Source organism: Rathayibacter sp. PhB179, assembly GCF_004345345.1.
Classification (GTDB): domain Bacteria; phylum Actinomycetota; class Actinomycetes; order Actinomycetales; family Microbacteriaceae; genus Rathayibacter; species Rathayibacter festucae.
On the sequence record NZ_SLVD01000004.1, the window covers coordinates 114,198 to 171,868 of the forward strand.

Here is a 57,671-nt window from a genome sequence, read left to right on the forward strand (position 1 = left end):
TAGTGGCGCAGCGTGATGTTGCAGTAGGGGCACCAGGCGCCGCGGTAGAAGACGAGCACGGCCGGGCCGTCGCCGAGGAGGGAGGAGAGCGCGACGCTCTCGCCGCCCTCGGTGACCACGGTCGCGCTCGGCAGCCGCTCCCCGGCCGCGACGGCTCCGGCGGGGACGCCGTTCTCGACGAGGTCGGCCTGCTCGCTCGCGAAGACCGTTGCGAGCTCGTCGCCGATCGTCTCGTTGAAGCCGGTGGTGAAGTCGGCGGTCTGCGCGCCGATCGTCGCGGTGGTCTGCTCGGTGGGCATCGTCGTCTCCGTCCGGGCGGCCGTGGATCGGACGCTCCGGCGCGATCGTAGGGACGTGGACTCGGAGCGGACCTGGGCGACGTCACGGTTCGTCATGAAGAGCCTCCGGACGCAGACGAAGACGCCGCCCCGGATCGCGAGATCGCGACCGGGACGGCGTCCGTGCTCCCGCTGGAAGACGGGGAGGCGCTGCTGCGGACTACTGGAATCCGCCGCCGCGGTCCTCCGGGTCCTCGACGGGGTCGGAGTCGGGGGCGTCGAGCGCGTAGGTCACGTGGACCGACTCGCCGACCTCCTTGGCCGAGACGGACGTGTAGACGAGGTGCGTCTCCTGGCCGTCGACGGCGGCGTAGACGTCGACCGACTTCTCGTAGCCGCCCTCGGTGCTGACACGGGTCTCGGTCTGGCCGTCGAACGGCCCGCCCTGGAAGAAGGCGAGGTAGCTCTCGCCCTCGGAGAGTTCGCGGATGTCGTTGCTCATGGGACAGGTCTACCACTCGGGATCGAGCGTCCGCCGGGCGGCCCGTGTCCGCGGCTCCCGCCGGGCGGCGAGAACGTAGGATGACGGGGATGACGATCGGACGCCGCCTCTTCCTGTCGGGAGCCGCCTCGGGCGCCGGTCTCCTGGTCCTCGCGGGCTGCACTCCGCCGCGGCCGACCCCCACGCGCTCCGTCACCGAGGCCCCGGTGCCCACGCCCAGCACCACCGCCGTGCCGACGCCGGCCGCGTTCGTCCGCTCCGGCTGGGCCGAGGACCCGTACGCACTCGGCGCCGTCTCCTACCTCGCGGTCGGAGCCACCCCCGAGCACCGCGACGACCTGGCCGGGAACGTGCTCGACCGCCTGTTCTTCGCCGGCGAGGCCACCGACTCCCAGGAGCCGGGCACCCTGCAGGGCGCCTGGAACTCCGGGGTCCGCGCGGCCGGCGAGATCGCCGCGATCGCCGAGGAGGGCGAGCGGATCGCGATCATCGGCGCCGGTCTCGCGGGCGCCGTCGCCGCCCGCCGCCTGCTCGACGCCGGCTACGACGTCGCGCTGGTCGAGGCGCGCGACCGCGTCGGCGGCCGCATCGCCACCAGCACCCCCGACGGCTGGCCGATCGCCGTCGACAGCGGCGCCTGGGCGCTCGTCGGCGCCGGCCCCGCGCTGCGCGAGAGCGTCCTCGACGCCGGGATCACCACCTCCGCCGTCGACCTCGCGACCGTCCTCTCGAGCACCGACGACGGCGACCGGCCCGACGTCGGCGACACCGCCGCGAAGGCGCTCACCCGTGCGCTCGAGTGGGCGGCGGAGCAGCCCACCGTGCTGCCGCTCGCCGATGCCTTCGCCGGCTCCGGCGCTCCCGACCCGGCGGCCGTCGAGCCCGGCAGCGGGGACGGCGACGCCGCCCGCCTCGCCGCGTTCCTCGCGGGCGGCCCGGTGCTGCGCACGGGCGCCGCACCCGCCGAGCTCTCCGCCTGGTACGGGCTGGGCGACGCCTCGGCCGCCAGCACCGCGGAGGACGTCGCCGACTCCTCCGACGAGGCCTCCGCGGTCCTCACCGACGGCCTGGCGCCCCTCGTCGAGACGCTGCTGACCGACGTCGAGATCTCGCTGCGCGCGGCCGTCAGTGGCATCGGCTACAGCGACACCGGCGCGAGCATCCGGCTCGCGACGGGGGAGTCGTTCACCGCCGACCGCGTCCTCGTCACGGTGCCGATCGGGGTGCTGCAGAGCGACGCGATCGCGTTCGATCCGCCGCTGCCGTTCGCGCACCGCACCGCGATCGCGGCGATCGGCTCCGGGGTCGTCGAGACGCTCTGGCTCCGCTTCGACGAGCCGTTCTGGGACACCGATCCGGCCCTGCCCGCGCGCTGGTCGCTGGTGGGCTCCGCGGCGGGGATCACGGAGTGGCTGAACCTCGAGCCGTCCACCGGCGAGGCGGTGCTCGTCGGGCTGGTCGGCGCCGATCAGGCCCTGTCGCTGCAGTCGCTCAGCGACGACGAGCTGCTCGTGGTCGCGCAGTCGGCGCTCACGCCGTTCGCCGTCGCTGCCGGCTGAGCCGCTCCCGCAGCCGGGCGAGCGGGCCGCGCCACTCCGTCGCGCGCGCTGCACCGAGCGGCCGGACCCGGCTGAGCGCCAGCATGAAGGCGGCGATGCCCGAGATCAGGCCGAGCACGATCACGTCGTAGACGACGAACATCACCGGGCCGTCGACCTGGGCGGGGTCGAGGAAGAAGTAGGGGTACCAGCCGATCAGCGCGCCGCGCACCAGCGTGATCACGCCCCAGACGATCGGGAAGCCGAGCACGGTGAGGGTGCCGCGCCAGGCGACGGGGCGGCGGCCGGGGGCGAGGAGCCAGTCGAGCAGCGCGAGCGTCGGGATGACGAAGTGCAGCAGCGCGCTCGACCACGGCACGTCGACGCGGACGCCGCGGTTGTTCGCCTCCACCGCGATCAGCCCGAAGACGATGCCGGAGACGACCATGTAGGTCAGGACCAGCGCGCGCAGGGTGCTGAGCCAGCGCGGCTCGCGCTCGCGGGCGAGGGCGACGATGCCGGAGAGGCCGAGGACGACGACGCCGGCCATGTTCGACTGCGTGGTGAAGTACGCGAAGAAGTTGTCGATCTGGAACAGCCGGAAGCCGAGGGTGTAGAGGAAGTCGCCGACGAGCCCGACGGCCCCCAGTCCCGCGAGCGCGAGACGGAGGATCGCGAACGCCTTCCGCACACCCGCTCCGATCCGTCGCCTCGACCAGCCCGGAGGGCCGGACGTCCGGACGATTCTACGGTCGCGGCGCTCCGAGCTCCCCGGGCGGGGGCCGTGCGCGGGGCGTCCGGGACCGCCGGAGCGAGGTGCGCACGGGATACCGTGCACTATGCCGTTCACGCCGAGCCACGCCGTCGTCGCTCTGGCGTTCACGAACAGCCGCATTCCCGCCGCGGCGGTCGCGATCGGCGCGATGGCCCCGGACATCGGCCTCTACCTGCCGCTGCGCTGGGCGCGGGACGCGACGCACTCGATGCTCGGGGTCGTGACGGTCGACCTCGCGGTCGGCGCCGTCGGCCTCGTGCTCTGGCTGGTGCTGCTCCGGCCCGCCTGGCGCGACCTCGCGCCGTGGATCGTCCGGGTGCGCCTGCGACCGCCGCCGGCACCGCCGAGCACCGCGCGGGCGAGGACGGCGGCGATCGTCCTGGCGATGGTCGGGATCGTGATCGGCGCGGCGTCGCACGTGCTCTGGGACGCCTTCACCCACGACGGCGGTCCGTTCGTCGCGGCCCTGCCGTTCCTGCGCGAGGAGCTCGGCCCGTTCGCGGGCTACAAGTGGGCGCAGTACGCCAGCGGGGTGCTCGGCCTCGTGGGCCTCGGGATCGGCGCCCTCGTCTGGTACGTCGCCCGCCGGCCGCATCACGTCGCCGTCGACCACCGAGGCCCCGCGCGGGTCGCGGCGTGGACGGCCGTCCTCGCCGCCGCGGTCGTCCCGGCCGGCGTGGTGCTCTCGGGCTCGGGGCTGGATCCGTTCGAGGAGGCGTACCGCTCCTACGTCGTCGACGCGGCCGTCCTCGTGGTCGTCTGGACGACCGCCGCCCTGCTCGCGGTGGCCGTCCTCTGGCACCTCGCGCTCGGCGTCGCACCACGCCAGGGGGCTGACGCGGATCCGTCGTGAGGAGGATGCGCGGGTGCATAGCCCGCCGATAGCGTCGATGACGGCCCGTTGGGGCGGGCCGCCTTCGGGGGAAGGCACAAGGGGAAATCGAGGGCCCGCGGCGAGTCGCCGCGGGCCCTCTACCTGTCTGCGGATGCGGTCTTGCACGATCACGCCTGAGCGGCCGTGAGGATGACGCCGCTTCCGCGGCGGCAGCGCCCTCCGCATGCTGGTCGAGTAGCCCCGCAGGGGCGTATCGAGACCCACCGTCCTCATGACGGTGGCCTGCAGACTCCTCTTCCGACGGTGGTGGATCTCGATACGCCCGCTGCGCGGGCTACTCGATCAGCATGAGGCGGGGGAGCACCCGGAGGCTCCGTCGCCCTTCCGTCAGCCGCTCGCACGCATGCTGGTCGAGTAGCCCCGCCAGGGGCGTATCGAGACCCCGCGTCCTCAGCGGGGTGGTCTGCAGGCTCGTCTTCCGGCGCTGGTGGATCTCGATACGCCCGCTGCGCGGGCTACTCGATCAGCATGAGGCGGCAGCCGACGGACCAGCCGCGAGCCGTGGCTCGCGTCCACGGCGGCGTCGCCGGCAGGCGGCCGGCGGGCGCCGGGCTATCGGCGCTTGCCGCCGCCCTTGCCGGCGGGCTTCTTCGGGCGGGTGGCCGCGGCGGTGCGCGAGCCGCTGCGCGGGGCGCCCTCGCCGGCCGCGCCCTTGGGCAGGACGGAGGCGGGCGGGATGGGCCGGCGGGTGACGGGGCGCACGGGCTCGCCGCGGCGGGACTGGCCGGGGATCGGACGCGAGCGGCGGCCGTAGATCAGCTCGGAGGAGTCGAGCAGCCACGGCACGAGCGCGACGGTGACGCCGTGCACGAGCAGCAGCTTCTGGCGGATGCGGCGCGACTTGTGGTTGTGGAGGAAGCCCTCCCACCAGTGCCCGACGATGTACTGCGGCATGTAGACGGTGATGATCTCGGAGCCGTGCTCGAGGCGGTGCGCCTTGATGTACTTGATCAGCGGGTACGAGATGTCGCGGTACGGCGAGGCGATGCAGCGCAGCGGGACCTCGATGTCCATCCGCGCCCAGTCGGCCTTGAGCTGGGCGGTCTGCGCGTCGTCGATCGACGAGTGCACCGCCTCCAGCGACTCGTGCCGCGCGGCGATGGCGTAGTCGAGGGCCTTCAGGGTCGGCTTGTTCATCCGGCCGACGAGGACGACGGCGTGGTCGCCGTTCGCGCCGAAGGTCGTGGTCGGGTCGACCTCGATCTCCTTCTCCACGTCGCGGTAGTAGCGGTAGACGCCGGCCATCAGCACGCCGAGGATCGGCATCACCAGGTAGACGAGCCAGGCGCCGTGGGTGAACTTCGTGATCGTGACGACGACGAGGACGGCGAAGGTGAGCGTGGCGCCGAAGAGGTTGATCGCGAGGCTCGTCTTGACGGTGCGCGAGCCCTCGCCGTTCTTGATCATCCGGATCCAGTGCTTCACCATGCCGGACTGCCCGAGGGTGAAGGAGACGAAGACGCCGATGATGTAGAGCTGCACCAGGCTGGTCAGCGAGGCCTGGTAGACGAGCAGGATGATCGCCGCGACGAGCGCCAGGATGATGACGCCGTTGGAGTAGATGAGGCGGTCGCCGCGGGTGTTCAGCGACTTGGGCGCGTAGCCGTCCCGGGCGAGGACCGAGCCGAGCAGCGGGAAGCCGTTGAACGCCGTGTTGGCCGCGAGCAGCAGGACGGCGGCGGTGGCGGCCTGGATCACGAAGAAGAGGATCGTGTTGTTGCCGAAGGTGGCGGCCGCGACCTGCGCGATCACGGAGCGCTGCGGCGTCGTCGCGCAGTCGGTGAAGCCGACGAGGTGGCAGGCGTTCTCGGCGTAGTGCACGTTCGAGAGGAGGGCGAGAGCGGTCAGCCCGACGAAGAGGACGATCGCGATCGTGCCCATCGCGACGAGGGTGCGCTGCGCGTTCTTGACCTTGGGGACGCGGAAGGCGGGCACGCCGTTCGAGATCGCCTCGACGCCGGTGAGCGCGGCGCAGCCGCTGGCGAAGGAGCGCAGCAGCAGCAGGACGATCGCGGCCTGGGTGAGCTGCTCGCCCTGCACCGTGTAGCCGGCCGACTCCGCGATCGGGGCGTCGCCGAAGGCCGCGCGGCCGAGACCGACGACGACCATCACGAAGACGCTCGCGACGAAGAGGTAGGTGGGGACGGCGAAGGCCTTGCTCGACTCCGAGACGCCGCGGAGGTTCACGGCGGCCAGGAGGATCACGAAGAGGATCGCGAGCTCGACCCGGAGCGGGGCCAGCGCCGGGATCGCGGAGATGATGTTGTCGACGCCGGAGGCGACCGAGACCGCGACGGTGAGCACGTAGTCGACCAGGAGGGCCGCGGCGACCGTCAGCCCGGCCGTCTCGCCGAGGTTGGTGCGGGCGACCTCGTAGTCGCCGCCGCCCGAGGGGTAGGCCTTGATCAGCTGCCGGTAGCTGAGGACGACGACGACCAGCAGGACGACGACGCAGCCGGCGACCCAGGGCGCGAAGGTGAGGAAGGAGAGGCCGCCGAGCAGCAGGATCATCAGCAGCTCCTGCGGCGCGTAGGCCACGGAGGAGAGCGGGTCGCTCGCGAAGATCGGGAGGGCGAGCCGCTTCTGCAGGAGCTGGCCCTCGAGCTTGTCGCTGGAGAGCGGTTCGCCGATGAAGAAGTGCTTCGCGGTGCGGAGCTCGTTCGCGTCGGCGTCGTCCGCACCGGTGGGGGACGCCTTCGCGCCCGAAGGGGGGCCCTCGTGTGTCACGAGCGACGACACTACTCCGTGGCCGGGGGCAGTCAAGCCGCCCGCGTTCCAGCCGGACGAGCGCTGAACCCGCGCTGTGACCGGGCATTTCCGCAGCTGTCGGGCAAGCGGTTCCAATGAGGTCCCCATCTGTGGGACAGGGGGTCAAATCACCCTCGAACTGGGGCCACCCTCGACGCTGTGAAATCGCCCGAAGTCTGTTGAAGTCGAAGACAGGTCACTCCGGTGGGGGGAGCCGACGGGTTCCGCCCGTCGACGCTCGGAGGGATCTGCACCGTTCCGCCGCCTCCCGGCCTCTGACCCGAGCCCCGCTGCAGCGGCGCGGGCGCTCGCTCGGAGTGCCTGCGTCGACCCGCCCGCACCACGACAGGTCGGCCGAGACGCCGACAGAATCGACGGAACCCGTGTCCACTTCCCGCACCGCCGCGCCGCCGGCCCGCTCGCGCCTCTGGCGCGCAGCCGGCCTGGCCACCGCGCTCGCCGTGACCGCCGGCATCGCCCTCGCCGGCTCCGCCCCCGCCCAGGCCGCCACGACCGGCCAGTACCTCGTGTCGGTCGACTCGAGCTCGATCTCGGAGCAGGTCGTCCGCGCGCTCGGCGTCGCCGACGACGTGCAGTTCGAGGGCGGCGTCGCGGGCTTCACCGCCCCGCTGACCGAGCGCCAGAAGGCGGTCCTCGAGGCCGACTCGCGCGTCCTCGGCATCACCCCCGCCGACCAGGTCGTCGACGGCCAGGCGCAGACGACCCCCTCGCACGTGCTCACCGCGGAGGCCGACAAGGCCCCGGTGCGCGCCGGCGACGGAGTGACGAACTACACCGGCCCGGCCGTCGCGGTCATCGACTCCGGCGTGAGTGCGCACCCCGACTACAACCTCAAGGAGCAGATCAACTGCTTCGGCTCGGGCACCGCCGCCGACGCCAACGGCCACGGCACCGGCGTCTCGGGCTACATGGCCGCCTACGACAACGACTCCGGCTCGGTCGGCGTCGCGCCCGGCGCTCCGATCTACTCGGTCCGAGCGCTCGACGCGAACAACCGCGGCAACACCGGCACCCTGATGTGCGCCCTCGACTGGGTGTCCGCGAACGCGGCGAAGTACAACATCAAGGTCGTCAACATGTCGCTCGCCACCTACGGCACCGACGACGGCAACTGCGGCCGCTCGAACGGCGACGTGATCCACCAGGCGATCTGCGACCTCGAGGCCAAGGGCATCGTCTCCGTCGGCTCCGCGGGCAACACCTCCGAGGACCTCGCGGGCTGGATCCCCGCCGCCTACGACGAGGTGCTCGCCGTGACCAACATGGCCAACTACGACGGCAAGCCCGGCGGACTCGGCACGGCGCCCTGCGGCGTCCAGACCAAGGACGACGCGGTCTCGACCAACAGCAACTTCGCCGTCTCGGCCGCTGACCAGAAGCACACCATCGCCGCCCCCGGCATGTGCCCGTACACCACCAAGAAGGGCGGCACCTACGCCTACATCCAGTCGGGCACCAGCATGGCGGCCGCCGGCACCAGCGGCGTCGTCCTCGACTGCATGGCCGCCGGTGGATCCTGCGCGGGCAAGAGCCCGGCGCAGGTCCGCGCCCAGGTCATCGCCCAGGCGAAGGCGGCGACCGAGCGCGGCCGCACCTTCCAGGGCGACCCGACCCGCCCCGTCGCCGGCCGCTACTTCGGCTACGCGGTGAGCACGATCCCCGTCGGCACCGTTCCGACGCCGGACCCGACGCCGACGGCCACGCCGACCGCGACTCCGACGGCGACGCCCACCGCGACTCCGACGGCCACGCCCACGGCGACCCCGACCTCGACTCCGAAGCCGACCGCCACCCCGACGCCGACCGCGACGCCGACCACCCCGCCGGCGACCGACACGCAGAAGCCGACGGTGAGCATCACGTCGCCCTCGACCAACACCACGGTCGTCGGCTCGATCCGCCTCGTGGCCTCGGCCAGCGACAACGTCGGAGTGACGGCCGTCGCGTTCTACGCCGGCGGCACGAAGCTCGGCAACGGCGTGCTGCAGTCGAACGGGACGTGGACGCTGTCCGCCAACTCCAAGTCCTACCCGAACGCCAGCTACCAGGTGACGGCCAAGGCCCAGGACAAGGCCGGCAACGTGACCACCAGCTCGGCGATCACGCTCCGCGTCGCGAACTGAGCTACTGAGAACCGAGAAGAGCGGTTCAGGGGCGTGCCGTGTGCACACCCCTGAACCGCTCTTCTCGGTTGAGACCTTCGTTCTGCAAGCGGAAGTCTCCGACGCGCAGGGGCGCCGGAGCCGCACCGACTCGCCCGAGAAGGCTCGTTCTCCACCCCGAGAACGAGCCGTCTCGGGCGAGTCGGTTCGCGCCGCAGCGTCAGGGGCGGGTGGCGGCGCCGATCAGGCGGGTGAGGGTGTCGCGGACGGTGGTCAGCTCGTCGAGGGGGAGGTCGAGGCGCTCGACGATCTGCGGCGGGACCTGGAGCGCCCGCTCGCGGAGGGCGGCTCCCTCCGGGGTAAGCGCGACGTCGAGGCGGCGCTCGTCCTCGGTGCTGCGGGCGCGCGTGACGTAGCCGCCGGCCTCCAGGCGCTTCACCAGCGGGCTGAGGGTGGCGGGCTCGAGGCGCAGGGCGGCACCGAGGTCGGCGAGCGAGCGCGGGGCGCGCTCCCAGAGCGCGAGCATCACGAGGTACTGCGGGTGGGTGAGGCCGAGCGGCTCGAGCACGGGGCGGTAGAGGCCGATGACGGTGCGGGCGGCCACGGCGAGCGAGAAGCAGACCTGGCTCCGCAGGGCGAGCGGGTCGGTGTCCACAGGATCGGTCACCACGGCTTCGTCCTCCACGGATTCGTCCTCCCTTTCCCCTCGCGCACTGATCATTAGTACACTAAGCATATGGCCAAGCCGACCCGCTCCCTCTACCAGCGCTTCAACGCGCGGCTCTTCCCCTGGCTCGGCCCGCCGCCGCTCGGGCCCTACGACCAGCCCGAGCCCGAGGCTCCCGCCGGCCGCGCCTGCCCGCTCTGCGGCCGCCTGATGTCGGAGCACGTGATCGACCGCAGCGGCCCGCGCACGCAGCTCTACTGCCCGGACGCCGTCGCAGACGAGGACGCCGCCACCGTCGCCTGACGGCCCGATCGGCCCCTCCGGCGTCGCACGTCCCCTTTCGGGGGTCACGGGGTCGCGCCGCCGGGGGCGGATGATGAGCGCATGTCCCGTCTGCGCTCCGACTCCGCCCGTGCCGTCCAGTTCTCCCGCTTCGGCGGCGTGGACGTGCTCGAGATCGCCGACATCGCGCGGCCCCAGCCCGGGCCGGGGGAGGTGCTGGTCGAGGTCCTCGCAGCCGGCGTGAACCACATGGAGGCGTTCATCCGGCGCGGGATGTTCGACTCCGACCACTCCGCGGCCTTCCCGATGCGCCAGGGCACCGACTTCTCCGGCATCGTCGTCGGCCTCGGCGAGGGAGTGACCGACCTCAAGCTCCGCAGCGACGTCGTCGGCCACGCGCTGGTCGGCTCGCACGCCACCCACATCGTCGTCCCGCGGGAGAACCTGGTCGCCAAGCCCGCCTCGGTGAGCTGGGAGGTCGGCGGCGCGCTCTTCCTCGCCGGCGTCACCGCCTGGCGCGCGATCGAGGCCACCCACATCGGACCGGACGACACCGTGGTCGTCTCGGCAGCGGCGGGCGGCGTGGGCAGCATGGAGATCCAGCTGGCCAAGCTGCGCGGCGCGACCGTGCTCGGCACCTGCGGCGAGCGCAACTTCGACTACCTCCGCCAGATCGGCGTGAAGCCGATCGTCTACGGCGACGGCATCGCCGACCGCATCCGCGCCGCGGCGCCGAAGGGCGTGACCGTCTTCCTCGACAACTTCGGCGGCGACAACGCGGCGCTGGCCGAGGAGCTCGGGATCGAGCCGGCCCGCTTCCACTCCAGCGACGACCGCAAGGAGATCGAGCTGCGCGCCGTCTGGCCCGACGCCGAGACCGCGCGGCGCGACACCGAGATCCTCGGCGAGCTGGTCGCGCTGGTCCGCGACCAGAAGCTGCGGGTGCTGGTCTCCGGCTTCTACCCCTACGGCTTCGTCCAGGACGCGTTCGACGACCTCGAGAAGCGGCACTCCCGCGGCAAGATCGTGCTCGGCATGAACCCGGTCGACGCGGGGCGCGTGACCAAGGCCCGCGACATCCACGAGGCCGGTGCCTAGCGTCGGCCCTCGGGCCTAGGCTCGGCTCTCGGGAGGGAGCCGCGTGGAGGAACCGGTCGTCGCCATCATCTGGATCGTCTCGTTCGTGGTCGTCACCGTGCTGGTGACGGGGCTCTCGGGCAAGGCGGGCTGGTCGGCACCCGTGGCGCTGGTCGCCGTCGGGGCGCTGGCCTCCTTCGTCCCCGGGATCCCCGAGGTGGTGGTCGAGCCGGACGTCGTCCTCTACGGGATCCTGCCGCCGCTGCTCTACGCGGCGGCGATCCGCACCTCGGTGCTCGACGTCCGCGCCCGCGGCGACAGCATCCTGCTGCTCTCGGTCGGGCTCGTGGTCTTCACGGTGCTGGTGGTCGGCGCGGTCGCCTGGGCGGTGGTGCCCGCGATCTCGATCGCCGCGGCCCTGGCCTTCGGCGCGATCGTGGCGCCGACCGATGCGGTGGCGGTGTCCGCGATCGCGGGGCGGCTGCGCCTCCCGCGGCGGATGATGACGGTGCTCGAGGGCGAGAGCCTGCTCAACGACGCGACCGCGCTGGTCGCGCTGAACGCGTCGCTGCTCGCGATCGTCAGCACCGTGACGCCCGGCGGGATCGCGCTCGACTTCGTGCTGGCCGTCGTGGTCGGCGCGGGGGTCGGGATCCTGATCGCGGTCGTCCTCGGCTTCGTGCGCAAGCAGGTGTCCTCCTCGGTGCTGGACACGAGCCTCTCGCTGGTGACGCCGTACGTCGCGTTCATCCCGGCGCAGCTGCTGCACGGCTCGGGCGTGCTCGCGGTCGTGGTCGCGGGGCTGTTCCTCGGCTTCCGGGCGCCGGTCATCCAGTCGGCCCAGGCGCGGATCGCGGAGTCGTTGAACTGGCGCACCATCCAGTTCCTGCTCGAGAACGCCGTCTTCCTCTTCATCGGGCTGAGCCTGTCCTCGGTGGTCGCGGCGACCGCCGACTCCGACATCGGCGTCTGGCAGGGGATCGGCATCAGTGCGGCGCTGCTCGCGGCGCTCATCGGCAGCCGGGTGCTCTGGATGTGCCTGACCACCGTGCTCTTCCGGCACGGACCGCGGCGGCTGCAGCAGCGCGGCTGGACCTGGCCGACCGCGCTCGGGGTGTCCGTGGCCGGAATCCGCGGGGTCGTCACGCTCGCGGCCGCGTTCCTGCTGCCGGCGGAGACGCCGCAGCGGGCGTTCCTGCAGTTCCTGGCGTTCGTGGTGGTGGCGGGGACGCTGGTGCAGGGGCTCGCGCTGCCGCGGGTGCTCCGGCTGCTCAAGCTGCCGGCGCCGAACGAGCAGCAGGAGCACGTCGAGAAGCAGATGCTGCTGGCGGAGGCGCAGTCGGCGGGTCTCGCGCGGCTCGACCAGGAGCCGCAGGACGGGGTCGAGGAGCGGGTGCTCGACCGGCTGCGGCGGAACGCGGTGTTCCTCGCGGACGCGCTGGAGAATCCGCCGGAGGGGGAGGGCGCGGAGCCGCTGACCCACTCCTACAACCGGCTGCGGCGCGTGATGATCGCAGCCGAGCGCGAGGCGGTGCTCAAGGCGCGCGCCGAGGGCCGCTACCAGGAGCCGGCGGTGCGCAGCGCGCTGGCGTTCCTCGATGTCGAGGAGGAGGCGCTGGCGGTGGGGCGGCAGTAGGCGGCCTGCCTCGGCCGCCTGGAGCGAGCGGTGAAAATCCTATAGGATCGACGGGTCCGGCCGGAGGGCCGGCGCACTCGATGATGAGGAGCCGACGAGCATGACCCGTCTCTGGAACGAACCCGCCGACTTCGCCGACGACATGGTCGACGGCTTCGTCCGCGCCAACGGCCGCTGGGTCCGCAAGGTGGTCGGCGGGGTCTCCCGCTCGACCCGCTCCGAGGAGCCCGAGGTCGCGGTGGTCATCGGCGGCGGCTCCGGCCACTACCCGGCCTTCGCCGGACTGGTCGGTCCCGGCCTCGCCCACGGCGCCGCGATGGGCAACCTCTTCGCCTCGCCCTCGGCGCACCAGGTCGAGTCGGTGATCCGCGCGAGCGAGCAGGGCCGCGGCGTGCTGCTCAGCTACGGCAACTACGCCGGCGACGTGCTGCACTTCACCGCCGCGCAGGACGCGGTGCGGGCCGACGGCATCGACTGCCGCACCGTCACCGTGACCGACGACATCTTCAGCGCGAAGCCCGAGGAGGCGCACAAGCGCCGCGGCATCGCCGGCGACCTCACCGTCTTCAAGGTGGCCGGGGCCGCGGCCGCCGCGGGCTACGCGATCGACGACGTGGAGCGGGTGGCCGTGCTCGGCAACGCGCGCACCCGCTCGCTCGGCGTCGCCTTCACCGGCTGCACGCTGCCCGGGGCCGACGAGCCGCTGTTCTCGGTGCCCGAGGGTCGGATGGCGGTCGGCCTGGGCATCCACGGCGAGCCCGGGATCGACGAGGTCGACATCCCGAGCGCCGCGGAGCTCGCCGAGCTGTTCGTGAAGCACCTGCTCGCCGACGCCGAGATCCCCGAGGGCGTGAGCGTCGACGGCGCCCGGGTCGTCCCGGTGCTGAACGGGCTCGGCTCGGTGAAGAGCGAGGAGCTGTTCGTCGTCTTCAGCACGATCGCCGACCTGCTCGAGGCGCGCGGGATCACCCTCGTCGACCCGCAGGTGGGCGAGTTCTGCACCAGCTTCGACATGGCCGGCGTCTCGCTGACGCTGTTCTGGGTCGATGAGGAGCTCGAGACGCTGTGGACGGCGCCGAGCGACACCCCGGCCTTCCGGACCGGGGCGGTCGACGGCGGCGCGCTCGTCGCTGTGACCGCGACGCAGGCGGAGGAGGTCGCCGAAGAGGTCGGCGAGGCCTCGGAGGAGTCGCGCGCCGCGGCGGCACGGCTGTCCGACGCGATCGCGGCGATCCGCGACGTGATCGACGCGAACGCCGACGAGCTCGGCCGTCTGGACTCGATCGCGGGCGACGGCGACCACGGCATCGGCATGCAGCGCGGGGCGCGGGCGGCCGCGCAGGAGGCCGCCGACGTGCTCGAGCGCGGGGCGGGCGCGCAGACGCTGCTCACCCGGGCCGGCGACGCCTGGTCGGACCGCGCGGGCGGGACCTCCGGCGCGCTGTGGGGGGTCATCCTCCGCAGTGTCGGCGAGGCGCTCGGCGACGACCGCGCCGTGAGCGCGCGCGAGGTGAGCGCGGGAGTGACCGCCGCCTCCGACGCCGTGCGCGGCTACGGGAAGGCGAGCGTCGGCGACAAGACGATGGTGGACGCGCTGGTGCCGTTCGCCGAGACGCTGGCGGAGCGGGCCGGGGCGGGCGACGCGCTCGCCGAGGCGTGGGCCGCCGCCGCCGGGGCCGCGCGCTCGGCCGCCGACGCCACCTCCGATCTGATGCCCGGACTCGGCCGCGCGCGCTCGCACGGCGAGAAGTCGCTCGGGACGCCCGACCCCGGCGCGATCTCGTTCGCGCTGATCGTCGAGGCGATCGCGCCGCAGCTCGGTGCCGCCTCCGGCACCGCATCGACCACGGACGCACCGTCCATAACCGAAGGAGAGACCGCATGAGCACCACCTGGAGGATCGTCGTCGGATCGGACGACGCCGGCTACGACTACAAGGAGATCCTGAAGCGCGATCTCGAGGCCGACGACCGGGTCGTCTCGGTCGTCGACGTCGGCGTGGATGCGGAGTCGCACACGCCGTACCCGAGCGTCGCGATCGCGGCGGCCGAGCTGGTCGCGCGCGGCGAGGCCGACCGGGCGCTGCTGATCTGCGGCACCGGCCTGGGCGTCGCCATCGCGGCGAACAAGGTCGAGGGGATCCGCGCTGTGACGGCGCACGACTCCTTCTCGGTGGAGCGCGGCGTGCTCTCGAACAACGCGCAGGTGCTCTGCATGGGGCAGCGCGTCGTCGGCATCGAGGTCGCCCGGCGGAACGTGCGGGAGTGGCTCGGCTACGTCTTCGACGAGTCGAGCGCCTCGGCCGCGAAGGTGGAGGAGATCGTCGCGTACGAGCGCTCGGGAGCGACTGCGTAAGCTGAGCCGACCGCTGTGCCGAGCGCCCCGAACCGGGTGATCCGCGGCGCGCCCCTTCCGCACCGACCCGCGAGGCTGTGATGACCGACGCCGTGTTCCGCCTGACCGGCGCGGAGTCGATCGAGCGGCGGGGGCTGCGCGACCACGTCTACGAGCGCGTGCTCGACGTGCTGCTCGGCCCGGACATCGAACCGGGCATGCGTCTGTCGATCGACGCGGTCGCGCGCGAGCTCGGCGTCTCGCCGACGCCGGTGCGCGAGGCGCTCGTGCAGCTGGAGCGGACCGGCCTCGTCACCCGGGTGGCCAACAAGGGCTACCGGGTGGCGCCGCCGCTCGCCGACGACCAGCTCGATGCGCTCTTCGACGCGCGGCTGGTGCTCGAGAGCGGCGCGGCGGCGCTCGCGTCGGCGCACGAGGCGGCGCTGGTGCCGCGGCTGCAGGAGGCGCTCGCCGAGCACGAGGCGATGACCGCCGTCGTGCGCGCGGCCTCGACCGAGGGCGAGCTGCCGGTGGCGCTGCTGCGCGAGTACTTCGCGGTGGACTGGAACTTCCACCACCTGATCTTCGAGGGCACGCACAACCCGTTCCTGATCGACATGTCCGAGGCGATCTCGACGCGCGTGCACCGGATGCGCCAGACGGTGCAGACGGGCGTCAGCGACGCGGACGAGGCCGTGCTGGAGCACCGGGCGATCGTCGACGCGTTCGCGGCCGGCCCGGAGGCGGCGGCGGCGGCGATGCGCGCGCACATCGAGCGGGTGCGCGAGCGCTCGCGCCGCGACTCCGTCCGCTGACGCTGCGGCTGCGCGGGCTTCGCCGCCGGGCGTGACCTTTCGGCTCGTGGTCTCGGCCCGGGCTCGCGGAATCCGGCGGTTCCGGCGTGCCGGAGGTCGTTCCGCGTGCCGGAGGTGGCAGGGGCTGAACTCGGGCTCGTGAAATCGGCCTGGGCTCGTGGAATCGGGCGGTTCCCGCGTGCCGGAGGGTGATCCGCGTGCCGGAGGTGGCTCGACGGTGCACTGTCAGGGCGAGAGGTGTGCGCGAGTACGGCGACTCATGCTGGTCGAGTAGCCGCGGAGCGGCGTATCGAGACCCGGCGTCTGCAGAGGGTGGATCTCGATACGCCCGCGATGCGGGCTAATCGATCAGCATGGACCGCGCGATGCGCGGGCTGCCTGATCAGCAGGGGACCGGCCGTGGGCCGGGCTGTCCGATCTGCAGGCGGTGAGCCGACTCATGCTGGTCGAGTAGCCGCGGAGCGGCGTATCGAGACCCGAAGTCCTGCAGAACGGTGGATCTCGATACGCCCGCTGCGCGGGCTACTCGATCAGCATGGGCCGCGCGATGCGCGGGCTGTCCGATCGGCAGGGGGACCGGCCGTCGGCCGGGCTGTCCGATTTGCAGGAGGTGAGCCGACTCATGCTGGTCGAGTAGCCGCGGAGCGGCGTATCGAGACCCGGAGTCCTGCAGAACGGTGGATCTCGATACGCCCGCTCAGCGGGCTACTCGATCAGCATGGGCCGCGCGAGGCGCGGGCTGCTTGATCGGGATGGACCGCGCACTGCACGGCTGCTTGACCGGCAGGGGCGGCCCGCTGTGCGGGCTGCTCGATCAGCCGGAGGGCGGGACGGCGAAGGGCCCGGCCGCGGGTGCGGTCGGGCCCTTCACGGTGGCGGCGGGTCAGTGGCCCGCCTGGACGCTCGTGGTCTCGAGCAGCTCGTCCGCCTTGGAGCCGCGGAAGAACTTGGTGCAGAACATCATGGCCGCGGCGAGGAAGGCGAAGACTCCGAGGGAGACGACTCCCCACACGCCGCTGTCGGTGGGCACGGCCTCGTTGAAGCCGTTGCGCATCAGCGGGGCGACGAAGCCGCCCAGGTTGCCGAGCGAGTTGATCAGGCCGATGCCGGCCGCGGCCGCTGCTCCGGTGAGGAACGCGGTCGGGTAGGCCCAGGTGATCGGTCCGACGGAGAGGAAGCTCGCCACCGCGAGGGTGATGAACAGCAGGCCGAGGATCGGCTGGCCGGCCGAGCCCGCCCAGGCCGAGCCGAAGATCGACAGGCCGGTGAAGATGTAGAACATCGCGCCCCAGGAGCGGCGGCGGCGGATCGTGTTGGCGTGCTGGCCCACGTAGTAGCAGGCGAACAGGCCCACCAGCCACGGGATGGCCGAGACGAGGCCGACCTGGAAGCCGACGTCCTGCCCGATCAGGTTCGCGACCTGCTGCGGGAGGTAGAACGTGGTGCCGTAGACCGCGATCTGCAGGCAGAAGTAGATGATCGTGAAGTACCAGACCTTCCAGCTGGCCATCGCCTTCCAGATGCCGGTCGGGCCGTCGGCCTGGCGCACGGTGTCCTCGCGCTCCATCGCCGCCGTCAAGGAGTCCTTCTCGCCCTGCGTCAGCCACTTCGCCTTCTGCGGATGGTTCGTCAGGAACTTCAGCGCCGCTATGCCGGCGAGCACCGCGAGCACGCCCTCGGTGAAGAACATCACCTGCCAGCCCTCCCACGGGGTGATCTGGTTGCCGACGCTGATCAGGCCGCCGCTGAGCGGGGCGCCGAGCATCTGCGAGAAGGGCTGCGCCAGGTAGAAGATCGCGAACATCTGCACGCGCACCTTGTTGGGGAACCACTCCGACAGGAACATGATCACGCCCGGGAAGAGCCCGGCCTCGGTCACGCCGAGCAGGAAGCGCAGGACGATGAACATCGTGTCGCCGGTGGTGAAGGCGAACGCCGCGGCGACGATGCCCCAGGTGACCGCGATGCGGGCCAGCCAGAACCGGGCGCCGAAGCGCTTGAGCAGCAGGTTGCTCGGGATCTCGAAGATCGCGTAGCCGATGAAGAAGATGCCGGCGCCGAGCGCGAACGCGCCGTCGGAGATGCCGCGGTCGACCGAGAGCGCCTCCTCGGCGAAGCCGACGTTGGTGCGGTCGAGGAACGCGACGAAGTAGAGGATGACGAGCATCGGCATCAGATGCCGCGACGCCTTCGAGATGGCGGATTTCAGCGCGGGATCACGGGTGGATCCGAGGGCTGGGGACGAGGTGGTCAAGGCGCTCTCCTTTGAGTCGGCCGAATGCGGTGAGGGGTGGGAGGGGTCAGGAGCCGAGCGCGGGCAGGATCTGCGCCATGCCGACGGCGACGAGGATCACGCCGACGCCGAGGAAGATCCAGCGGCCGAGCGACCAGGTTCCGGTGAGCTTGTTCATGGGGTGTCCGTTCCAGTGCTGAAGGGGATCAGTGCCGAGGGGGGATCAGAGTTGAGGGGGATCAGTGCATGTAGAGGCCGCCGTCGACGTTCAGGGTCTGACCCGTCACGAAGCCGGCGTCCTCGCTGATGAGGTACGCGATCGCCGCGGCGATGTCGCGGGGCGTGCCGATGCGCGGGAGCACGCCGTCGGCGGCCATGGCCGTCTTGCGCTCCTCGGTGAGGGTGCCGCCCATGATGTCGGTGTCGATCGGGCCGGGGGAGATCGCGTTGACGGTGATCCCCTGACCGCCGAGCTCGCGGGCGACGCTGCGGGTGAAGCCGATGACGCCGGCCTTGGCCGCGGAGTAGGCGGTCTTGCTGAAGGTGCCGCCGCCGCGCTGCGCGGAGACGGAGGAGAGGCTGACGACGCGGCCGACCCCGCGGGTGACCATCGACTCCACCGCGCGGCGGGTGCTGAAGTGCACGCCGTTGAGGTTGACGTCGAGGACCCGCTGCCACTCCTCGGGGGTGACCTCGAGGTAGGAGACGGGGGAGGCGATCCCGGCCAGGTTGACCAGCGCCACGACGGGCGGCAGGGCGGCCTCGAGCGCGTCGAAGGCGGCGCGGACCTGCGCGTCGTCGGCGACGTTCGCGCCGGCTCCCGCGGCCTGCACGCCGTGCTGCTCGGCGATCTCGGCGGCCACCTCCTGCGCGGCCTCGGCGTGGAGGTCGATGACGCCGACGTTCCAGCCGAGCTCGGCGAGGTGGTGGGCGGAGTAGCGGCCGATGCCGCGCGGGGACGCGGCGCCGGTGAGGACGACGGTCCGGGACTCGGGGAATGCGGTCATGAGGGTGCTCCTTCTCGGTCGGCGCGTCAGGCGATCGGCGCGGGGCCGAGCTCGTCCATGAGCTTCTTGATGGCGACGTAGGCGCGGTTGCGGTACGCGATCAGCTCCGCGGTCCGCTCGGCGGGCACGTCGAGGTAGCCGGCGCCGGACTTGGTGCCGAACTTCCCGGCGTCGACCAGCGCGGCCAGCGACTCCGGGGTGGCGAAGCGCTCGGGCCAGCGGGTCTGCAGCGAGGCGTAGCAGAAGGCGTAGACGTCGAGTCCGGCCATGTCGGCGATCGCGAACGGGCCGAAGACGGGGAGGCGGAAGCCGAAGGTGGTGCGGACGATCGTGTCGATGTCCTCGGGGGTGGCGATGCCCTCCTCGACGATCTGCGTAGCCTCGTGGAAGAGCGCGTACTGCAGGCGGTTGAGCACGAAGCCGGTGGAGTCCTTGACCCGCGCGGTCTCCTTGCCGGTCGCCGCGACGATCTCCTCGGCCAGGGTGATCGCGCTCTCGGCGGTGCCCTCGTGCGGGATCAGCTCGACGCCGGGGATGAACGGCGCCGGGTTGGAGAAGTGCACGCCGAGGAAGCGCTCGGGGTTCGTCACGGCCTCGGCCAGCGAGCCGATCAGGATGGTCGAGGTGTTCGAGCCGATCACGGCGTCGGGGCGCGCGGCGGCGCTGATCCGGCGGAGGGTCTCGTGCTTGATCTCGATCTTCTCGGGCACCGCCTCCTCGATGAAGTCGGCGGTCGCGACGGCCTCCTCGATCGAGGCGGCGGGGGAGAGGTTCCGCCGGATGCGCTCGACCGCGTCCTCGGGGAAGAGGCCGTCGGCGACGAACTGCGCGGTCTCGGTGAGCAGGCGCTCGTAGTTGCTGCGGGCGATCTCCTCGGAGATGTCGGCGATGACGACGGTGGCGCCGGAGAGCGCGAGGACCTGGGCCATGCCTCCGCCCATGTAGCCGGAGCCGACGACGGCGATGGTGCGTGCGGTCGGGGTGGTGGTGCCGGTGGTGTCGCTCATGTCTGTCGTTCCTTACTGCGAGGCCCGGGCCGCGCGGGGCAGCAGCGAGCGGATGTAGGTCTGGTTGGTCGAGCACATGCCGAGGCTGTCGCCGCCGTAGTGCTCGGCGAGGAGGATGCCGCGGAAGCCGCCCTCCACCGCGTCGCGCAGGACCTGGCGGTAGTTGATGAGACCGGCCTCCATGGTCGAGGGGACCGAGGTGGCCCAGGAGCCGTCGGCCGACTCGTCGCGGGTGTAGTTCTTCACGTGTATGTAGTTGGCGTACGGGAGCGTCTTCGCGAACAACTCGCGCCAGTCCTCGACCGGGCGGTGCAGGCGGATGAGGTTCGCGACGTCGGGGTTGAGGCCGACGTTGTCGAGGCCCACGTCCTCGACGAAGCGGACGGCGCTGTCGGCGGTGCCGAGGTAGGTGTCCTCGTAGAGCTCGAGCGCGAGCGGGAGGCCCACGTCGGCGGCGTGCTTCCCGAGCTCGCGGATGCGGCTGACGGCGGCGTTCCAGACGTCGGGGTCGTCGGGGTCCTTGGGGCCCTCGGCGGTCCAGAACCAGAGCGCGCGCTTCTGCGCGGCGCTGAACGGCTGGTGCAGTCCGGTCGAGAAGACCTGCATGCCCCACTCGGCGGCCGCGTCGATGGTGCGGTGCGCGTAGGCGAGGTTCTTCTCCTCGTGCCCGGGCATGATCACGCTCTGGCGCTGCAGGTGCACCGAGGGGATGCCGATGCCGTGCGACTTCGCGATGCTGAGGAACTCGTCGCGGCGCGAGGGCTCGAGGTCCGCCGGGCGGACGTGGCTGTCGGCCAGCTCGGCGAGGGTGAAGCCGACCTGCTCGACCTGGGCGAACATGTCGTCCCAGACCTCGGGGGCCGCGTCGTGCAGGGCGACGCCGTCGCGGCCGACGGGCGGTATGCCGTGCAGGCAGGTGGCGATCGGCCAGGTCTCGGCGGTCCAGCTGTCGGGGTTCCAGTCGACGCCGTCCCAGGACTGCGCCCCCTGGAGGTTCGGCGCCCCCTGGACGGTCCGCGCGGGTGTGCTCTCGCTCATCAGTGCTCCATTGCGCTCGATTGCGACCGGCGTTGGTCGCACAAAAGATCCTATAGGAAATATAGTCCTGGAGCGGCGGAGCGCAAGGGGCGGGTGGGAGCGCGGCAGGCGGGACGCCATCCCGGCCACCTCCGGCACGTGGAAACCGCTTCGGCACGCTGAAACTGTCCGATTCCGCGAGCCTGAGCCGGATCCGCGAGTCGAACATCCGCCCCGGCCACGTCCGGCACGCGAAACTCAGTCCGGCACGTCGAAACCGACCGATTCCGCGAGCTTGAGCTAGAACTACGAGCCGAACATCCGCCTCGGCTACCTCCGGCACGCGCGAATCGTTTGGGCACGGCGGAACCGCCCGATTCCGCGAGCCTGAGCCGAAACCGCGAGTCGAGCATCCGCCCCGGGCACCTCCGGCACGTGGAAAACAGTCCGGCACGCTGAAACCGTCCGATTCCGCGAGCCGAGGCCGAAACCACGAGCCGAGGATTCGGCCCGGCTGCCTCCGGCACGCAAAAATCCGTCCGGCACGTCGAAACCGTTCAGTTCCGCGAGCCGAGGCCGACTTTGCGAGCCGAACCTGCGGTCCTGGGCAGTCCGCCCATCCTCGGCGCGTGAGAACCTCCCCCGCACGCCGGAATCGCCCGATTCCGCCAGCCGGGGAAGACTTCGCGAGCCCGCCCCTGAATCACGAGCCGAAGATCCGCCCCGGCCGCCTCCGGCACGGGAGAACCGCTCTGGCACGTCGAAACCGTGCGATCTCGCGAGCCCGGGCCTGAACCGCGAGCCGAAGATCCGCCCGGCCGCCTCCGGCACGCGAGAACAGCTCCGGCACGTCGGAACCGTGCGATCCCGCGAGCCCGGGCCTGAAGCGCGAGCCGGATTTACGCCCGGGCCACCTCCGGCGCGCGGAATCTGCTCCGGTACGTGGAAACCGTCCGATTCCGCGAGCCCGGGCCTGAATCGCGAGCCGAACATCGGCCACCGGCCACCTCCGGCACGTGAGAACCGCTTGGGCACGCAGGAACCGCCGGATTCAGCGAGTCCGAGCCGGATCTGCGAGCCGAAGTTTCACCACGGCCACCTCCGGCACGCGAGAACCAGTACGGCACGCCGGAACCGGCCGATTCGGCGAGCCCGCGCCGATCGAGCGAGCCGAGCCTCCGGCCCCGGTCAGTCGGCGTGCCTCCGGCACGTCGGAACCGCTCCGGCACGGAGGAGCCGACCGATCCCGTAGGACCGGGCCGGGGCCACGAGTCCTTCGTCGTGCAGCGCGGCGGCAGCGGAGGACAGCCGAACGGCGGGGACCCCCGAGGGATCCCCGCCGTCAGCGGTGGTGCGGTGGTGCGGTGGTGCGGTGGGCGTCAGCTCAGCGTGGAGCGGACGGCCGCGCGCGCCTGGTCGAGCGCGCTGCGCAGGGCGTCCGTGCTCGCCGCGCTCACGGAGCCGTGCGCGGCGGCCGTGCGCAGCTCGGCGCGCAGCTCGTCGCGGAACTCGGTGAGCAGCACCTCGGCGTCGCGCAGGGCGAGCCGGGAGGCGGTGCGCGCGTCGACCGCGGCGGTGTCGGCGGCGGGGTTCTCGGCGGGCGGGGCGTCCTGCGGGCGCTCGCCGGTGGTCGAGCCCGAGGTCGAGTCCTGCGTCGACTCCGCCGGGGCGGGCGTCTCGGCCGAGTGCTCCGGACCGCCGCGCGACGGGCGCGAGTCGCGGGCGGCGCTCGCCAGATCCGCGCGCAGGCTCTTCATCGCCTCCGCGACTCCGAGGCGCACCTCGTCGGCCAGGCGGCGGACGGAGTCGGTCAGCTCCTCCTCGATGTCGCCGAGGTCGGTCGCGCGGTTCGCCAGCTCGTCGCGGCCGGCGTCGGTGATGGAGTAGACGGTCTTGCGGCCGTCGGCCTCCTTGGTGACCAGGCCCTCCTCCTCGAGCTTCGCCAGGCGCGGGTAGACCGTGCCGGCGCTCGGGGCGTAGGTGCCGCCGAAGCGCTCGCTGAGCGCCTGGATCAGCTCGTAGCCGTGCTTGGGCGACTCCGCGAGGAGGTTGAGCAGGTAGAGGCGCAGGCGGCCGTGCGCGAAGACGGGGCTCACAGCGCGCTCGCGTCGGTGAGGCGCTGCGCGGCGGGAGCGGCGGGGGAGCGGCGGACCACGGTGACGGCGCCGGTCACCGAGTTGGCGGTGACGTCGACCCACTTCGAGTCGAGCGAGCCGGTGGTCGCGGTGTATCCGCGGCCGAACGTGCCCTTGACCACCTCGCCGTCGAGCTGCAGCGTGCCGGTGGCGGTGTTGATCCGGTAGCGGGCGCCGAGGCCCTCGTCGATCCGGATCGTGAGGTCGCCGCTGACGGTGTTGCACTGGATCTCGTCCGGTGCGTCCTCGGCGTCGACGAAGACGCTGCCCGAGACGCCGTCGACGGAGAAGCGGGTGAGCGCGCCGGCGGTGGTGACGTCGCCGGAGACGGTGTGCGCGGTGACCCGGCCGGTGTGGTTGCGGACGGAGAGCTCGCCGTGGACGGTGTTCGCCTCGATGTCGCCGCGCAGGCCGTCGATGACGATGTCGCCGCCGACCGTGGAGACGCGGGCGTCCGAATGCAGGCCGGAGACGAGGCCGTCGGCCGAGACGGTGTCGAACTTGAGCGCGACGCCGCGGGGGACGAGCAGGCTGATGTCGGCGCGGTCGCCGCGGCGGCCGAGGCCCTTGGCGACGTCGACGACGGTGTCCCAGCGGAGCTGGATGTGGTCGACCTCGAGGCGGTCGCCGTCCATCGAGACCTTGAGCGAGCGGCCGGAGACGCTGTGCACCTCGACGCGGGCGGTGGGCTCGTCGTGCCCGATGACGTCGATCTGACCGCCGACCAGGGCGATCTTGATCGCGCGGACGACGTCGAGGTCGATGACCTTCGTCTCGCCCGCCTGCACGAGCCATTTCTCGAGCGACATGGTGCTCCTCCTCCTGCGCCCACGTGGGGCGATCCTGCTGCTGGTGATGCCGGGACGACTCGCGATATAGCGCGAGTCGATGGAAGTCACGATATATCGCGTGTTGCGCCGCGGGCAAGGATGTTCGGCGATCACCCAGGGGAGCGCGAGCGTCTGCTAGACCGGGAGCATGGATCCGCTCGCGGCGCTGCAGGAGATCGCCTCCCTGCTCGAGCAGGAGCGGGCGTCGAAGTACCGCGCGAAGGCGTTCCGGAAGGCGCTCGCCGTGCTCGAGGGCATGAGCGAGGACGAGCGGGCCGACCTCGCGCGGGTCCGCGCGGCGCCGGGGATCGGCGACACGACCTTCACCGTCATCCGCCAGGCGCTCGAGGGGCGGGTGCCCGACTACCTCGCCGAGCTGCGCGGGACCGCGTCCCTGCCCGAGAGCGCGCTGCGGAGCCTCCTCCGCGGCGACCTGCACAGCCACAGCGAGTGGTCGGACGGAGCGACGCCGATCGCGGCGATGGCCGACGCGGCGCGGGCGCTCGGGCACGAGTACCTCGCGCTGACCGATCACTCGCCGCGGCTGCGGGTCGCGCACGGGCTGAGCGCCGAGCGGCTGGCCGAGCAGCTGGAGCACCTGGCCGGTCTGGACACCGGATCGCTGCGGCTGCTCAGCGGGATCGAGGTCGACGTGCTGGAGGACGGCGCGCTCGACCAGTCGGAGGAGATGCTCGCGCGGCTCGACGTCGTGGTCGCGAGCGCGCACTCGAAGCTGCGGATGCCGAGCCGCGAGATGACGGCGCGCCTGGTCGCGGCGGCGGCGCATCCGCGGACCCGGGTGCTCGGGCACGTCACCGGGCGGCTCGTCACGGGGGAGCGCGGCACCCGCCCGCCGTCGACCTTCGCCGGCGCCGTCTTCCGGGCCTGCGCCGAGCACGGGACCGCGGTCGAGATCAACTCCCGCCCCGAGCGGGAGGACCCGCCGGACGAGCTGATCGCCCTGGCACTCGAGGCCGGCTGCCTCTTCTCGATCGACAGCGACGCGCACGCCCCCGGCCAGCTCGGCCTCCTCGACTACGGCGCCGAGCGCGCCGAGCGCCTCGGCGTCCCGCCCGACCGCATCGTGACGACGTGGCCCCTCCCGCGACTCCTGGACTGGCTCGCGCCCTGATCCCCCGCCGCGAGATGCCACTTGTGCACGCCTTTCACGGCGTGTCGCGTGCACAAGTGGCATCTCGCGGAAAGCGAAGTCGCGGGTGGTACCCCCTTGACAGGAGGAGCTAGCTCGGGGGGAGTTCCGGCGCAAGTAGTGATTTCCCAGCGTCGGGAGCGGCATGCTCGTGGGGGCCGTCTCCGAGGCGCGCCCTCTCCGCTCCGACCAGACCAGGTGATCCCGTGGCCACGCAGACCGTTCTCGATGCCGTGCGCGCAGCGCCCACCCTCCTCGAGGCGATCCGGGCGGCCGACGCCCTGACGATCGCCGCCGTGAGCGACGGGGGCGGACGCGCGGTGCGCCTGCTCACCCGCGCGGCCCTCGACCCCGCCGACCAGCTCACCGCCATCGCCGCGGTGCACTCGCTCGCGCAGGTCTTCGACGAGGAGGCCGACCTCGCGCTGCTGCGGCTGATCGCCGACGAGCGCGCCTTCATCCGCGAGCACGCCGCCTGGGCGTTCGGCGGCCGCCTGCCCCGGCCGGCCGCGGTCGGCCCGCTGCTGCGCATGGTCCGCGACGGCGGCTTCGCCGGCATGCTCGCGCAGCGCACCCTGCTGCTCTGGGCGTCCTCCACCCCCGACCTCGTCGCGCTCGCGCTCGAGGGTGCGCTGATCGGCGAGCGCGACCGCGACGTCCGCGCGCGCTACGTCGAGACGATCGGCCTGGTCCCCGGCGCGATCGCCGAGCGGACCCTCCTGCACACCGCCGCCGACGAGGGCGAGGTGTTCGAGGCGCGCGCCGCGGCCGCCGACGCGCTCGGCGAGCGGCCCTCGGACGACGCCGCGCTGATGCTCGCCCGCCTCGGCGAGATGCCGGAGCCGCTCGGTCCCGTCGCGCGCGTCGCCCTCGCCGACCGTGCGATCGCTCCCGTCGCCGACGTCGGCCCCACCGTCGCGCAGCTCTTCGTGCACGCCGACATCGACGGAACGCTCACCCGCGTCGGCGCGGGCGACAACGGCGGCATCGCCACCCTCCTCGTCCGCCTCGGAGACGCGCTGACGGAGGAGGACTGCATCGAGCGCGTCCTCACCCTCTCCCGCGGTACCTGGGCCGAGGCGGAGCGCGCGCTGGCCGAGCTGCCCGCCGCGGGCCACGGCTTCGCTCCGGTGCCGTTCGTCGGCGCCGCCGTGCCGATGCCGCTCGCCTGGCCGCGGCGCATCGCCGCCGAGCGCGGGATCCGCCGCTACCTCCGCGCGGCCGGCCGCGTCGACGTCGTGCACCTGCGGATGGCCGACGTCGGCTCGCTCGCCGCGGCCGCCGTCGCGCGCGAGCTGGAGATCCCCGTCGTCTTCACCGTCGCACCCGACCCGCACGCCCTGATCGCCGGGCTCGACGAGGCGGGCACCCTCTCGCGCGCCGACTTCGGCGACCGCGACGCCGTCGAGCACTTCTGGTTCCGCGTGCGCCTGGTGCAGCGGCTCGCCGCCGACGCCGCGCACACCGTCCTCTTCCCGCGCGCCGAGCTCGCCGAGACGATGCGCGACATGCTCGGCATCGACATCACCGCTCACCCCGAGCGGCACACGATCGTCCCCGAGGGGATCGACGTGCGCCTGGTCGAGCGCGGCGAGGAGGCGGCTCGCGCCGCCGCGGCCGGTGAGCCGGTCGCCCTCGACGCCGGCGACGACCTCTCCGCCCTCGACGCGCTCCTCGCCGAGCTGCCGGCCGAGCGCCGCGGGCTGCCGCTGCTGCTCAGCGTGGGTCGGCTGCACCGGGTGAAGGGGATGGCGACGCTGGCCGAGGCCTGGGCCGGCTCGCCGCTGCGCGACCGCGCGAACCTCCTCCTCGTCGGCGGCGACCTCGACGCGCCGACCCCCGACGAGACGGAGCAGCTCGACCGGATCCGCGCCGTCACCGCCCGGCCCGGCTCAGCGGGCGGTCTGCTGCTCGCCGGGCACCGCCCGAACGGCACCGTCGCGCGCTGGCTGGGCGCCGTGCGTCACGGCCGCCCCGGGCTCGCCGCGGCCGGCGGCGCCTACGTCTGCGCGAGCGTCAAGGAGGAGTTCGGCATCGCGCTGCTCGAGGCGCTCGCTGCGGGGCTGCCGGTGGTCGCTCCGGCCACCGGCGGCCCGGCGACCTACGTGGAGGAGGGCGTGACCGGCTTCCTCGTCGACACCTCCGATCAGGAGGCGCTCGCCGTCGCCGCCTGCTTCGCGCTCGACCTCGCCGCCGGTCCGCTCGCCGACTACTCCGCCGAGCGCGGCCGCGCCATGGTGCGCGAGCGCTACACGATCGAGGCGATGGCGCACGCGCTCTCCGCCGTCTACGCGCGGGCGACCGCGGAGCAGGAGCGCCCGCTCGGCTCGGACCTCGTGCTGGGCGCCTCGTGACCCTGCTGATCGTCAGCCCCGACTACGCCTCGCACCTGCTGCCACTGGCGACCCTCGGCACCGCCTGGCGCGCGGCCGGCGAGCGCGTCGTGGTTGCCACCGGCGACGCGACGCGCTCGATCGTCGACGGCTTCGGCTTCGAGCACGTCCCGCTCCGGCTCGGCCGCGGCTCCAACCCGGGCACGATCCGGGCGGAGGAGCAGGCGCCCGACGAGGGCGACTCGCTCCGCGGCTTCTTCGACGCGACCCGCCGCGGGATGGTGCCGACGCTGGAGTACCAGGCCGGCGAGCGGCTGACCGACCTGCTCTGGGACCCGGCGGGCGTCGCCGCACGGCTGCGGGAGATCCTCGACGAGGTCCGGCCCGACGCGATCGTCGTCGACCACCTCGCCTTCACCGCGCGGGTCGCGCTGCGGGCGCTCGGCGTGCCCTACGGCGACGTGGTGCTCGGGCACCCGAGCGCACTGACGGTGCCGGGCGAGGTCTACGGCTTCCCGCCGGTCTGGCCCGACGCCTTCGAGCCGCCGGCCGAGGATCTGGCTCGGCTGCGGGCGCTCTGCGAGCGGGTCCGTGACTCCTTCACGGCGGAGTGGAACGCCGCGCTGACCGCGCTCGACCCGGCCGCGCCGCTCAGCCTCGACGCCTTCGCCGAGAGCGGCGACGTGCTGCTGCTGAACTACCCCGGCGAGCTGCACGACGCGGCGCGCACGGCGCAGCTCCCGCCGCACGCCTTCCTCGGCTCGGCCGTCCGCGGCGAGCCGCGCGACGCCGAGGTGGAGGAGTGGCTGGCCGCCTCGGACGACCCGGTCGTCTACGTGAGCTTCGGCAGCTTCCTCTCGGTGCGCGACGACGTGCTCGCGCGGGTGGTGGCGGCGCTGGCCGGCGTCTCCGTCGATGGGCGGCCGGTGCGCGTCGCGCTGGCCTCGGGCGCGACCGATCCGTCGGCCCTGGGCGACGTGCCCGCCGGCTGGCTGGTCCGCGGTTTCCTGCCGCAGGTGACGCTGCTCGGCCGGGCCGCGCTGGCGGTCACGCACGGCGGCAACAACAGCGTGACGGAGTCGATGACGGCCGGGGTGCCGCTGGTCGTGCTGCCGTTCTCGACGGACCAGTTCGCGGGGGCCGCGGCGCTGGAGGACGCGGGGGTCGCGGAGGTGCTCGATCCGAACGGTGCGACCGTCGATGAGCTGGCGGACGCCGCGCGGCGGATGCTCGCGCTGGACGGCGCGGCGCGGGAGCGGCTGGACGAGCTGTCCGCGGCGCTCACCAGGACGACCGGCCCCGAGCGGGCCTACGCGGCCCTGGCGCACGCCGCGTCGTGAGCACCGAAGAGCCCACCGCCGACGAGCCGGTCGCCGACGGACCCACCGCCGAAGAGCCTCTCGCCGACGGCCCCACCGCTGACGGACGCTGGCTGGTCGTCGACGGCCGCCGCTGGCGCCGGACCGACCCGAGCCTCCCCGAGGACGTCGTCGCGGCGCTGAAGTCGCACCTCGGCCGCGGCCGCTCCGGCGTGCGCACGGCGAAGAAGGCCGGCGACGAGGACGCGGTCGCCGCCGCCCGCACGCGGACCGGCCTGGCCAAGCACGGTCTCGGCGAGCGCGGCCCGAAGTGGTGGGACGAGCCCGAGCCCGCCCGCCTCGCCCGCGCCCTGGCGGCCCTCCGCGACCTCGACGCCCTGTAGCCCCTCCGCGAGATGCCACTTGTGAGCGCCCGCGTCGGCGTGTCGCGCTCATAAGTGGCATCTCGCGAAGGAGGCAGAGGGCGCGCGTCAGAGCAGGGACTGCGCCAGGGAGAGGGCGCCGCGGACGCCGGCCTCGTCGCCGAGGGCCGGGGGGACCAGGCGGAGGTGGGCGGCGCCGGTGCCGTTCGCACCGGGGGCGCCCATCAGGCGCTCCACCTCGGCCTCGGTGGCGGCGAGCAGGCCGGGCGTCTTGGCGACGCCGCCCCCGACGATCGCGAGGCGGACGCCCGCGACGTAGGCGAGTGTCGTCACGAGCTGGGCGAGGTAGTAGGAGCTGAAGCGCAGGTTCGCGGCCGCGTCCTCCGGTCCGAGGCTCGAGCCGTCCACGCCCCAGCGCGCCGAGATCGCCGGGCCGGCGACGAGCCCCTCGAGGCAGTCGCCGTGGAACGGGCAGGTGCCCTCGAAGCGGTCCTCCGGGTGCCGGCGCGGCAGCACGTGCGCCACCTCGGGCCAGCCGCTGCCGGCGAGCAGGCGGCCGCCGGCGATGATGCCGCCGCCGACTCCCGTGCCGACGGTGAGGTAGACGAAGTCGGGCTCACCCTGCCCCGCGCCCCAGCGCGCCTCGCCGAGAGCGGCGCCGTTGACGTCGGTCACGAGCGCGGTGCGGGCGCCGGGCGCCGCGGCCTCGAGCGGGGACAGCACGTCGGTGCCCTCCCAGCCGAGCTTGGGCGTGGAGGTGAGCCGGCCGTAGCCGGGCGAGGCGGGGTCGATGTCGAGCGGGCCGAACGAGGCGACGCCGATCGCGGCGACGGTCCCCTCGACGCCGTGGTCGCGGGTGAACGCGGCCAGGTCGCCGAGGGTCTCCGCCGGCCCGCGGGTGGGCAGGGTCGTCTTCGCGAGGATCCGCTCGGGGTCCTCCTGCGCGGCGATCGCGGCGACGACCTTGGTGCCGCCGGTCTCGATGCCGAGGAGGAGGGCGCGGGTTCCGGTGGTCACCGGGTCAGCAGGCCGCGACGCGTCCGACCTCGGCCGAGAGCGTGAGCTCGCTGCCGAGGACGACCGCGTAGTCGAGGTGCAGGCGCTTCAGCGAGTCGACCGTGGCGGCCGGAACGCACTCGGGCCGGCTCAGCGAGATCGGCGAGCCGTCCGCGGCGGCGATCGCGGCTCCGGAGAGCGCGTCGGCGAAGCCCTCGCCCGAGGCGAGGTAGGTGGTGTCGGTGAGCTCGGCGGGCGCGTACGCCTCGTTGATCAGGCGGCTGGTCGCGTAGCGGCTCTCGCCGCCGATGCGCGTGGTCCGGTCGACGAGGCCGGCCGAGGTGAGCTCGGCCTGGATGCCCGCGGAGATCGACGGCTCCTGGCCGAGCACGACCGCGGTCGTCGGGTCCAGGCGCGAGACCGCCGCGCGCGTGGCGGCGTCGAGGGCGGCATTCGCGCCGTCGACGAGGAGCACGGGCTCGCCCAGGCGGCCGGCGACCGGTCCGACGGAGAGGGCGTCGGGGAAGTTGCCCCCGGTGGCGAGGAAGACGTCTTCGGCCGAGCCGGCCGGGAAGGCGTCGGCGACGATCCTCCGCGAGGTGTCGTAGCGGTCGGTGCCGCCGATCCGCACGACCGTGCCGGCGACGGCGTCGATCTGCTGGAAGACGGCCGCCGACACGGTCAGCTCGCTGCCGACGACGACGACCTTCTTCGGGGCGAGCCGCGTGATCTCGGCGCTGGTGACGGGGAAGAGCTGGTCCGGGTCGGTCAGGAGCAGCGCGCCACCCTGGACCGCGGCGGCGGGTGCGGCGCTGAGCGCGTCGGCCCAGCCTCCTCCGCTCGCGATGTAGAGCACCGGCACGCCCGGATCGACGGACTGGGTGCTGGCGACGGAGGTGCCGTAGCGGTCGCTGCCGGAGATGCGGGCGGAGGAGAAGGACCACGCCTCAGGGGCGAAGTCGACGGCCGTGACCGGGCCGCCGGTGACGGCGACCTTCGTGGAGTCACCCACCCAGTCGGTGCGCAGCCAGAACTGGTCGCCGACGGTGGGGACACCGCTGCCGGTCGGCTCCTCGACCACGCGGACGACGTACGAGCCGTTCTCGAGTCCTGTGAGGGAGTAGTCCCACGTCGCGCCGGCACCGAGGGTCCTCTCGGTCGAGGCGACGAGGTCCGCGTCCCTCGGGTCGCCGGCGACGTCCCAGGCCTGCACCACGAAGCGGTGCGAGCCGGCGACGGCGGGCACCGTGACCCTGCCGCTGATCGCCCCGTCGGCGGCCATCGCCGCGGAGGCGGGCCCCACGACGAGGCCCGTGACGGCGAGGGCGCCGACCGCGAGCGAGGAGAGGGAGAGCGAGAGCGCTGAGGAGCGGCGGCGTAGAGGAGTCACGGTGTGGCTTTCCGTTGAGCGCGGCGGGCCGCGGCGGACACGATGGTTCGAATGCTAACGGCCCCGGTCGGAGGATCTGTCCCCCGACCGGGGCACTTCTGGTGAGTGCTGGCCGGTTCCGGGTCAGCAGCCGCGGAGCGACGCCACGTCCGCGGTGAGCGTGCGCACGCTGCCGAGCAGGAAGATCCGGTCGAGGTCCTGGCCCTGCATCGCCTTGCGGGTCTCGACGGGGACGCAGTTCGGCTCGCTCAGGTAGAGCGGGGCGCCGATCGAGGCGGCGGCGGGACCGGCCGCGAGGGCGTCGGCGAAGCCGGTCGCCGACGCGAGGAAGGCAGTGTCGACCAGCGGCGAGGGCGGGTAGGCCGCGTTGAGCAGGCGGCTGGTGTCGTGGCGGTCCTTGCCCGCGATGCGGTTCACGGAGCCGGTGAGGCCCGAGGCGCGGAGGTCGGACTCGATGCCGCTGGAGATCGTGCCGGTGCCGCCGATGAGCTGGCCGCGGCCGGCGTCGAGGCGGTCGATCGCGGCGCGGGTCGGCGCGTCGAGGCCGGGCTGCGCTCCGTCGACGAGCAGCACCGGCTGGTCGGTGCGGCCGGCGATCGGCGCGACGGACAGGGCGTCGGGGAAGTTGCCGCCCGTGGCGAGGAAGACGGTGCCGAAGCCGGCCGTGGGGAAGGCGCCCTCGACGATCTTCCGCGAGGTGTCATAGCGGTCCGAGCCGGCGACGCGGGAGGTCGGGGCGAAGGTGGCGAGCCGGTCGTAGACGGCGTCGCTGACCGAGAGCGCGTCTCCGACGACGACGATCCTCTTCGGCGAGAGGCGCGTGATCTCGGCGGCGAGGATGTCGGGGACGTCGTCCCGGTTGGTCAGGAGGAGGGCGCCGTCCTGCGTCGCGGCCGCGGGGCCGGCGCTGAGCGCGTCCGCCCACTTCTCGCCGCTCGCGATGTAGAGGACGGGGAGGTCGTCGCCGAAGTAGGAGCGGGTCACGGCGATGGCGGTCGCGATGCGGTCGTCACCCTGCAGGCGCCCGACCTCGGACTGGTACGCGGTCGGGGCGAAGTCGACGCCGGTGCGGCCGGCGGCGGGGACGGGGACGATCGCCGCGCCGGTGAGGCGGGGCAGGTTCGAGAAGTACTGGTCGTCGTAGGACGGGTAGCCGGGCTCGGCGAGGCGGAAGACCCACTCGCCGGCGGGGAGCGCCTTCTGCGCGGTGGTCCAGGCGTCGGCCGTGCCCGGGATGCCGGAGGTGCGGACCTCGGCGAACGGGTAGTAGGCCTTGGTCTCGCGCTCGTACCAGTAGGGCTGCACGACGAACGAGGTGGTCGAGACGCCGGACGCGGCGCTGGCGGTGACGGTGCCGGAGGCGGCGGTCGCGCGCGGGAGGCTGATCGTGAGGTCGGTGCGGGACTCGCCGACGCCGTCCGCCTCGACGTCGATCGGGGTGTCGCCGAACCAGGTCGGGTACCAGCTGTCGTCGCCGTCGACCGAGGCGAGGAGGTAGTAGGCCTCGCCGCCCGGGAGGGTGAGGGAGAAGGCGGCCTCGGTGGCGATCGTGCGGATCTCGGTGCCCGCGCCGTTCTCGACGCGGAGGCGGTAGGCGGCGCCGGTCGGAGCGGGGTGCGCGGCGTCGGTGTCCTTCAGCGCGATGGTGCCGGAGAGGACGATCTCGGCGGCCGGGTCGGCGGCGACGGCGTCGCGCTGGGTCTTGGCGTTCGACAGCGCGCGATCGAAGGCGTCGGTGGTCGCGGTCTGCGTCACGGTGCCGAGTGGGGCGTCCTCCTGCGCCTGCGCCGGACCGGCGGCGAGGCCGGTGAGCAGCACGGCGGAGACGCCGAGTGCGGTGAGAGGAGCGAGCGGCCGACGGCGGCGAGGAGTCACGGCAGATCTTTCGAGAGGATCCGCGGCGGACCGCGGGCGGACACGGTGCCTGAATGCTAGCTGCCAGGGTGCCTCGAGAACTCTCGCGGCGCCGCCCCGCAGACCCCCATCCGGGGGCCCGTCGCGGATCGGCGGGGGGTTGGCGGCGGGCGGCCGCGTCGGCGCCCCGTGCTGAGGAGCGGCCCGCGCAGCGCACCCCCTGCTGATCGAGTAGTCCGCGCAGCGCACCCCATGCTGATCGAGTAGGCCGCGCAGCGGGCGTATCGAGATCCACGCCCCGGCAGAGTGGTGGCGCAGCAGTCCTTGCGGTGGTGGGTCTCGATACGCCCTTCGGGCTACTCGACCAGCATGGAAAGGGGAGGTGGCCGCTCGTCCGGCAGGGATGCGCGCTCGCGACGGGAGCTGCGATCCTGCGCGCGAGACCGCGATAGTGAGCGATTCCGTGCGTCTCCTGGCGGAAATCGCAGGATCTGCGCGTGCGAGACTGGCTGCGAGCGTGCTCCACCCGCCCCGCGGGGACGGAGCCACTGGACCCGGTCCGCTCATCCGCATCCTTTCGCAGGAGGACTCGAATGACCGATACCGCCGTGCTCGCCACCGCCCCGACCCGCACCCCCGTCGCACGTACCCCCGTCGCCAAGGCGATCCTGATGTGCCGCCCCGAGCACTTCACCGTCGTCTACCGGATCAACCCCTGGATGGACCCGCAGGTCCCCACCGACACCGCCCTCGCCGTGCGCCAGTGGCAGACGCTGTACGACACCTACGTCGAGCTCGGCTTCGACGTGCAGCTGATCGAGCCCGAGGCCGGCCTGCCCGACATGGTCTACGCCGCGAACGGCGGGTTCGTGATCGACGGCATCGCCTACGGCGCCTCCTTCACCTACCCCGAGCGCCAGCCCGAGGGCCCCGCGTACATGGACTGGTTCCGCGGCGCCGGCTTCGACGTGCGCGTGCCCGAGGAGGTCAACGAGGGCGAGGGCGACTTCCTCCTCGTCGGCGAGCGGATCCTCGCCGGCACCGGCTTCCGCTCCGCCTCCGACTCGCACGCCGAGGTCGCCCGGATCTTCGGCCGCGAGGTCGTCACCCTCGAGCTGGTGAACCCGTCGTTCTACCACCTCGACACCGCGATCGCCGTGCTCGACGACACGAACATCGCCTACCTGCCGAGCGCGTTCAGCGAGGAGGGCAACCGCGTCCTCCGCGAGCTCTACCCCGACGCGATCCTCGTCTCGGAGGAGGACGCGTCCGTGCTCGGGCTCAACTCCTTCTCCGACGGCCTCAACGTCGTCATCGCCTCGCGCGCGGCCGGCTTCGAGCGCCAGCTGCGCGAGCGCGGCTACCACCCGATCGGCGTCGACCTGTCCGAGCTGCTGCTCGGCGGCGGCGGCGTGAAGTGCTGCACCCTCGAGCTGCGGCGCTGAGCCGCTCCTTTTCTCCCTCACCCACTCCGCAGAAGTCGTCGTACTCGGCACTCGAGTACGACAACTTCTGAGGAGTCGATCGTCCTCAGGAGGCACGACATGAGCATCACCGAGACCGACCGTTCCGCCGAGCTGATCGCCGCGGAGGAGGCGCACGCCGCGCACAACTACCACCCGCTGCCCGTCGTCGCCGCGACCGGCGAGGGCGCGTGGATCACCGACGTGGAGGGGCGCCGCTACCTCGACTGCCTCGCCGCGTACTCCGCCGTCAACTTCGGCCATTCGCACCCGGTGCTGCTGGACGCCGCACGCGCGCAGCTCTCCCGGGTCACCCTCACCAGCCGCGCCTTCCACAACGACAAGCTCGGCCCGTTCGTGACGGCGCTCGCCGCGCTCGCCGGCAAGGACATGGTCCTCCCGATGAACACGGGCGCGGAGGCCGTCGAGTCCGGCATCAAGGTCGCCCGCGCCTGGGGCTACCGGGTGAAGGGCGTCGCGCCCGGCCGCGCGAACATCATCGTCGCGGCCGGCAACTTCCACGGCCGCACCACGACGATCATCTCGTTCAGCGACGACGCGGAGGCGCGCGACGGCTTCGCCCCGTTCACGCCCGGCTTCCGGACGGTGCCGTTCGGCGACGCGGCGGCCCTCGAGGCCGCGATCGACGGGGACACCGTCGCCGTGCTGATCGAGCCGATCCAGGGCGAGGCGGGCATCGTCGTCCCGCCGGCCGACTACCTCCCCGCCGTCCGCGAGATCACCGCGCGGCACAACGTCCTCTTCATCGCCGACGAGATCCAGTCCGGCCTCGGCCGCACCGGCGCGACCTTCGCCTGCGACCTCGTCGACGTCGTCCCGGACGTCTACCTGCTGGGCAAGGCGCTCGGCGGCGGCATCGTGCCGGTGTCGGCCGTCGTCGCGAACGCCGACGTGCTCGGCGTGCTCCAGCCCGGCCAGCACGGCTCGACCTTCGGCGGCAACCCGCTCGCCGCCGCCGTCGGCCTCGCGGTCGTCGAGCTGCTCGCCACCGGGGAGTACCAGGCGCTGGCCCGCGAGCGCGGCGCCCAGCTGCACGCCCGCCTCACCGCCCTGATCGGGCGCGGCGTGGTCGCCGTCCGCGGCGCCGGACTCTGGGCCGGCATCGACATCGACCCCGCCCTCGCCTCCGGCCGCGCCGTCTGCGAGGCCCTGATGGCCCGCGGCGTCCTCGCCAAGGACACCCACGGCTCGACGATCCGCCTCGCCCCGCCCCTCGTCGTCACCGCCGGCGAGATCGACTCCGCCGTCGACGAGCTGGAGGCCGTGCTCGACTCCCTGCGCTGACCCCCCGCCTCCCTCCCGCGAGATGCCACTTGTGCACGCTTTCCACGGCGTGTCGCGTACACAAGTGGCATCTCGCGGAAGGCGCTGAGCCCCCTCGACCGGCGACGGCGAGGGGGCTCCGTCGTGCCCGGGCTCAGCGCGGATCCGGCGCTGTGCGGGCAACTCGCGGCGGATGCTGTCATGCTGGACGCGGCCGCCGCGGTCTCGGCAGCGATCCGCACACTCCGGGTCCACCTCCTCACCGCGACCCGCGCCCCCACCCGCACCGCTCCCGGTGCCGCACGATGCGGCGCGGAGCACGACCCGGGTGGCTGCGGACGAGGCCGTGCAGAGCACCGGAACCACCCGGCGGCTGCGACCACACAGACCACCTGCGCCGAGGCGCTCCGCACGAAGCGGGGGCCGCGCGCACCAGCACGACGCCACGTCCCCCACCAGAAAGCACCCATGCGAAACGCCAGAACCGCCAAGCCCGCGCGCCACCACCTCGAGCTCCCCGCCCCCAAGCCGCTGGAGAAGGGCGGCATGCGCATCACCCCGCTCGGCGGCCTGGGCGAGATCGGTCGCAACATGACCGTCTTCGAGCACAAGGGCAAGCTGCTCATCGTCGACTGCGGCGTGCTCTTCCCCGAGGAGAACCAGCCCGGCATCGACGTGATCCTCCCCGACTTCGCCGCGATCCGCTCGCGCCTGAAGGACATCGAGGCGATCGTGCTCACCCACGGCCACGAGGACCACATCGGCGGCGTGCCGTACCTCCTCAAGGAGCGCGGCGACATCCCGATCATCGCGTCGACCTTCACCCTCGCGCTGATCACCGCGAAGCTCACCGAGCACCGCATCACCCCGCGCACCCGCCCGGTGAAGGAGGGCGACCGGATCGACGCCGGCGTCTTCGACCTCGAGTTCCTCGCGGTCAACCACTCCATCCCCGACGGCCTCGCGGTCGCCATCCGCACCGAGGCCGGCCTCGTGCTGCACACGGGCGACTTCAAGATGGACCAGTTCCCGCTCGACGGGCGCACCACCGACCTCCCCGGCTTCGCGCGCCTCGGCGACGAGGGCGTCGACCTCTTCCTGGTCGACTCCACCAACGCCGACGTCCCCGGCTTCGCGATCTCCGAGGGCGACCTCGCCCCCGCGATCGACCAGGTCTTCCGCACCGCCCCGCGCCGCATCGTCGTCTCGAGCTTCGCCAGCCACGTGCACCGCATCCAGCAGGTGCTCGACGCCGCGCAGAAGCACGGCCGCAAGGTCGCCTTCGTCGGCCGCTCGATGGTCCGCAACATGGGCATCGCCGCCGAGCTCGGCTACCTCAAGATCCCGGCCGGCCTCGTCGTCGACATGAAGGTGCTCGAGAAGCTGCCCGCGACCCAGATCGTGATGATCTGCACCGGCTCGCAGGGCGAGCCGATGGCGGCGCTCTCGCGCATGGCCAACAAGGACCACATCATCGACATCGGCCCCGGCGACACCGTGCTGCTCGCCAGCTCGCTGATCCCCGGCAACGAGAACGCGATCTACCGGATCATCAACGCCTTCACCCGCTGGGGCGCGACGGTCGTGCACAAGGGCAACGCCAAGGTGCACGTCTCGGGCCACGCCAGCGCGGGCGAGCTCGCCTACTGCTACAACATCCTCCGCCCGACCGCGGTCCTGCCCGTGCACGGCGAGTGGCGCCACCTCACGGCGAACGCCGCGATCGCGACGCGCACCGGCATCGACGAGAAGAACGTCTTCGTCGTCGAGGACGGCGTCTCGATCGACCTCGTCAAGGGGCGCTCGCGGATGAGCGGCCGCATCCCGGCCGACCTCGTCTTCGTCGACGGCACCACGATCGGCGTCGCGACCGAGGACGCGATGATCGACCGCCGCGTCCTCGCCGAGGAGGGCACCATCACGGTGCTCGCCATCGTCGACCTGGACCGCGGCACGCTCGGCGAGCCGGTCGAGTTCTTCACCCGCGGCTTTGTGGAGGAGCCGAGCTGGAAGGAGAACGCCAGCAAGGCGATCGACGACGCGGTGCTCCAGGCCGCCGGCCAGCCGACCGACCGCGACGCGATCGAGAAGCTGATCACGCGCACCCTCGGCCGCTGGCTGACCCGCCGTCACCGTCGCAACCCGGTCATCACGACGATCGTCGTCGAGGAGTAAACCTCCGCCCCCGTGCACAACTAAGGCTGGATGGCCGCGATCGCCTCGTTTTCGGGCTGATCCGGGCATCCAGCCTTATTCGTGCACGCCTCGCGGCGGTGACCCGCGTCCCTCGGGCCGCCCGCCCGCGAACTGCCCGTTAGGGAACCGTATGGATCCGGGCGTTCTCGGCTCCGGAGCCGCCTCCGCCGAGTAGACACGTCCAGTGACCTCCTCTCTCGTCCGCGGCGACGCCGACGCCCTCGAACCCTCGCCCCTCTCCTCAGCGCCCTCCTCCGGGCGCCGCGGCGGAGTGAAGGCGTGGCTGCTCGAGGGGCTGCGGAGCGACTCCGGCGCGCACCCCGGGCCGCACTCCACCACCGAGAAGACGCACTCCTGGTGGCGCGTGATGTGCCTGACCGGCGTCGACTACTTCTCCACGCTCGGCTACCAGCCCGCGATCGCGGCGCTCGCCGCCGGACTGGTCTCGCCGCTGGCGACCATCGTCCTGGTGCTGCTCACCCTCTTCGGCGCGCTGCCGGTCTACCGCCGGGTCGCCCGGGAGAGCTTCCGCGGCGAGGGCTCGATCGCGATGCTGGAGCGGCTGCTGCCCTGGTGGGGCGGCAAGCTCTTCGTGCTGGTGCTGCTCGGCTTCGCGGCGACGGACTTCATGATCACGATCACCCTGTCGGCGGCCGACGCCACCGCGCACGCGGTCGAGAACCCGTTCGCGCCGGCCTGGTTCCACGGCGCGGAGGTGCCGCTGACGCTGGGGCTGGTCGCGCTGCTCGGGATCGTCTTCCTCCGCGGCTTCAAGGAGGCGATCTCGATCGCGGTCGTGCTGGTCGCCGTGTTCCTCGCGCTGAACGCGGTCGTCATCGTCGTCGCGATCGCGCACGTCGCCGAGAACCCGGTGGTGATCGGGAACTGGTGGTCGGCGCTGACGACGCAGCACGGGAATCCGCTGATCATGGTCGGCATCGCGCTGATCGTGTTCCCGAAGCTGGCGCTCGGGCTGTCCGGCTTCGAGACCGGCGTGGCGGTGATGCCGCAGATCCGCGGCGACGCGAGTGACACCGACGCGGCCCCGGTCGGCCGGATCCGCGGGGCGAAGCGGCTGCTGATCACCGCCGCCGTGACGATGTCGGCGTTCCTGATCACCTCGAGCTTCGTGACGACGCTGCTGATCCCGCAGGCCGAGTTCCAGCCGGGCGGGCAGGCCAACGGCCGCGCCCTCGCCTACCTCGCGCACGAGTACCTCGGTGACGCCTTCGGCACCGCCTACGACGTCAGCACGATCTGCATCCTCTGGTTCGCGGGCGCCTCGGCGATGGCCGGGCTGCTCAACATCGTGCCGCGCTACCTCCCGCGCTACGGGATGGCGCCGCAGTGGGCCGCGGCGGTGCGTCCCCTGGTGCTGGTCTTCACGGCCGTCGCGTTCCTGATCACGATCCTCTTCCGGGCCGACGTCGACGCCCAGGGCGGCGCGTACGCGACCGGGGTGCTGGTGCTGATCACGTCCGCCTCCGTCGCCGTGTTCCTGTCGGCCAAGCGGAAGAAGCAGCGCAAGCGGGCCGTCGGCTTCGCGGTGATCGCGCTCGTCTTCGTCTACACGACGGTCGTGAACGTGGTCGAGCGGCCGGACGGCGTGCGGATCGCGAGCCTGTTCATCCTCGGGATCCTCGTGGTGTCGCTGATCTCGCGGGTGCAGCGCTCGTTCCAGCTGCGGGCGACCTCGGTGACCTTCGACGCGCAGGCTCTCGACTTCCTCAGCACCGACGCCGACGACTACGGCGTGATCCGCGTCCTCGCGAACGAGCCCGACGACGGCTCCGAGCGCGAGTACCGCGACAAGCTGGCCGAGGAGCAGCGCGACAGCAACCTGCCGATGCGCGGCCCGGTCCTCTTCCTCGAGGTGCACACCACCGACTCGTCCGACTTCGAGGAGGACCTCGTGGTGCAGGGGCGCGTCTGCCACGGCTTCCGCGTGCTCACGGTGACGAGCGGCAACATCCCGAACACCATCGCGACGGTGCTGCTCGAGATCCGCGCCCTGACCGGCGTCGTCCCGGACGTCTACTTCGAGTGGACCGAGGGCGGCCCGCTCTCCAACATGTTTCGCTTCCTGATCACCGGCACCGGCGAGGTCGCCCCCGTCACCCGCGAGGTCCTGCGCCGCGCCGAGCCCCGCCGCGAGCGCCGCCCGGGCGTCCACGTCGGCTGACCCGCGCGCCCGCTCCCGCCCCGCCGCGAGATGCCACTTGTGCACGCCTTCCACGGCGTGTCGCGTGCACAAGTGGCATCTCGCGGGAGGGAGGGGACTGAGCGCACCCGACGTTCGGCGACGGGGAGTCGACGGGGAGCGTGGAGGGGTGGGTAGCCTCCCGCGATGATCGTCTTCCGTTCGCCCGGCGTCGCGACGGACGAAGCGCGACCGACGGCCTCCGTCTACGTCGACGGGTTCAACCTCTACCGGAGGGTCCTGGAGTCTGAGCCGACGCTCAAGTGGCTCGATCTCGCACGCCTGTGCGATCTCCTTCTGCCGACCTTCGACGTGGTCCGGGTCCGGTACTTCACCGCCATGATCCGGGCGACGCTCGGGACCGATCCGCAGGCGCCGGCTCGACAGCAGGCATACGTGCGCGCTCTGCGGACCTCTCCGCGGATCACCGTCCACGAAGGGATGTTCCGCATAGATCGTCGGACCATGCCCGTGCATCCTGCGCGGCTCGACGACGGCGGCCGGCTCGTGACGGTCGGAGTGCGCAGGACGGAGGAGAAGGGGTCCGACGTCAACCTGGCCGCCCACATGCTCGTCGACGCCTTCCGGGGCGAGGCGGAGACGTTCTTCCTACTGTCGAACGACTCGGACTTCACCGAGGCCTTCCGGATGGTGCGCGACGAGGCGGGCAAGGAGATCGGCCTGATCTCGCCGACCGACAGACCGTCGGCCTCGCTGCTCGCGGTGGCGCCCGCGCACATCCGCAAGATCCGCCGCGGTGTGCTCGAGCGGAGCCGGTTTCCGGATGTGCTCCACGACGACCGCGGCGTCCTCCGTCGCCCCGCTGCGTGGGGCGGAAAGAGCTGAGGCCCCTTCCGGAGAAGGGGCCCCGCGCCCGGTAGCCGAAGCGTCCGGGGGTGTCCCCTCAGCGTACGCGCCTCGCCTCCCTCCCCGCCGCGAGATGCCACTTGTGCACGCCTTCCACGGCGTGTCGCGTGCACAAGTGGCATCTCGCGGGAGGGAGGGGCGGGTCAGTCGCGGACCGTGGAGAGGGGCTCGGTGATGCTCTCGAGGCTGCGGCGCTCGGCGTCGACGCCGAAGATCAGGGCGACGACGCCGCCGACGATCATCACCGCCGCGCCGACGAAGTAGCCGACGGTGAGCGGGCCGCGGTCGCTGCCGTCGCCGATCAGCACGCCGTAGAGGGTGGGCGCGACGGCGCCGGCGATCTGGCCGAGGGTGAAGAAGTACGAGATCGCCTGGCTGCGCAGCTCCAGCGGGAAGATCTCGCTGACCGTGAGGTAGGCGCTCGAGGCGCCGGCGGAGGCGAAGAAGAACGAGACGCACCAGAGGATCGTCTGGGTCGTCGCGGTCAGCACGTCCATGCTGAACAGCAGCGCCGAGAGCGCGAGCACCGCCCCGGAGACGCCGTAGGTGAGGAAGATCATCTTCCGCCGGCCCCAGACGTCGAAGAGGTGGCCGAGCACCAGCGGACCGACGAGGTTGCCGATCGCGAACGGGAAGAAGAAGTACGAGACGGCGTTCTGCTCCACCCCGTAGAAGTTCTCCAGCACCAGCGCGTAGGTGAAGAAGATCGCGTTGTAGAGGAACGACTGGGTGATCATCATGGTCGCGCCGACCAGGGTCCGCTTCGGGTACTGCTTGATCAGCACCCGCGCGATGGTGCGGAACGGGATGCTCTCGGTCGCCTTCACGGTGATCGCCTGCGAGTCGTCGACCGGCTCGAGCTTTCCGCCCTCCGACTCGACGCGGCGCTCGATCTCGTCGACGGTGCGCTCCGCCTCCTCCTCGCGGCCGTGGGTCATCAGCCAGCGCGGGCTCTCGGGGATGTGCCGGCGGAGGTAGATGATCGCGAGTCCGAGGATCGGCCCGAGGAAGAAGCCGAGGCGCCAGCCGACGTTCTCGGCGAAGAGCTGGTCGTTGAGGAAGAAGAGGTTCGCCGCGGAGCCGAGCGCCGCGCCGCCCCAGTAGGTGCCGTTGATCGCGATGTCGACCCGGCCGCGGTACTTCGACGGGATCAGCTCGTCGATGGCGGAGTTGATCGCCGCGTACTCGCCGCCGATGCCCATCCCCGCGAAGAAGCGGAAGACGGCGAGGAAGAGGTAGTTCGGCGCGAGCCCAGCCAGACCGCTCGCGACCAGGTAGATCACCAGCGTCAGGATGAAGAGCTTGCGCCGGCCGAGCCGGTCACTCAGCCGCCCGAAGATCAGCGCGCCGACGATCTGGCCGACCAGGTAGACCGTGCCGAGCACGCCGACCTGCGCGGCCGAGAGGTCGAACTCCTTCGCGAAGCCGGCACTCGCGACGATCTGGATCTCGAGGCCGTCCAGCACCCAGGAGAAGCCGAGGCCGACGACGATCGACCAGTGGAACCGCGTCCACGGCAGCCGGTCGATGCGGGCGGGGACGAGGCTCCGGACGGGGCCGCGCTCTTCGGTGTCGGTGGACATGGCTCGCGCCTTCCTGTCGCCCCGGCTGCGCTGCTGATGCGCGCGGTCCCGGACGCGGCGTGACGACGATAGACCCGAGCATCGCCGGGCTATGCACCCCTTGCCACGGCGCGCCTGCCGGGTGTATCCGGCGACGTGCGCGTCTGCCCCCTTCCGCGAGATGCCACTTGTGCACGCCTTCCACGGCGTGTCGCGTGCACAAGTGGCATCTCGCGGAGGGGGGGCGGGGCGCCGAGGGCGTGGGTAGCGTGGGGGGATGATCGATGCGACACCCGCCGGAACGCCCGCCTACGTCCTGAGCGAGGGGCCCGTCTGGGACGGGGAGACCGGCCGGCTGACCTGGGTGGACATCGAGGCGGGCGCGGTGCTGTCGGCGCCGCTCACCGCGGACGGGCTCGGGGCGATCACCCGCACGGACGTCGGCGAGCAGGTCGGCTGCGCGCTGCCGCTCGGCGACGGCCGGGTGCTCGTCGCGCTCACCCGCCGCCTCGCGATCCTGGAGGTCGACGGCTCGCTGACCCGCGGCTCCGAGCTGCTGCCCGAGGGGCACCGCTTCAACGACGGCTCCATCGACCCGCAGGGCCGGCTCGTCGTCGGCTCGCTGACGCTGGGCGAGTCCGTCGGCGACGACGTGCTGCTGCGCCTCGAGCACGACGGAGCGGTCACCGTCCTCGACCACGACCTGCGGCTCTCGAACGGCCTCGGCTGGTCGCCCGACGGCGCGGTGATGTACTCGGTCGACACCGAGTCGGGCGTCGTCTACCGGCGCCCGTACCTCGACGGGGTGAACGGCCCGCGCGAGACCTTCCTCGAGCCGGAGGAGGGCGTCTTCCTCGACGGCATGACCGTCGACTCCGAGGGCCGGCTGTGGTGCTCGGTCTGGGGCGGGAGCGGCGTGCGCGTCTACGACTCCGAGGGCCGCCGACTCGAGGGCGAGGGCATCGCGATCGACGCGCCGCACTCCTCCAGCATCGCCTTCGCGGGGGAGGCGCTCGACGTCGCCGTCGTGTCGTCGGCCTCGCGCGACCTGTCGGCGGACGAGCGGGCGCGGTACCCGCTCGCGGGCGGGCTGTGGCTCGCGCGGCCGGGTGCGACCGGGCTGCCGGCGCCGCGCTGGGTCGAGGCGCCGCTGCCCTGACGAGGGCGGGGTCGCTTCGGGGCGGGGCGGCGACGGATCGGGGCCGGACTCTCGGACCCGCGGTCAGTCGCCGTCGACCGGCGCGGCCGGCTCCGACGCGGGCTGCGGCGTCAGGGTGACCCGCGAGATCCGGTAGCGGTCGGTCTCGGCGACCCGGAGCACGTGGTCGCCGACGACGAGGGTGTCGCCCACGACGGCGACCCGGCCGATGCGGTCGAGCACGTAGCCGCCGACCGTCTCGTAGGGACCCTCGGGCAGCTCGATGCCGAGCAGCTCCTCCAGGTCCTCGAGGATCATGCCGCCGTCGAGGTCCTGCAGCTGCTCGGCCGCCTTCGCATCGACGTCCTGGCGCGCGCCGTCGTACTCGTCGTAGATCTCGCCGACGAGCTCCTCGAGCAGGTCCTCGAGGGTGATGATGCCGTCGGTTCCGCCGTACTCGTCGATGACGACGGCGATCTGGTGGCCGTCCTGCCGCATGGTGCGCAGGGCCGCGAGCACCTTCGTCGTGCCGGGCACCGCCAGGATCGGGCGGGTGATGTCGGCGACGCTGCTCGCGGTGCCGTCGCGGCCCGCCGCCGGGAACGCGGCCATCAGATCGCGGACGTGCACGAAGCCGAGGACGTCGTCGCGGTTCTCGCCGACCACCGGGTAGCGCGAGTGCGGCCGGCCGAGCACCTCCGCGTAGCCCTCGGCGACGGGCAGGTCGCCGCGGAGGAAGTCGACGTCCGGCCGCGGGCGCATCACCTCGGCGACGCGCCGGTCGTCGGCGCGGAAGACGTCGGCGAGCAGCTGCCGGCTGTCCTCGGCGATCTCGGTGTTGCTCGAGATCATGTCGCGCACCTCATCCGCCGAGACGCTCTCGCCCTTCTCGCGCGGGTCGGCGCCGAGGAGGCGGACCACCGCGTCGGTGGAGACCGACAGCAGCCAGATGATCGGGCGCATGAGACGCGCGAGCGTGTTGAGCGGCGGGGCGAGCACCTTGGTGAAGGCGACCGACTTCTGCATGGCCAGGCGCTTGGGGACGAGCTCGCCGAGCACGAGCGAGAGGTAGGCGATGACGAGGGTCATCAGGATCAGCGCGACCGTCGACGCCGCGCCGTTCGAGAGACCGAGCGACTCGAGCGGCGGCACGAGGTCCGGCGCGATCGTCGAGGCGCCGTACGCCGAGGAGAAGAAGCCCGCGAGCGTCACGCCGATCTGCACGGCCGAGAGGAAGGTGTTCGGGTTCCGCACCAGCTCGGCGATGCGGCGGCCGCGCTCGCTGCCCGCCTCGATCGCGCGCACCTGGCTCTCGCGGAGGCTGACGATCGCCATCTCGGTGCCCGCGAACACCCCGCCGATGAGCACGAACAGCACGACGAGGCCGATGTTGAGGAGGGTGTCCAGATCCACGGTGCTCAGAGTACGGACGCCCGCTCGGAGAACGCCTCGCGCCCTCTCAGGCGGCGGCGCACCCCCGCCCGCCCTCACTCCTCAAAAGTTGCGGTAGTCGCGCCCGACTACCGCAACTTCTGGGAAGTGGGCGGGCGGGCGTCGGGCGGGGTGCGTCCGCCGTCCAGAAGTTGTCGTACTGGCGTGCCGACTACGACAAGTTCTGGAGGGAGGCGGCCGCGCGCCTTCCGTCGGCTCCAGTCCTCCAGAAGTTGCGGTACTCGGCGGCGAGTACCGCAACTTGTGGAGAGTGGGTGGCGGAAGGCGGCGCGGTCAGGCGTCGCCGGGGCGGACGCCGATCGTCAGGATGAGGTTCGCGTAGATGCGGCGGTCGCCGCTGGCGATGGTGAGGGCGACGTCGTCGGTGCGGGCCTCGGCGTAGAAGGCGTGCCGCTCGACGGAGGTGAAGGGGACGCCGTCCAGGGTGGCGCGGAAGGCGTCCTGCGCGGGCACGTCGAGGCCGGGCGCGGGCGTCATCACGGTCGCCTCCTCGACGACGATCGCGGTCAGCAGCGCCTCGAGGATCTCGTCGACGGTGAGCATGTCCGGGCGCAGGTTGAGGTGCACGAGCGCGGAGTTCTTCCCGAGCGTGGTGCCGACCGGGTAGTTGCCGTCGGCGATCAGGATGCGGGAGCCGTGGCCGGCGCGGGCGAGCGCGTGCAGGATCTCGGGGTGCAGGAGGGTCGTGGTCAGCATGGTGCTCCTCGGTGAGGGGACGGTGGTGGGACGGGCGTCAGTGGTGGACGTGGGCGACGGAGGCGCCGGCGATCAGCCGGCCGGGAAGGGTGCGCGTCTCGAACGGCTCAAGGCTGCCGTCGAGCCGGCGCTCGATCAGCGCGGCGGCCTCGGCGGCGATGGCGTCGGTCGGCTGCTCGACGATGGTCAGCCGCGGTCGGACGACCCGCGCGAGCTCGACGGTGTCGAAGCCGACGATCGAGAGGTCGGCGGGCAGGCGCAGGCCGGAGTCGCCGAGCGCGGTCAGCGCGCCGACGGTCAGCTCGCGGTTGCTGGCGAAGACGGCGGTCGGCCGGTCGCGGCGGGCGAGGATCCGCTCCATCGAGGCGATGCCGCTCTCGACGCTCAGCGGGCCGAGCTCGACCTCGGCCGGCCCGAGGCCGCGGGAGGCGAGCTCGTCGAGGACGCCCGCGGTGCGCTCCCGGGTGGTCGACACGTCCGGATCGCCGCCGAGCACCGCGATCGCGCGGTGGCCGTGGTCGGCGAGGTGCCGGGCGGCGGAGGCGCCGGCCGCGCGGTTGTCGAGCACCACGCGGTCGGTCTCGAGCTCGTCGTCGACCCAGTCCACCGTCACCACGGGAGTGCCCTGCTCGGAGGCGCTGCGGAGCGCGTCGACGTCGCCCCGGGTCGGGACGGCGACGATCCCGTCGACCATCTTCTCCAGCAGCAGCCCGACGGCGGCGCCCGGCTCGGGCAGGCTGACGCCGATCAGCACGCCGATGCCGTCGCCGCGCAGGGCCCGCTCGAGCCCGGCGATGATCGACAGGTGGAACTCGTTGTCCAGCGCCGGCAGCAGCACGCCCACCGTGCGGGAGCGCCGCGAGCGCAGGCCGCGCGCGAAGCCGTTGACGCGGAAGTCGAGCCGCTCGGCCGCCGCCTCGATCGCGACGGCGTTCTCGGGGCGCACCGGCAGGCCGTTGTAGTGCTTCGAGATCGTCGAGAGCGACAGCCCGGTCAGCCGCTGCAGGTCCTTGTACGTCGCCATCTCAGAGCGCGGGCGAGCCGTAGCCGTCCCAGCCGGGGATCGTGCCGTCGGCGTCCCAGAGGTCGAGCCAGTCGGTGCTGCCCGGCCAGAGGAAGACCTGGCCCTTGATCAGCCGGTTGTTGCGCTCGGCGCCGCGCAGGGACTCCTGCTCGGCGGCGGTGAGGGCGAGCGACGCGGCGGCGAGATTGGCCTCGATCTGCTCGGGCTTCACCGCGAACGGGATCGGGATCTGGCCGCGGTTGACGGCCCAGGCGAGGCAGACGACGACCGGGTGCACGCCGCGCTCGCGGGCGATGGCCTGCACGGCGGGGTGCTCGATGTCGACGAGGTCGCCGTCGACGCGGTCGCGCTCGGGGCGGGACGGCGAGCCCAGCGGCGAGTAGCCGATCGGCTGGATGCCGTGATCGAGGCAGTAGCGGAACAGCTCCGGCTGCTGGAAGCAGGGGTGCAGCTCCATCTCGTTGAGCGCCGGGGCGATGCGGACGTCGGCGAGGATCCGCTCGAGCTTCGCGATCGTGACGTTCGAGGTGCCGAGGTGCCGGACCAGACCGCGGTCGACGAGCGACTCGAGCGCCGCCCAGGTGCGCAGGAACGCGGCGTGCTCGTAGGGGCGCGCCTCCGGGTCGCGGGCGTCGGTCTCGGCGTGCGGCGGGTGGTGGTTGGGGAACGGCCAGTGCACGAAGACGGCGTCGAGCACGTCGAGGCCGAGGTCCTCGAGCGAGCGCTCGACCGATGCGACGGCGGCGTCCGGCTCGTGCGCGTCGTTCCAGATCTTCGACATCACGAAGAGCTCCTCGCGCGGCACGCCGGAGTCGGCGATCGCTCGCCCGACGCGTGGCTCGTTGCCGTAGACCGTGGCGCAGTCGAGCAGCCGGAAGCCGGCCCGGAGCGAGTGCTCGACGGCGAGGCCGACCGTCTCGGCGTCGTAGCGGTCGGAGCCGAAGGTGCCGGCGCCGATCGAGGGGATGCGGCGACCGCTCGCGAGGGTGCGGTGCGCCGGCGGAGCGGCGGTGCGGGGGTCGGCGGCGGTGACGGCGGCGTCCATGCCACTCCTCGGGGTCGTGAGGCGAAACGATTCGCAGTCAGCCTAGGTGCATCCCCACTCGTCGGACCAGGGCCGGGAGGCGAAACGACGCGAATCGTTTCGCCTCCCGGCGTCCACGGCCTTGACTGCTACTTGCCGGTCACCGCGTCCTTCACGGCGCCGACGGCCTTCTCGACGATGTTCGGCTTCGGCGAGGTGCCGTAGAAGCGCTCGTCCGGCTGGGTGGGCGGCGGCATCGGCACGCCGTCGTCGGGGCTCGCCGTGCGGTAGCTGAACTCGCCCTTGCCGTCGGGCGTGGGTCCGGACGCCCAGCTGCCCTCGGCGGCCGCGGCGCCGTCCGAGAAGTTGATGTACTCGTACGACACCGAGCGCTCCTCCTTCGAGAGCGGGAAGTTCGAGGGCACCGGCAGGTCCTCCGCGCCCTCCGCGCGCAGCTCGGCGGCGGCGGCGATCCACTGGTTCTGGTGCATCGTGTCGCGGGCCAGGAGGAACGAGAGCAGGTCCCGCACGCCGTGGTCGTCGGTCATGTGGTACAGCCGCGCGACCTGCAGGCGGCCCTGCATCTCGGCGTTCGCGTTGGCGGTGAAGTCGGCCAGCAGGTTGCCGCTCGCCGTGATGTACGAGCCCTGCCAGGGGTTGCCGTTGCTGTCGACGGGGCGGACGCCCGCGCCGGCGACGATCGCGGCCTGGATGTCGGTGCCGCCGATGACCGCGCCGAGAACCGGGTCCTTCTTGATGGCATCCTCGGACTGCTCGACGGGAGCCTTCTCGAGCAGCTGGGCGATCATGATCGCGATCATCTCGACGTGGCCGAACTCCTCGGCGCCGATGCCGTAGAGCAGGTCGCGGTACTTGCCGGGCTCGTGGGCGTTCCAGGCCTGGAAGCCGTACTGCATGGCGACGGTGATCTCGCCGTACTGGCCGCCGAGCACCTCCTGGAACCGGCGGGCGAAGACGGCGTCGGGCTTGGAGGGGGAGGACGTGAACTGGAGCTCTTGACGGTGGAAGAACATGCGGTCGTACCTTTCCGGGAGCAGTCGGTGCGGACCTCGTCGCCCGCCCTTCGACGGTAGGCAGGGCCCTTCGGCGCTCAGAAGGGGCTTGACCTCTCCTGCCGCTGCTCCCGGATCGGACCTGTCGGCGCTCCCGGATCGGACCAGTCGCGCTCCCGGATCAGACCAGGCGGCGCGACTCCGCCGTCACCACGCGGAACCAGCGGGCGCCGTAGCCGTCGATCCCGAGGGTCACCGAGCCGTCGTCGCCGATCGGCCGCGACTCGCCGCCGAGGGAGTCGACCAGGCGCGAGCCCGGCTCCGAGTCGGGGAGCGTGATCCTCACGGTGCGCGGGCTCGAGGCGAAGCTGTGCACGGCGACGGTCGTGCCGGTCGACGCGGACATCCGGTGCGCGAAGACGCAGGGCTGGTCGGCCGGGAGGTGGGTGTACTCGCCCCAGCCGATCTCGGGGGAGCGGCGGTAGAGCCAGGCGAGGCCCTTGATGTGCGCGAGCAGCGAGCCGGGGTCGCGGAGCTGGGCGGCGGCGTTGACGTGCTCCGGGCCGAAGCCGCCGCCGGGCGGGGCCGCGATCAGGTCGCCGGGCTCGGCGCGCGAGAAGCCGCCGTTCGCCGCGGAGGTCCACTGCATCGGCGTGCGGACGCCGCTGCGGCCGGGGATGTCGGCGTTCTCGCCCATCCCGATCTCCTCGCCGTAGTAGAGGACGGGCGAGCCGGGCAGCGAGAACAGCAGGCTGTAGACCATCCGGATACGGCGCGGATCGCCGTCGAGCATCGGCGGGAGGCGGCGCACGATGCCGCGGCCGTGGATCCGCTGCGACTCCTCCGGCGCGAACGCGGCGAAGACCTCGTCGCGCTCGTCGTCGGTGAGCTGCGAGAGGGTCAGCTCGTCGTGATTGCGGACGAAGTTGGCCCACTGGCTGCCGACCGAGATCGGCGGGCGGCTCGCGATCGCCTCGACGAGGGGCGTCGCGTCCTCCCGTGCGAGCGCCAGGTAGAGGCGCTGATTGCCGATGAAGTCGAACTGCATCGACAGCTCGTCGGCGTCCTCACCGCCGAAGAAGGCGAGCTGCTCGTCGCGGGTCGTGTTCACCTCGCCGAGCAGCATCGCCTCGCCCGAGCGGCGGCTGATGAAGCGGCGCAGCAGGCGCAGCCACTCGTGCTCGTCGCGGGCGCCCGGCTCGATCAGGTAGGGCACCGCGTCGACGCGGAAGCCGTCGACCCCGAGCTGCAGCCAGAAGCCGACGAGCTTCGCGGTCTCGTCGCGCACCGCCGGGTTGTCGGTGTTGAGGTCGGGCTGGTGCCGGTAGAAGTTGTGCAGGTAGTACTGCCCGGCCTCCTCGTCGAAGAACCAGACGCCGTCCTCGACGTCCGGGAAGACGTTCGCCGGCTGGTCGGCCGGCGGCTCGTCGCGCCAGACGTAGTAGTCGCGGTAGGGGCTGTCGGGGGAGGAGCGCGCCGCCTGGAACCACGGGTGCTGGTCGCTGGTGTGGTTGACGACCAGGTCGACGATGACGCGCATCCCGCGGTCGTGCGCGGTGCGGATCACCTCGACGACGTCGCCGTGGTGGCCGTAGCGCTCGTCGACGCCGTAGAAGTCGCTGATGTCGTAGCCGTTGTCCTTGCCGGGCGAGGAGTAGAACGGCGCGAGCCAGAGGCAGCCGACCCCGAGCTCGGCGAGGTAGTCGATCCGGTGCGCGAGACCCTCGAGGTCGCCGACGCCGTCGTCGTCCCAGTCCATGAAGGTCTTGACGTCGAGGTTGAAGTAGACGGCGGCGCGCCACCACAGGTCGCTGGTGTCGGTGACCCTCATGCGGACGCCTCCGCTTCCGGGCGGGCGGGTGCGGGGTCGACGCCGCAGGCGAGTGCGGCGGTGGTGAGGGGGGTCATGGCGCTCCGGGGTCGGGTCGGGGAGGGTCGCCCTCGACGCTAGGTGCGTGATGGATCTGCGTCTGCTCGTTGATTTCTCAGGGAGCGGGCGGCGGTGCGGTGCGGGGCTCGGGCGCGGTCGTCACGATGTCGAACGAGCGAGCGGATCCTGACCGTGGACGAACTCGGCGCGATGCCCCGCGGCCGCGGCAGTACACGGCGCCGAGTCGGCTTCGGCGATCGACCTCGCCGCCTCCATGCGGGCCCTGATGGAGAACGAGGACGCCCGGCGGACGGAGGCACAGCGTGACTGACGACGATCCGCTCGCGGGCGGAGACCTGCAAAAGGCTGCGGGCCTCCCGGCCGCCGTCGACGGGGACGGCCAGGCGGCGGCCGCGTCGCTGCTCGGCGCTTTCGACGTCGACGCGATCGCCGCGAGTGAGTTCGCGGACGTCATCACCGGGATCATCGCCGGGATGATGAAGGAGGCCCCGGAGCGAGCACTGACGCCAGAGCGGGTCGAGCTGATGCAGGAACGCGCCGAAGCGGCCGTGCAGCGCTCGTTCGAGGAGGAGTCCACCCCAAGCCTGGTCTACGGGTCCGCGGATGAGTGGCTTCGGAAGTACTGGCGGTACACCTACCGGCGGCGCGTCTCCGCCAAGGGTCAGGGCACCGGACGCTGGCGCGCCGACTGGTGGACCGTCGATGAGGCCGTGCAGCGCATCGAAGCGCTTTGGCGCAGCTGGGAAGCGTCAAGGCTCGACGCGGGGCTCGGGATCAGCGCCTGGTGGATCAACCACGCCGATCCGCACATGAGCGTCCTGCTGTCCACTGAAGGACCATTTGTTGGTGCAACGGACGAGAACCTACCGAGGGAGCCTCTGCCATATTTGCCGCCTCCTGAGGGCATGTTTGACCCGGACAAGAACTCCTAGACGCGTACCCGTCGGCGATCTCGGCTTCCGGCCGGCTGGTCTGCCTCAGCCGCAGCCTGAGCACTCCGCTTGAGATGAAATACTGACGTAACGTCGAAATTGGCCTAAGCCGATTGGGTACCTCTGGTGAATGGCGGCACCGACGCCGGACCACGGCCAAGGGCCAAGGGCCAAGCCGCCGACGATCAATGGGCGGCACAGTGGTGGAGCAGCGTCGAAGCGCGGACCCGCATTGAAGCCCTCTGGCGGATGTGGGAACAGATCCGCACCAGCGCAAGGTCCAGCGCCTACTGGATCAACCACCTCGACCCGTACATGCAAGTCCTGCTCTCGCCCAGCGGTCCTTTCCCGACGTCTCCGGACGAGAACCGGCCAGGCGACATGCTTCCCTACGTACAGCCGCCAACGGAAATGTTCCCTCCAGATCGGCTCAGTTGACTGAGCCGGCCGCGGAGCTGAGGCGCTCGAAGGCGGCATCGACCAGCTCGCCGAGGTCGACGTCGTCCTCAACTGCCCAGCGTTCCCAGGCGATGTCGATTGCTGCGAGTGCAGCGTTCGCGAGGACCCGTGCGGTGAAGACGTCGGGGATGCGCTCAGCGAGGGCGTCTGCGAGCGCAACGGCACTCTCTGCTCGACGCTCGCGCAGCCGGGAAGTGAGCGCAGGCTCGCCCATGATCAAGCGGAGTCGAGCTCGGTACCCGTCGGGGTCGTCTGCGGCGACGACGATGACCGGTTCGATCGCGAGGCGCACCAGCTGCCAGCCGGACATTCGGGTGTCGGCGGGCAGAGCCCGTAGCGCCGCTGCGTGGTCGATGCTGTTGCTCTCCACCGCGGCGACGACGACGTCCTCCTTGCTGCCGAAGTAGCGGAAGAAGGTCGCCCGCGACATCCCGGCCTCCCGCGCGGCATCCTCGACCGTGACGGTGGAGTAGCCGCGCTGGAGGAACACCTCGAGTACCGCCGCGGCGAACTGCGCACGCAAGAGGTCTCGCGCTCGATTTCTCGCCCCTGCGGTCATGTTTCGAGCATAGGATATGAGACGCGGTATCAGTGTAGATACTACGTATCATTCGGACCATTCGAGCCAGGAGAACCGATGACTGCAACCGCTGCTGAACCACTCGCCTCGCGGAGGAAGCTTCGCCCGAATCTCGTGATCGCCGTCCTCGCCTTCGCGGGAATGGGGGCGTCGTTCATGCAGACGATCCTGATCCCGATCCAGGCGCAGCTCCCCGAGCTGCTCGACGCGAGCCGCGATGACACGGCCTGGGTGATCACGGTCACGCTGCTCGTGTCGGCGATCTGCACACCCGTCTCGGGGAAGCTCGGCGACATGTACGGCAAGCGCCGCGTCGCGATCGTGCTGCTCTCCCTCCTGATCGCGGGATCCGTGATCTGCGCGCTCTCGCCGACGGTCGTGCCGCTGATCATCGGCCGAGGCCTCCAAGGCACTGGCATGGGGGTGATCCCGCTGGGCATCTCGATCCTCCGCGACATCCTGCCCAAGGAGCGACTGGGCTCGGCCATCGCCCTGGTCAGCGCGACTCTCGGCGTCGGTGGAGCCCTAGGTCTGCCGATCAGCGCCCTCGTCACCGAGAACTTCGACTGGCACGCCCTCTTCTGGGTCGCCGCCGCGATCGGCGCCGTCGCCCTCGCCCTCTTCGTCCTCGTCATCCCGGCGGGCGACTCGAACGCGCGGGGGAGGTTCGACTTCGGTGGCGCTGTCGGGCTCGCGATCGGCCTCGTCGGCCTGCTTCTCGCGGTGTCCCGCGGCAACGAGTGGGGATGGACGAGCGCGCCGACGCTGATCAGCGCCGGAATCGGAGTCGTGGCCCTGTTGCTGTGGGGCTGGTACGAGCTGCGCCGCAGCAACCCGCTGGTCGACCTGCGGGTGAGCGCTCGCGGCCCCGTTCTGATGACGAACCTCGCGTCCGTCGCCATGGGATTCGCGCTGTTCTCCTCGAGCATCGTCTTCCCCCAGCTGCTGCAGCTCCCCGAGACCACGGGCGGCCTGGGCCTGCCCCTGCTCGAGGCGAGCCTGATCCTGATGCCCTCGGGCCTGGCGATGCTCGCGATGTCGCCCGTCGCAGGCCGGGTGGAGAAGCGGGTCGGCCCGAAGCCGCTGCTGGTGGCCGGGGCCGTCATCATCGCCCTCGCCTACCTCGCCGCCGTGGTGCTCGAGCCGACCGTCTGGCTCGTGCTCGTGATCAACGTCGTGATCGGCATCGGGATCGGCCTGGGCTACGCGGCCATGCCGACGCTGATCATGCGCGCGGTCCCGGTGAGCGAGAGCGGCGCGGCGAACGGGCTGAACACGCTGATGCGTGCCCTCGGCACGAGCATCGCCGCAGCCGTCGTCGCCGCCGTGCTCGCGAACTCGGCGGTCAGCGGTTCCGGAGGCTCGGTGCCCTCCGAGTCGGGTTTCACCCTCGCGCTCCTCTTCGGCCTCGCTGCCGCGATCCTCTGCGCTGCCCTCGCGGTGTTCATCCCGAAGCCTCGCATTCTCGCGGAGGAAGAGCCGGCCCTCCCTGGTGAAGTACTGCCGGCCCTCGAGCCGGCTCATCGGTGATTTCTACTGCACACGCAGTAGTTGCACCGCCGCGCTTGGACGACGCCACCCGGACGGGGATCGGCGATTCTGAGAGAGCGTCGCGCCCCTCGCGGGGAACGACGTTCCCGAGACGAAGGAGAACGACATGCTCACCTCGAAGAACACCCTGCAGGAATGGCTCGATGACGCCGTCGGCGGCCCGCTCCTCCGGGAGATCCTCGCGCAGGGCGGCCAGTCGGCCGAGGACCTGCGCCCCGCGGCCGGCCTGAGCCTGCGAACGCTCGTCGAGCTCGGCGGCGGACGGTTCCCGCAGGAGCTGGTCGACACGCTCGTGAAGCAGGCCAACGGCGGCGTCATTCCCCTCGAGGAGACGCAGGAGGAGTCCGTCGGCGACGGCCGGTTCACCGGTCGGACGGTGATCGTCACCGGCGCCGGCTCGGGAATCGGCCGCGCCACCGCGCGCCGCATCCTCCGCGAGGGCGGCCGCGTGATCGCCGTCGACGTGGTGCCCAAGGGCATCGACGAGCTGGCCGCGTCGTCGCCCGAGGGCACAGTCGTCACCGTGACCGCCGACATCACCTCGACGGACGGGGTCGCCGAGATCCTCTCAGCGGCGGGGGAGCGGGTCGACGGTCTCGCGAACATCGCAGGGATCATGGACGGGATGACGCCCCTGCACGAGACCGAGGACGCCCTCTGGCGCCGAGTGTTCTCGGTGAACGTCGACGGCACCTTCGCGCTCAGCCGCGCGGTCCTGCCGCTGATGCTGGCGCAGGGCCGGGGCTCCGTGGTCAACATCGCGTCGGAGGCGTCACTGCGCGGTAACGCCGCCGGCACCGCCTACACCGCGTCCAAGCACGCGGTCGTCGGCATCACCAAGAGTGCCGCCTTCCTCTACGGACCCTCCGGCATCCGCACCAACGCCGTCGCGCCCGGTCCGACCGCTACGGCGATCGAGGGGAGCATGGCCTCCGACTTCGGACGCGAGCGTCTCGCGCCGTTCTTCACCCTCATCCCGCCGGTGGTGTCGGCGGACACGATGGCGGCCTCGATCACCTGGCTGCTGAGCGACGATTCCGCGAACGTCAACGGCATCGTGCTCGCCTCCGACGGCGGCTGGTCGGTCCAGTAGCGGTCAGGGGCGCGGTCCGCGCAGCTCCCGGCTGATCGCCCGGAGCCCGGTCTCGAGAGCCTCGAGCTCCTCCTGGCTGAGGCGGGAGAGGACATCCTCGCCCAGCTCCGGCCGGGCGGCCATGAGCTCGCGGACCACCGCTCTACCGAGGTCCGTCGCGTGGATGCGGCGAACCCGATGATCCACCTGGTCTTCCGCACGGAGGACCAAACCGGCCGCCGCGAGGCGGTCGACGAGCTTCGACATCGACGGCATCGACACGGCGAACGCCTGAGCGAGTCCGGCTCCGGTCGCTCCCTCCTCGGTCGTGACGACGACGGTCAGCGCCTTGAGCTGCTGAATCGTCAGGTCCGTCGTCATCAGTGGCTCGAGAACCCGCGGGATCGACCGCACGGTGATCGCAATGGACAGCGCCTCGATGCTCGACATCGTGCGTGCGCGGGCGTCATCGGTTCGCATCCGCTCACCGTAGATGTCAGCGGACACCCAGCACAATTACTTAGTTCGACGCTAACCTTTCTGCAGCAAGTGATCGATCCGGAGTCGTGTCGGCGCGTTCGCGGAGAAGACGGGGGAACCCTGCTTCTGCGCGGATGTCCGGGAAGACCGCGGACGTCGCGCCGCACGGCGCGACGAAAGCGAGAGACGATGACCGCCAGAACCGCCAGCACCGCCACCCTCGACCTCGAGGCCGCCCGCGAGAAGTACCGCCACGAACGGGACCGCCGCCTCCGACGCGACGGAGCCGGCCAGTACACACGAGCCGCCGGCGAATTCGGCTACTACGCGAAGGACCCCTACACCGAGCACGTCGAGCGTGAGCCGGTCGAGGACCGCGTGGAGGTCCTCGTGATCGGCGCCGGCTTCGGCGGCCTGCTCACTGCGGCGCGACTGCGAGAGGCCGGAGTGGAGTCGATCAGGCTGATGGACGAGGCCGGCGACGTCGGCGGCACCTGGTACTGGAACCGCTACCCGGGGGTCCGCTGCGACATCGAGTCCTACGTCTACATGCCGCTGCTCGAAGAGGTCGGCACGATGCCGAGCGAGCGCTACGCACCGGGGGAGGAGATCCGCCGGCACTCCGTCGCGATCGCGGAGCACTACGGGCTCTACCGCGACGCGCTCTTCCAGACCCGGGCGACGTCACTCGAGTGGGACGAGGAATGCGACGAGTGGATCGTCGGCACCGATCGCGGTGACCGCTTCCGCGCTCGTTTCGTCGTCACCTCCTCGGGCACGATGACGCAGGCGAAGCTCCCGGGCATTCCCGGGATCGAGAACTTCCGCGGCCATACCTTCCACACCAGCCGCTGGGACTACGGCTACACCGGAGGCTCGGCCGACGGCGGCCTGACGGGGCTCGCCGACAAGCGCGTCGCGGTGGTCGGCACCGGAGCGACAGGCCTCCAGGTCGTTCCGCACGTGGGCGCCGATGCTCGCGAGCTGGTCGTCTTCCAGCGGACTCCGTCGACGGTGGATGTCCGCGACAACCGGCCGACCGACCCCGAGTGGGCCGCGTCCCTCCAGCCCGGCTGGCAGCGCGAGCGGATGGAGAACTTCCTCGCGGTCCTCGCCGGCGAGCCCGTCGCGGAGAGCCTCGTCCAGGACGGCTGGACCGCGACGACGGCCCTGCAACGGCAGATCCTCACCGGCGCGGTCGACGAGAGCCTCTCGCTCGAGGAGCGCGAGCGGCGCGACGAGCTCGACGACCTCGCGACGATGAACCGCCTCCGCGCGCGCATCGACGAGGTCGTGGAAGACCGCGCGACCGCCGAAGCCCTCAAGCCCTGGTACCGCTACATGTGCAAGCGGCCCGGCTTCAGCGACACGTACCTTCCGGCCTTCAACCGGTCGAACGTGACCCTCGTCGACACGGCGGACGCGGGCGGCATCACCCGGGTGACCGAGACCTCCGTCTTCGTCGGGGACGCCGAGTACGAAGT

Annotated in this window: 46 protein-coding genes (2 of these 46 cut by a window edge); 23 read left to right on the forward strand and 23 right to left on the reverse strand. The window is 72.1% G+C overall.

Annotated elements, in window-relative coordinates:
* Together EDF43_RS10130 and EDF43_RS10135 are read right to left on the reverse strand one after the other, a co-directional pair.
* Nucleotides 1-299 carry the start of a peroxiredoxin-like family protein gene (locus tag EDF43_RS10130; RefSeq protein ID WP_123741054.1) on the reverse strand. It extends 367 nt beyond the left edge of the window, so 299 of the gene's 666 nt are visible here — the first part of the coding sequence; its start codon is at nucleotides 297-299; its stop codon lies off the left edge, out of view.
* A 199-nt stretch (nucleotides 300-498) separates the two neighbouring features.
* The gene (locus EDF43_RS10135) at nucleotides 499-780 is read right to left on the reverse strand and encodes an oligoribonuclease (protein ID WP_123448078.1); all 282 of its coding nucleotides are present in this window, start codon (nucleotides 778-780) and stop codon (nucleotides 499-501) included.
* 89 nt (nucleotides 781-869) lie between these two features.
* On the opposite strand from EDF43_RS10135, the gene EDF43_RS10140 reads away from it, so the two are divergent.
* Nucleotides 870-2,339: an NAD(P)/FAD-dependent oxidoreductase gene (locus EDF43_RS10140; RefSeq protein ID WP_132436603.1), complete on the forward strand. Its 1,470-nt coding sequence runs from the start codon at nucleotides 870-872 to the stop codon at nucleotides 2,337-2,339.
* Here the strand turns inward: EDF43_RS10140 and EDF43_RS10145 are convergent.
* Entirely contained in the window at nucleotides 2,311-3,009 is a 699-nt protein-coding gene (locus EDF43_RS10145; protein WP_123706324.1) for a Pr6Pr family membrane protein, read from the reverse strand. The genes EDF43_RS10140 and EDF43_RS10145 overlap by 29 nt on opposite strands.
* A 148-nt stretch (nucleotides 3,010-3,157) precedes the next feature.
* Between EDF43_RS10145 and EDF43_RS10150 the strand changes: the two genes are divergently transcribed.
* On the forward strand, nucleotides 3,158-3,946 hold the full coding sequence (locus EDF43_RS10150; RefSeq protein WP_132436605.1) for a DUF4184 family protein: 789 nt from the start codon (nucleotides 3,158-3,160) through the stop codon (nucleotides 3,944-3,946).
* Nucleotides 3,947-4,540: 594 nt separating this feature from the next.
* Here EDF43_RS10150 and EDF43_RS10155 read toward each other — a convergent pair.
* The gene (locus EDF43_RS10155) at nucleotides 4,541-6,619 is read right to left on the reverse strand and encodes an APC family permease (protein ID WP_243582199.1); all 2,079 of its coding nucleotides are present in this window, start codon (nucleotides 6,617-6,619) and stop codon (nucleotides 4,541-4,543) included.
* A gap of 500 nt (nucleotides 6,620-7,119) precedes the next feature.
* Between EDF43_RS10155 and EDF43_RS21785 the strand changes: the two genes are divergently transcribed.
* Nucleotides 7,120-8,880, forward strand: a complete 1,761-nt coding sequence (locus EDF43_RS21785) for an Ig-like domain-containing protein (RefSeq protein ID WP_165909070.1) — start codon at nucleotides 7,120-7,122, stop codon at nucleotides 8,878-8,880.
* A 199-nt stretch (nucleotides 8,881-9,079) separates the two neighbouring features.
* Here EDF43_RS21785 and EDF43_RS10165 read toward each other — a convergent pair whose 3' ends face one another.
* Nucleotides 9,080-9,514, reverse strand: coding sequence for a MarR family transcriptional regulator (locus tag EDF43_RS10165; RefSeq protein WP_132436968.1), 435 nt, complete (start codon nucleotides 9,512-9,514; stop codon nucleotides 9,080-9,082).
* 81 nt (nucleotides 9,515-9,595) lie between these two features.
* Between EDF43_RS10165 and EDF43_RS10170 the strand changes: the two genes are divergently transcribed.
* The 6 genes from EDF43_RS10170 to EDF43_RS10195 all read left to right on the forward strand — a co-directional run bounded on the left by EDF43_RS10170 (nucleotide 9,596) and on the right by EDF43_RS10195 (nucleotide 15,670).
* Nucleotides 9,596-9,829 carry a hypothetical protein gene (locus tag EDF43_RS10170; protein WP_123741044.1) on the forward strand — a complete coding sequence of 78 codons (234 nt, stop codon included), beginning with the start codon at nucleotides 9,596-9,598 and terminating at the stop codon, nucleotides 9,827-9,829.
* Between the two features lie 81 nt (nucleotides 9,830-9,910).
* A complete protein-coding gene (locus EDF43_RS10175) occupies nucleotides 9,911-10,906 on the forward strand; it encodes an NADP-dependent oxidoreductase (RefSeq protein ID WP_123741043.1) in 996 nt (331 codons plus the stop codon).
* Between the two features lie 43 nt (nucleotides 10,907-10,949).
* Entirely contained in the window at nucleotides 10,950-12,521 is a 1,572-nt protein-coding gene (locus EDF43_RS10180) for a cation:proton antiporter (protein ID WP_132436607.1), read from the forward strand.
* A 100-nt stretch (nucleotides 12,522-12,621) separates the two neighbouring features.
* A complete protein-coding gene (locus EDF43_RS10185) occupies nucleotides 12,622-14,406 on the forward strand; it encodes a dihydroxyacetone kinase family protein (protein ID WP_132436609.1) in 1,785 nt (594 codons plus the stop codon).
* A complete protein-coding gene (locus EDF43_RS10190; RefSeq protein ID WP_132436611.1) occupies nucleotides 14,403-14,876 on the forward strand; it encodes a ribose-5-phosphate isomerase in 474 nt (157 codons plus the stop codon). Before EDF43_RS10185 ends, EDF43_RS10190 begins: the two co-directional genes overlap by 4 nt.
* A gap of 80 nt (nucleotides 14,877-14,956) precedes the next feature.
* Nucleotides 14,957-15,670 carry a GntR family transcriptional regulator gene (locus EDF43_RS10195; protein ID WP_132436613.1) on the forward strand — a complete coding sequence of 238 codons (714 nt, stop codon included), beginning with the start codon at nucleotides 14,957-14,959 and terminating at the stop codon, nucleotides 15,668-15,670.
* 883 nt (nucleotides 15,671-16,553) lie between these two features.
* Here EDF43_RS10195 and EDF43_RS10200 read toward each other — a convergent pair.
* From EDF43_RS10200 to EDF43_RS10225, 6 genes are all read right to left on the reverse strand, one after another.
* Complete coding sequence (locus EDF43_RS10200; protein WP_243582147.1) at nucleotides 16,554-17,924, reverse strand: MFS transporter; 1,371 nt, start codon at nucleotides 17,922-17,924, stop codon at nucleotides 16,554-16,556.
* A 218-nt stretch (nucleotides 17,925-18,142) separates the two neighbouring features.
* The gene (locus EDF43_RS10205; RefSeq protein WP_132436615.1) at nucleotides 18,143-18,910 is read right to left on the reverse strand and encodes an SDR family oxidoreductase; all 768 of its coding nucleotides are present in this window, start codon (nucleotides 18,908-18,910) and stop codon (nucleotides 18,143-18,145) included.
* A gap of 26 nt (nucleotides 18,911-18,936) precedes the next feature.
* Entirely contained in the window at nucleotides 18,937-19,917 is a 981-nt protein-coding gene (locus tag EDF43_RS10210) for a 3-hydroxyacyl-CoA dehydrogenase family protein (protein WP_132436617.1), read from the reverse strand.
* Between the two features lie 12 nt (nucleotides 19,918-19,929).
* A complete protein-coding gene (locus EDF43_RS10215; protein WP_132436619.1) occupies nucleotides 19,930-20,955 on the reverse strand; it encodes a sugar phosphate isomerase/epimerase family protein in 1,026 nt (341 codons plus the stop codon).
* 1,358 nt (nucleotides 20,956-22,313) lie between these two features.
* Complete coding sequence (locus tag EDF43_RS10220) at nucleotides 22,314-23,030, reverse strand: PadR family transcriptional regulator (RefSeq protein ID WP_132436621.1); 717 nt, start codon at nucleotides 23,028-23,030, stop codon at nucleotides 22,314-22,316.
* The gene (locus EDF43_RS10225) at nucleotides 23,027-23,878 is read right to left on the reverse strand and encodes a hypothetical protein (RefSeq protein WP_132436623.1); all 852 of its coding nucleotides are present in this window, start codon (nucleotides 23,876-23,878) and stop codon (nucleotides 23,027-23,029) included. Before EDF43_RS10225 ends, EDF43_RS10220 begins: the two co-directional genes overlap by 4 nt.
* 169 nt (nucleotides 23,879-24,047) lie before the next feature.
* On the opposite strand from EDF43_RS10225, the gene EDF43_RS10230 reads away from it, so the two are divergent.
* The 4 genes from EDF43_RS10230 (at nucleotide 24,048) to EDF43_RS10245 (ending at nucleotide 29,084) form a co-directional block, all read left to right on the forward strand.
* Entirely contained in the window at nucleotides 24,048-25,031 is a 984-nt protein-coding gene (locus EDF43_RS10230; protein ID WP_132436625.1) for a PHP domain-containing protein, read from the forward strand.
* 224 nt (nucleotides 25,032-25,255) lie between these two features.
* The gene (locus EDF43_RS10235; protein WP_132436627.1) at nucleotides 25,256-27,403 is read left to right on the forward strand and encodes a glycosyltransferase; all 2,148 of its coding nucleotides are present in this window, start codon (nucleotides 25,256-25,258) and stop codon (nucleotides 27,401-27,403) included.
* Nucleotides 27,400-28,722, forward strand: coding sequence for a glycosyltransferase (locus EDF43_RS10240; RefSeq protein WP_132436629.1), 1,323 nt, complete (start codon nucleotides 27,400-27,402; stop codon nucleotides 28,720-28,722). The genes EDF43_RS10235 and EDF43_RS10240 overlap by 4 nt, the downstream gene beginning before the upstream one ends.
* 92 nt (nucleotides 28,723-28,814) lie before the next feature.
* The gene (locus tag EDF43_RS10245) at nucleotides 28,815-29,084 is read left to right on the forward strand and encodes a biopolymer transporter Tol (protein WP_132436972.1); all 270 of its coding nucleotides are present in this window, start codon (nucleotides 28,815-28,817) and stop codon (nucleotides 29,082-29,084) included.
* A gap of 87 nt (nucleotides 29,085-29,171) precedes the next feature.
* Here EDF43_RS10245 and EDF43_RS10250 read toward each other — a convergent pair whose 3' ends face one another.
* The 3 genes from EDF43_RS10250 to EDF43_RS10260 all read right to left on the reverse strand — a co-directional run bounded on the left by EDF43_RS10250 (nucleotide 29,172) and on the right by EDF43_RS10260 (nucleotide 33,324).
* Nucleotides 29,172-30,080, reverse strand: a complete 909-nt coding sequence (locus tag EDF43_RS10250; protein WP_132436631.1) for an ROK family protein — start codon at nucleotides 30,078-30,080, stop codon at nucleotides 29,172-29,174.
* A 4-nt stretch (nucleotides 30,081-30,084) separates the two neighbouring features.
* Complete coding sequence (locus EDF43_RS22515) at nucleotides 30,085-31,449, reverse strand: cell wall-binding repeat-containing protein (protein ID WP_132436633.1); 1,365 nt, start codon at nucleotides 31,447-31,449, stop codon at nucleotides 30,085-30,087.
* A 123-nt stretch (nucleotides 31,450-31,572) separates the two neighbouring features.
* On the reverse strand, nucleotides 31,573-33,324 hold the full coding sequence (locus EDF43_RS10260; protein ID WP_132436635.1) for a cell wall-binding repeat-containing protein: 1,752 nt from the start codon (nucleotides 33,322-33,324) through the stop codon (nucleotides 31,573-31,575).
* 572 nt (nucleotides 33,325-33,896) lie between these two features.
* On the opposite strand from EDF43_RS10260, the gene ddaH reads away from it, so the two are divergent.
* From ddaH to EDF43_RS10285, 5 genes are all read left to right on the forward strand, one after another.
* Nucleotides 33,897-34,748: a dimethylargininase gene (gene ddaH / locus EDF43_RS10265; RefSeq protein ID WP_123736539.1), complete on the forward strand. Its 852-nt coding sequence runs from the start codon at nucleotides 33,897-33,899 to the stop codon at nucleotides 34,746-34,748.
* A gap of 99 nt (nucleotides 34,749-34,847) precedes the next feature.
* Nucleotides 34,848-36,071: an ornithine--oxo-acid transaminase gene (gene rocD / locus EDF43_RS10270; protein WP_132436637.1), complete on the forward strand. Its 1,224-nt coding sequence runs from the start codon at nucleotides 34,848-34,850 to the stop codon at nucleotides 36,069-36,071.
* A gap of 525 nt (nucleotides 36,072-36,596) precedes the next feature.
* Nucleotides 36,597-38,225, forward strand: coding sequence for a ribonuclease J (locus EDF43_RS10275; protein ID WP_207901707.1), 1,629 nt, complete (start codon nucleotides 36,597-36,599; stop codon nucleotides 38,223-38,225).
* Nucleotides 38,226-38,613: 388 nt separating this feature from the next.
* Nucleotides 38,614-40,428 carry an amino acid transporter gene (locus tag EDF43_RS10280; protein ID WP_243600768.1) on the forward strand — a complete coding sequence of 605 codons (1,815 nt, stop codon included), beginning with the start codon at nucleotides 38,614-38,616 and terminating at the stop codon, nucleotides 40,426-40,428.
* Nucleotides 40,429-40,593: 165 nt separating this feature from the next.
* Nucleotides 40,594-41,292: an NYN domain-containing protein gene (locus EDF43_RS10285; protein ID WP_132436641.1), complete on the forward strand. Its 699-nt coding sequence runs from the start codon at nucleotides 40,594-40,596 to the stop codon at nucleotides 41,290-41,292.
* 164 nt (nucleotides 41,293-41,456) lie between these two features.
* On the opposite strand, the gene EDF43_RS10290 is transcribed toward EDF43_RS10285, so the two are convergent.
* Nucleotides 41,457-42,896 (reverse strand): MFS transporter, encoded by a 1,440-nt coding sequence (locus EDF43_RS10290; protein ID WP_132436643.1) that lies wholly within the window; start codon nucleotides 42,894-42,896, stop codon nucleotides 41,457-41,459.
* Nucleotides 42,897-43,152: 256 nt separating this feature from the next.
* On the opposite strand from EDF43_RS10290, the gene EDF43_RS10295 reads away from it, so the two are divergent.
* Nucleotides 43,153-44,034, forward strand: a complete 882-nt coding sequence (locus EDF43_RS10295; protein ID WP_132436645.1) for an SMP-30/gluconolactonase/LRE family protein — start codon at nucleotides 43,153-43,155, stop codon at nucleotides 44,032-44,034.
* Between the two features lie 63 nt (nucleotides 44,035-44,097).
* Here EDF43_RS10295 and EDF43_RS10300 read toward each other — a convergent pair whose 3' ends face one another.
* From EDF43_RS10300 to EDF43_RS10325, 6 genes are all read right to left on the reverse strand, one after another.
* Nucleotides 44,098-45,426, reverse strand: coding sequence for a hemolysin family protein (locus tag EDF43_RS10300; RefSeq protein ID WP_132436647.1), 1,329 nt, complete (start codon nucleotides 45,424-45,426; stop codon nucleotides 44,098-44,100).
* A 312-nt stretch (nucleotides 45,427-45,738) separates the two neighbouring features.
* A complete protein-coding gene (locus EDF43_RS10305) occupies nucleotides 45,739-46,161 on the reverse strand; it encodes an RbsD/FucU family protein (RefSeq protein WP_132436649.1) in 423 nt (140 codons plus the stop codon).
* Between the two features lie 37 nt (nucleotides 46,162-46,198).
* On the reverse strand, nucleotides 46,199-47,185 hold the full coding sequence (locus EDF43_RS10310; protein WP_132436651.1) for a LacI family DNA-binding transcriptional regulator: 987 nt from the start codon (nucleotides 47,183-47,185) through the stop codon (nucleotides 46,199-46,201).
* 1 nt (nucleotide 47,186) lies between these two features.
* Complete coding sequence (locus EDF43_RS10315) at nucleotides 47,187-48,230, reverse strand: aldo/keto reductase (RefSeq protein ID WP_123736531.1); 1,044 nt, start codon at nucleotides 48,228-48,230, stop codon at nucleotides 47,187-47,189.
* 128 nt (nucleotides 48,231-48,358) lie between these two features.
* Entirely contained in the window at nucleotides 48,359-49,243 is an 885-nt protein-coding gene (locus tag EDF43_RS10320) for a manganese catalase family protein (protein WP_123736530.1), read from the reverse strand.
* A 160-nt stretch (nucleotides 49,244-49,403) separates the two neighbouring features.
* Nucleotides 49,404-51,053, reverse strand: coding sequence for an alpha-amylase family protein (locus EDF43_RS10325; protein ID WP_132436653.1), 1,650 nt, complete (start codon nucleotides 51,051-51,053; stop codon nucleotides 49,404-49,406).
* A gap of 362 nt (nucleotides 51,054-51,415) precedes the next feature.
* Here EDF43_RS10325 and EDF43_RS10330 point away from each other — a divergent pair, with 362 nt between their 5' ends.
* Nucleotides 51,416-52,045 carry a DUF4913 domain-containing protein gene (locus tag EDF43_RS10330; RefSeq protein ID WP_132436655.1) on the forward strand — a complete coding sequence of 210 codons (630 nt, stop codon included), beginning with the start codon at nucleotides 51,416-51,418 and terminating at the stop codon, nucleotides 52,043-52,045.
* 430 nt (nucleotides 52,046-52,475) lie between these two features.
* On the opposite strand, the gene EDF43_RS10340 is transcribed toward EDF43_RS10330, so the two are convergent.
* Complete coding sequence (locus tag EDF43_RS10340) at nucleotides 52,476-53,063, reverse strand: TetR family transcriptional regulator (RefSeq protein ID WP_132436657.1); 588 nt, start codon at nucleotides 53,061-53,063, stop codon at nucleotides 52,476-52,478.
* A 78-nt stretch (nucleotides 53,064-53,141) separates the two neighbouring features.
* Here EDF43_RS10340 and EDF43_RS10345 point away from each other — a divergent pair, with 78 nt between their 5' ends.
* Together EDF43_RS10345 and EDF43_RS10350 are read left to right on the forward strand one after the other, a co-directional pair.
* Nucleotides 53,142-54,614 carry an MFS transporter gene (locus tag EDF43_RS10345; protein WP_132436659.1) on the forward strand — a complete coding sequence of 491 codons (1,473 nt, stop codon included), beginning with the start codon at nucleotides 53,142-53,144 and terminating at the stop codon, nucleotides 54,612-54,614.
* 127 nt (nucleotides 54,615-54,741) lie between these two features.
* A complete protein-coding gene (locus EDF43_RS10350) occupies nucleotides 54,742-55,728 on the forward strand; it encodes an SDR family oxidoreductase (protein ID WP_123734148.1) in 987 nt (328 codons plus the stop codon).
* A gap of 3 nt (nucleotides 55,729-55,731) precedes the next feature.
* Here the strand turns inward: EDF43_RS10350 and EDF43_RS10355 are convergent, their stop codons facing one another.
* On the reverse strand, nucleotides 55,732-56,187 hold the full coding sequence (locus tag EDF43_RS10355; RefSeq protein ID WP_132436661.1) for a MarR family transcriptional regulator: 456 nt from the start codon (nucleotides 56,185-56,187) through the stop codon (nucleotides 55,732-55,734).
* Nucleotides 56,188-56,376: 189 nt separating this feature from the next.
* On the opposite strand from EDF43_RS10355, the gene EDF43_RS10360 reads away from it, so the two are divergent.
* Nucleotides 56,377-57,671, forward strand: partial view of an NAD(P)/FAD-dependent oxidoreductase gene (locus EDF43_RS10360; RefSeq protein ID WP_132436663.1) — the 5' portion only. Its footprint extends 517 nt past the window's final position; the window shows 1,295 of its 1,812 coding nt (coding positions 1-1,295); it begins with the start codon at nucleotides 56,377-56,379; its stop codon lies beyond the right edge, outside the window.

Coding starts and splice junctions, on each gene's coding strand:
- EDF43_RS10310 (WP_132436651.1), bottom strand. CDS start 47,185: ATGGCGACGTACAAGGACCTGCAGCGGCTGACCGGGCTGTCGCTCTCG.
- EDF43_RS10205 (WP_132436615.1), bottom strand. CDS start 18,910: ATGACCGCATTCCCCGAGTCCCGGACCGTCGTCCTCACCGGCGCCGCG.
- EDF43_RS10325 (WP_132436653.1), bottom strand. CDS start 51,053: ATGAGGGTCACCGACACCAGCGACCTGTGGTGGCGCGCCGCCGTCTAC.
- EDF43_RS10175 (WP_123741043.1), top strand. CDS start 9,911: ATGTCCCGTCTGCGCTCCGACTCCGCCCGTGCCGTCCAGTTCTCCCGC.
- EDF43_RS10340 (WP_132436657.1), bottom strand. CDS start 53,063: ATGACCGCAGGGGCGAGAAATCGAGCGCGAGACCTCTTGCGTGCGCAG.
- EDF43_RS10135 (WP_123448078.1), bottom strand. CDS start 780: ATGAGCAACGACATCCGCGAACTCTCCGAGGGCGAGAGCTACCTCGCC.
- EDF43_RS10225 (WP_132436623.1), bottom strand. CDS start 23,878: ATGTCGCTCGAGAAATGGCTCGTGCAGGCGGGCGAGACGAAGGTCATC.
- EDF43_RS10345 (WP_132436659.1), top strand. CDS start 53,142: ATGACTGCAACCGCTGCTGAACCACTCGCCTCGCGGAGGAAGCTTCGC.
- EDF43_RS10275 (WP_207901707.1), top strand. CDS start 36,597: ATGCGCATCACCCCGCTCGGCGGCCTGGGCGAGATCGGTCGCAACATG.
- EDF43_RS10215 (WP_132436619.1), bottom strand. CDS start 20,955: ATGAGCGAGAGCACACCCGCGCGGACCGTCCAGGGGGCGCCGAACCTC.
- EDF43_RS10350 (WP_123734148.1), top strand. CDS start 54,742: ATGCTCACCTCGAAGAACACCCTGCAGGAATGGCTCGATGACGCCGTC.
- EDF43_RS10140 (WP_132436603.1), top strand. CDS start 870: ATGACGATCGGACGCCGCCTCTTCCTGTCGGGAGCCGCCTCGGGCGCC.
- EDF43_RS10230 (WP_132436625.1), top strand. CDS start 24,048: ATGGATCCGCTCGCGGCGCTGCAGGAGATCGCCTCCCTGCTCGAGCAG.
- ddaH (WP_123736539.1), top strand. CDS start 33,897: ATGACCGATACCGCCGTGCTCGCCACCGCCCCGACCCGCACCCCCGTC.
- EDF43_RS10280 (WP_243600768.1), top strand. CDS start 38,614: ATGTGCCTGACCGGCGTCGACTACTTCTCCACGCTCGGCTACCAGCCC.
- EDF43_RS10210 (WP_132436617.1), bottom strand. CDS start 19,917: ATGAGCGACACCACCGGCACCACCACCCCGACCGCACGCACCATCGCC.
- EDF43_RS10290 (WP_132436643.1), bottom strand. CDS start 42,896: ATGTCCACCGACACCGAAGAGCGCGGCCCCGTCCGGAGCCTCGTCCCC.
- EDF43_RS10195 (WP_132436613.1), top strand. CDS start 14,957: ATGACCGACGCCGTGTTCCGCCTGACCGGCGCGGAGTCGATCGAGCGG.
- EDF43_RS10295 (WP_132436645.1), top strand. CDS start 43,153: ATGATCGATGCGACACCCGCCGGAACGCCCGCCTACGTCCTGAGCGAG.
- EDF43_RS10170 (WP_123741044.1), top strand. CDS start 9,596: ATGGCCAAGCCGACCCGCTCCCTCTACCAGCGCTTCAACGCGCGGCTC.
- EDF43_RS10320 (WP_123736530.1), bottom strand. CDS start 49,243: ATGTTCTTCCACCGTCAAGAGCTCCAGTTCACGTCCTCCCCCTCCAAG.
- EDF43_RS10150 (WP_132436605.1), top strand. CDS start 3,158: ATGCCGTTCACGCCGAGCCACGCCGTCGTCGCTCTGGCGTTCACGAAC.
- EDF43_RS10190 (WP_132436611.1), top strand. CDS start 14,403: ATGAGCACCACCTGGAGGATCGTCGTCGGATCGGACGACGCCGGCTAC.
- EDF43_RS10285 (WP_132436641.1), top strand. CDS start 40,594: ATGATCGTCTTCCGTTCGCCCGGCGTCGCGACGGACGAAGCGCGACCG.
- EDF43_RS10305 (WP_132436649.1), bottom strand. CDS start 46,161: ATGCTGACCACGACCCTCCTGCACCCCGAGATCCTGCACGCGCTCGCC.
- EDF43_RS10315 (WP_123736531.1), bottom strand. CDS start 48,230: ATGGACGCCGCCGTCACCGCCGCCGACCCCCGCACCGCCGCTCCGCCG.
- EDF43_RS10355 (WP_132436661.1), bottom strand. CDS start 56,187: ATGCGAACCGATGACGCCCGCGCACGCACGATGTCGAGCATCGAGGCG.
- rocD (WP_132436637.1), top strand. CDS start 34,848: ATGAGCATCACCGAGACCGACCGTTCCGCCGAGCTGATCGCCGCGGAG.
- EDF43_RS10185 (WP_132436609.1), top strand. CDS start 12,622: ATGACCCGTCTCTGGAACGAACCCGCCGACTTCGCCGACGACATGGTC.